Genomic DNA, 57671 nt, shown 5'->3' with positions numbered 1-57671 from the left:
TCTACGAGTATCTGCTGTCGACCAATACCGACTATCCGCTGCTGCGGCAGACGTTCGGCGGCACGCCGGTGCTCGACGCGTTGCGCCGGCTCGTGCTCGGGCTCTGCAAGGACCTCGAGGAAATCGCCTACGACATCACGCGCGGGCGGCCGTCGTACAGCGCGTACGACTACGCGGCGGACCTGCGCGCGGTGGAAAACGAGATCGCCCAGCTGCGCCACCTCAATGTGTCGGCCACGGCGATGACGGCACTGGTCGATACCTTCGACATGATTCGGGGCGCGGTCACGCTGATGGGGCAATTGCACGAGGCTTCGCGCACGCCGGTGGAGCCGGCTCAGGTGCTGCCCGGTTCGGACATGACACCGTTCCTGACGCGCCAGAAGTACGAACTGGGCGTGGTGCTCGACAGCCTGAACTGGCGCTCGCCGGCGTTCCGGTTCGCGGTGCGCATCACGCTGGCGGTGGGGACCGGGCTATTCCTGGGCGAGCACTTGCCGTACGCGTCGCACAGCTACTGGATCCTGCTGACCATCGTGGTGATCCTGAAGCCGAACTTCAGCATGACCAAGCAGCGCTACAACGATCGTCTGATCGGCACGCTGATCGGCTGCATCATCAGCGTCGGCATCCTGCACTGGATTCATGCGCCGCTAGTGCTGCTGGGTGTGCTCTATCTGGCGCTCGTGGCCAGCGCGGCGTTCTCCACGATCAAGTACCGCTACACCGCGATTGCCGCCTGTGTGCAGGTGCTGATCCAGATAAACCTGCTGATTCCGGGCAGCCAGACGGTGGTGGGCGAGCGGCTGGTCGATACCGTGATTGGCGGGATTATCGCGTCCGTGTTCAGCTTCGTGCTGCCGAGCTGGGAGTACCGCGCCATTCCGAAGCTGGTGGAAAACGTGCTGCAGGCCAACCGTCGCTATATTGCGGCTACGCGGGATCTGCTGCTGCGCAAGGCGCAGGACGACTTCGCATACCGCGTGCAGCGCAAGCAGTTCATGGATGCGCTGTCGGCGCTGATCTCGTCGTTCCAGCGCATGCTCGACGAGCCGCGCAGCCGGCAGCGCGCGGTGGATAACCTGAGCCGCTTCATCGTGCAGAACTACCTGGTGGCCGCGCATGTGGCCGCTGCGCGGATCCAGGTGCGGCAGCACTACGGCGAACTGGATGTGCCCGCAGCCGAGGCCTCGATCGAGCAGGCCACCGAGGCGGCCGTGCGGTCGTTGACGCTGGCCAGCGAGCGGCTGGCGGGCCAGGAACGGCATGGGGCGCGTGGCGCGGGATTCATCCGCACACCGACGGAGGCGGCGGTGGCCGGCGTGGGCATGGTCCATCAGAGTGCGCCGTCGTCGGCCACGGATACCACGGAGGACGATGCGAGCGAGCGCCGCGCGCGTATCGCGGACTCGGCGGACCGGCGCAAGGCCGAGGTGCTGGCGCAGGCCGCGGCGGCCGGCGAGATCGGTGCGGCCGAGCCGATTCAGCGATCGCAGGACCAGCGTGCCGAGTCCACCGCGAGTGCTTCCGGGCGTGCGGCCAATGCGGTGCTGGAGCGCCGCCTGCGTGCGCTGCGCGAGGACGCAGCGAAGATCGCGCTGCGTACCGGCGCGATCGGCCGGGCAATCCGGACGCCGTGGAAGGGCTGATCGAACGGAATCGCGACGGGCTTTCTCTCCTTTCCCGTGTTGCGGGAGAGGAGAGAAAGCCTGCGGCATTGACTCGGACCTACGCCTTCCCAGTCGCCCCGGCTTCCTCCACGTCGGGCAGCTTGAACACGCCACTGTTGAACGAGTAGCCGTAAACCTCGCCGTACCGGCCCCAGTCGATCGCGATCGTCAGCACACGCTGGGCCTCATCCGGCTTCAGGAATGCTTGCATCTCGCGCAGGACGGTTTCCTCGCCAACCTCGCCGTCCTCGCTCTCTTCCAGTTCGCGCCGGATGTGAGCGGCCAGCGCCACGTGGCTCAGCAACTGCTTGCCGAACACGACCTTGCGTTCGGAGGGCTCGGTCTCGTAGTAGCTGCGGCCGAGCGCCGTCGATGTGATATCGCCGCGCTCGATGGTCGCCAGCCCCAGCAACTGCATGGCCTCGCAGGCCGGCAGCAGTTCGTCGTCGGTCAGCCCGGCTTCGTCGGCCAGGTGCGGCAGGTCGGCGCGGCCGAAGAACGGCGATTCGTGCAGCAGGTCGAGAATGGCCTCCATCTGGCTGATGTCGGCTTCTGGCAGGCGGTAGCCGATCTGCTGCGCGGCAGCCATCGCAGGCACGCGCGGCCCCAGCGCGGCCGGCGAGGTCATCAGCGTGTAGACCTCATCGATCAGCGCGCGCACCTGGGCGCTGTCGCGATTGCGTGGGCGCGCGAAGGGCACCCGCACCTCGGCGCGCACGCGCCCCGGGTCGCTCGACAGGATCACGATCCGGTCGGCCATCATCACCGCTTCCTCAATGTTGTGCGAGACGATCAGGATGCTCTTGATGTTGGCGCGACCCGACTCCCACAGGTCGAGCATTTCATCGCGCAGCGTTTCGCCGGTCAGCACGTCGAGCGCCGAGAACGCCTCATCCATCAGCAGCAGGTCCGGCTGCGTCACCAGCGCTCGGGCTATGCCCACACGCTGCCGCATGCCGCCGGACAGTTCACGCGGCAACGCGCTGTTGAAGCCTGAGAGGCCGATCATGTCGATGGCCGCTTCGGCGCGCCGCGCGCGTTCCGCCTTCGGCACGCCCTGCGCTTCCAGCCCAAGTTCCACGTTCTGCTGCACCGTCAGCCACGGAAACAGCGCGAACGACTGGAACACCATGGCGATGCCTTCGGCCGTGCCGACCAGCTTCTGGCCACGGAATCGCACCTCGCCACGGTCCGCGCCGACCAGGCCGGCCATGATCCGCAGCAGCGTCGATTTGCCGGAGCCGGACTTGCCGAGCATGGCGACGATCTCGCCTTCACGCAGCGTGAGGTTGACGCCTTCGAGCACGGCGCGATCGGTGTGGTCGGCGGTGCGGAATACCTTGCCCACGCCATGCAGTTCGATGACGGATGGGGCCAGTCTGGATGGGTTGTCGTGCAGTGCCATCGTGCGAATGTCAGAGTCGGGTGCGCAACTGCGCGAGATCGTAGAGGCGGTTCCAGAGCAGCCGGTTGAAGCCGACCACAAACAGCGCCATCACGCCGATGCCGAGTGCGATGCGCGGGAAGTCGCCCCGCGCGGTCATTTCGGCGATGTAGCTGCCAAGGCCGGTGGCCACGAGCGTGCGATCGCCCCAGGTCACGTATTCCGAGACGATACTCGCATTCCAGGACCCGCCTGCGGCCGTGACCAGTCCGGTCAGCAGGCTCGGGAACACGGCGGGAATCAGGAAGCGGCGCCACATCAGCCAGCCCTTGAGCCCAAAGTTGCGCGCGGCCAGCCGCAGTTCGGTGGGAATGCCGGAAGCCCCGGCCACCACGTTGAACAGGATGTACCACTGGGTGCCGAAGATCATCAGCGGGCTGAGCCAGATCTCGGGATTGAGCCCGAACCTGACGATTGCCATCACGGCCAGCGGGAACATCAGGTTGGCCGGAAAGGCGGCCATGAACTGGGCGATCGGCTGGGCGATGCGCGCCACGGACGGGTTCAGGCCGATGCGGATGCCGATCGGCACCCAGATCAGCGCCGCCAGCGCGATCAGCACGATCACGCGCGTCATCGTCAGCACGCCAAGCCACAGCACGTGCGCGGCCTCGCCCCAGCCCACCTCGCTGTGCACGAAGTGCACCACGCGATAGAGCGCCGCCAGCGCGATGACGATGATCACCGTATCGCGCAGGCGCTCGAGCCAGGGGCTCCAGCGGGCTGGCGCGGCGGGCAGTACCACCATGTTGCGGTGGCGGGCGCTCCACGCCAGCGTGCGTCCGCCGAGGCTGGCGGTCCACTTGAGCAGTGCATGGACCCATGCGGAACGGCGCAGCAGGTCGAGCAGCCAGGACTGGGGCATGGTGTCCTGCGCCAGCGTTTCGAAGCGGAAGCGGTCGGCCCAGGCCACCAGCGGGCGGAACAGGAACTGGTCGTAGATCAGGATGCCGACCAGCATCGCCACGATGGCCCAGCCGATTGCCGGCAGGTTCTGCTGCTGGATCGCCAGCGCGATGTACGAGCCGATGCCGGGCAGGCGGATGTCGTGGCCGGATACCGAAATGGCTTCGGAAGCGACCACGAAAAACCAGCCGCCAGACATCGACATCATCATGTTCCACAGCAGGCCGGGCATGGCGTACGGCACTTCGAGCCGCCAGAAACGCTGCCAGGGCGAAAGCCGGAACATTGCCGCGGCTTCGATCAGATCGCCGGGGATGGTGCGGAACGACTGATACAGGCTGAAGGCCATGTTCCAGGCCTGCGACGTGAAGATCGCAAAGATCGCCGCGCATTCCACGCCGACCAGGCTGCCGGGGAACAGGGCGATGAAGCCGGTGACCGTGATCGACAGAAAACCGAGCACCGGGATCGACTGCAGGATGTCCAGCGCCGGCACCATCACTTTCTCGGCGGTGCGATTGCGCGACGCGATGGCCGCGAAGGCGAACGAGAACAGCAGCGACGCCGCCAGCGCCGCCAGCATTCGTATGCTGGTGCGCATCAGATAGTAGGGCAGGCTGGCGACGTCCAGCTGCACGGATAGCGCGTCGCCAGGCTGGTACGGCACGACCATCTGCTTGGCCGCAAAGGCCACGATGACGATGACCGCGAGGATGATCGGCAGCAGTGCGAAGTCGAACCGGTTTGGGGGCGCAGTCAGCAGAGGGCCGACGTAGCCGGGTGCGGGTTGGTTATCTTGCGTTGGTGGCATGGGCACGGCCCTTCGTTTCGGAACCGCCGTAGCCTCTCCATCGATCCCTCGCCCGCAAGCGGGGAGGGCGGCCAACACCGCGCAATTCCAACGCTGTCGGTTCGCGCCCCTTTCTCGCAGGCGGGAGAGGGGCTGGGGGAGAGGGCAAAGGCATCGTATGCTGATGACCTAACGCCCAAGCGGGCCAGGTAGTGTACCTAGAGACGCTATCAAAATGATTCTGGCGTTGTTGCGTGGCCTTGCCGTACTACTTGCACTGTCTGCGGCCACGCGTTTGGCCAGAGCTGTTTCGCTTCATTTTGATGGCGCCCCTCAGTATGGAAGCAAATCATGACAACCACGACGGAAACCTGGCAATTGTTCGCCCACGGCCGTGTGCAGGGTGTGGGCTATCGTGCCGCATGTGCGGACCGGGCGACATCGCTCGGTCTGGGTGGGTGGGTGCGCAACCGTGTCGACGGCAGGGTGGAGGTGCTGGCCAGCGGCCCGCGCGAGCGCCTGGAGGCGCTACGCGTGTGGATGGAGGCGGGGCCGCCCGCCGCGCAGGTGTCGAAGGTGGAAGTGGCTCAGGCGGCGCCGCAGCTGTTCGATCAATTCGACTGGCTGCCCACGGCCTGAGTGATCGCTTGAGCGGCGGCCTCCTGCTTGTCGGCCCGGTCGGCCCGGTCGGTCAGGTCGGTCAGGTCGCCTGCCAGTCGATACCGCCACGGCCGTGGCGTTCGAGCCAGTCGTTGGCCTGACGGAAATGGCCGCAGCCCAGGAAACCCCGGTGCGCTGACAGCGGTGACGGATGCGGCGCTTCCAGCACGCAATGCGTCTGGTCTTCGAGCAAGGCGCGCTTGGCCTGCGCGTGGCTGCCCCAGAGCAGGAACACCAGGTTCGGCCGCGATGCCGCCAGTGCGTGGATCACGCAGTCGGTCACAGCTTCCCAGCCGCGCTTCGCATGACTGGCGGCCTGTCCCTGCTCGACTGTCAGTACCGTATTCAGCAGCAGCACGCCCTGACGTGCCCAGCCTTCCAGATTGCCCGACGCACGCGTCGGCGCCACGCCGTATTCCGCGCCGATTTCCTTGAAAATGTTGCGCAGGCTCGGTGGCACCTTGACGCCCTCGGGCACGGAGAAGGCCAGCCCGTGTGCCTGCGGGATCTCCAGCCCATCCACGACGCCAGTGCCGTGGTACGGGTCCTGGCCAAGGATCACGACCTTGACCGCGTCCGGCGGCGTCAGGTGCAGGGCATGGAATACCGCGTGTGGAAACACCGGCTTGCCCGCCGCGCGTTCTTCGTCGACGAACGCGCACAGCGACGACCATTCGGCCTTGCCCACGCATGGCGCGAGCAAGGTTCGCCAGGCGGCGGGCAGGGCATCGGCCTGCTCCTGCAGGCTGACGGTCTGGGGTGTGGCGCTGGAAGTTTCCGGCGTGTCGGGCGCAAACAGGTCGGCTTGCATCAGGATGGGGTGGTGAGACGGTAGCCGCGCGCGGCCTTGCTGAGGTCCGAAGGGGTCAACGGGGCGATGTGGGCGAGGCGCAGGGCGAATGCGCGCAATGCGGCTTCGACATGGCGTTCGTCAGCCCCATCGCGCGGCAGCCATTCCAGTTCGAGTTCCTGGATGCGCTCGGTCCGCGACGTGCCGGGGGCGCTGATCGCACCGGTGTCGAGCGCGGCCTCGATGCGCTCGCCATCCTGTTCGACAATCCAGGTGCGGCGGGCGAAGTCGGTCCGGAATACCGGAGCGAGCCGGTCTGCCAGCGGCGTCAGCACGGCGCGGGCATCGTCGGGGAAGCACGACAAGTCGATGGCCTCGCCCGCGACTGGCGTTTCCCATTCGTGGCGGGCAGCCAGGCCGGCGGCGCTGTGGCCGGCGGTCTTCAGCGTTTGCAGCCACTGCTCGCCCTTCCTGCGCAGGCGCAGCGCCGCGCGGGCTTGCGCCAGATCCCGGGTGGGGGTGTCGAGGTAGACGTTCAGCAACGTCAACTCGCCACGTGGCTGCCCGTTGGCGTCGAGCCAGGCCGCCACCGCGGCAAGCGCGGCGTCGGGCACGGCCAGTTTCAGTTCGATCTCGATGCCCATGTGGGAATCACGAGAACAGGCGGGCCAGTTCCACGCCCGGCTCCGGCGCGCGCATGAACGCTTCGCCGACCAGGAAGGCATGGACGTCGGCGTCGCGCATCCGCTTGACGTCGTCGGGCCCGAGGATGCCCGATTCGGTTACCACGAGCCGGTCAGCCGGCATGCGCGGCAGCAGGTCCAGCGTGTTGTCCAGCGAGACCTCGAAGGTGCGCAGGTTGCGGTTGTTCACGCCCAGCAGCGGCGTCTTCAGTCGCAGCGCGCTATCGAGTTCCTCGCCGCCGTGGACTTCCACGAGCACATCCATGCCGAGTTCGTGCGCGCACGCTTCCAGCTCGGCCATCAGGCCGTGGTCGAGCGCGGAGACGATCAGCAGGATGCAGTCGGCGCCCCAGGTGCGGGCTTCGTAGACCTGGTACATATCGACCATGAAGTCCTTGCGCAGCGCCGGCAGCGGGCAGGCGCCACGCGCGCGCTTCAGGTACTCGGCATGACCCTGGAAGAAATTCACGTCGGTCAGCACGGACAGGCAGGCCGCGCCATGGGCGGCGTAGCTTTCGGCGATGGCCTCCGGCACGAAGTTTTCGCGCAGCACGCCCTTCGACGGCGAGGCCTTCTTGACCTCGGCGATCACGCCGGCGTTGCCGGCCGCGATCTTGTCGCGCAGTGCGCGCTCGAAGCCGCGCGGGGCCATGCCGGTTTCGTGGCGCAGGCTCTCGGCCTCGGCGCGCAGGCTCGGCAGGTCGCGCTTCTTGCGCGCGGCTGCCACCTCATCGGCCTTCACGGCCAGGATCTTTTCCAGGATGTCGGACTTGGCTGACATGGGGGCTCACTTGAATTGCTGGGTGGCGCGCACGAACTGGTCGAGCTTCTCGCGAGCGGCGCCACTGGCGATGGCTTCGCGCGCGCGGCGGATACCATCCTCGATCGAACTGGCCACATTGGCCGCGTAGAGCGCGGTGCCGGCGTTCAGCGACACGATTTCGCGCGGGGTGCCGGGCACATCGCCCAGCGCTTCCAGCAGCATTTCCTTCGACTCGACGGCGTCTGCCACCTTCAGCCCGCGGTTCGAGATCATCGACAGGCCGAAGTCTTCAGGATGGATCTCGTACTCGCGCACTTCGCCGTCCTTGAGTTCGCCCACCAGCGTTGCCGCGCCGAGCGATACCTCGTCCATGCCGTCCTTGCCATAGACCACGATCGCATGTTGCGCGCCCAGGCGCTGCATCACGCGCACCTGGATGCCGACCAGGTCCGGATGGAACACGCCCATCAGGATGTTCGGCGCATCGGCGGGATTGGTCAGGGGGCCGAGAATGTTGAAGATGGTGCGCACGCCCATTTCCTTGCGGATCGGCGCCACGTTCTTCATGGCCGGATGATGGGTCGGGGCGAACATGAAGCCGATGCCGGTCTGCTCGATGCACTGGCCTACCTGCTCCGGCGTCAGCATGATGTTCACGCCCAGCGCCTCGAGCACGTCGGCGCTGCCGGACTTCGACGACACGCCACGGTTGCCATGCTTGGCGATCTTCGCGCCAGCGGCAGCGGCGACGAACATCGACGCGGTGGAAATGTTGAACGTGTGCGAACCGTCGCCGCCGGTGCCGACGATATCCACGAAGTTCTCGCGGTCCTTGACGATCACGTGATTGGCGAACTCGCGCATCACCTGTGCCGCCGCCGAGATCTCGCCGATCGTCTCCTTCTTGACGCGCAGGCCGGTCAGGATGGCGGCGGCCATCACGGGGGACATCTGCCCCTGCATGATCTGCCGCATCAGGTGCAGCATTTCGTCGTGAAAGATCTCGCGGTGCTCGATGCAGCGCGTCAGTGCTTCCTGCGGCGTGATGGACATGGCGGATTCTTGGGCAGAGTGTGCGGCGAAAGCGGAAAAATCGGTGCGCCTCATCGTGGCGCCTTGATGAAGTTGGCCAGCAGCGCATGGCCGTGTTCGGACAGGATCGATTCCGGATGGAACTGCACACCCTCGACGGCCAGCGTCTTGTGGCGCACACCCATGATCTCGCCGTCCGGCGTCCAGGCGGTGACAGCCAGGCAATCGGGCAGCGTTTCGCGCTCGATGGCCAGCGAATGATAGCGCGTCACGTCGAAGTGTTTGGGCAGCCCGGCGAAGACGCCTTCCTGCGTGGTCTCGATCGTGCTGACCTTGCCGTGCATCACCTGCTTGGCGCGGATCACCTTGCCGCCGAACGCCTCGCCGATGGCCTGGTGGCCCAGGCACACGCCCAGCAGCGGAATCTTGCCCGCGAAGTGTTGCAGCACGGGCACCGAGATGCCGGCCTCGTGCGGGCTGCACGGTCCCGGCGACACGCAGATGTGGTCGGGCTTGAGCGCTTCGATTTCCTCGATCGTGATCTCGTCGTTGCGGAAGGTCCGCACGTCGGCACCTAGTTCGCCGAAATACTGCACCAGGTTGTAGGTGAACGAGTCGTAGTTGTCGATCATCAGCAGCATGTTCGTTTCTCCTGTTCCTGGGCTCAGAGGTCGGCGTCCAGACCGTCCTGGACCTGTTCGGCGGCGCGGATCACGGCGCGTGCCTTCGCTTCGGTTTCCCTCCATTCCGCTTCGGGGTCCGAATCCGCCACGATGCCGGCCGCGGCCTGCACGTAGAGATTGCCTTCCTTGATCACACCGGTGCGGATGGCAATGGCCAGATCCATCTCGCCACCGAACGACAGGTAGCCCACGGCGCCGCCGTAGATGCCGCGCTTGCGCGGTTCCAGTTCATCGATGATTTCCATCGCGCGCACCTTCGGCGCGCCGGACAGTGTGCCGGCCGGGAACGTGGCGCGCAGCACGTCGAGGTTGCTGATGCCGTCGCGCAGCGTGCCTTCCACGGAACTGACAATGTGCTGCACGTGCGAGTACTTCTCGATCACCATCTTGTCGGTGACCTTGACCGAACCCGTTTCCGCGATGCGGCCGATGTCGTTACGGGCCAGGTCGATCAGCATCACGTGCTCGGCGATCTCCTTCGGATCGTTGAGCAGTTCCGTGGCCAGTTGGGCATCGCGCTCGGGGGTGCTGCCGCGTGGGCGGGTGCCGGCCAGCGGGCGGATCGTGACGATGCGGGCATTCTGCGTGTCGCCGTTGGCCTGGGTGCCGCCGACCTTGCGGGTCTCCTGACGCACCAGGATTTCAGGCGAGGCGCCCACCACCTGGAAATCGCCGAAGTTGTAGAAGTACATGTACGGCGACGGATTCAGCGAGCGCAGCGCGCGGTAGAGCGACAGCGGCGAGTCCCGATACGGCTTCATCAGGCGCTGGCCCACCTGCACCTGCATCATGTCGCCGGCCATGATGTATTCCTTGGCCTTGTGCACGGCGGCCAGGTAGTCGGGCTTGGCGAATTCGCGATAGACCTCGGTCAGCACGGAGGGGCTCGTCACCGGCACATCCACGGGCTGGCGCAGCTTCATGCGCAGTTCGCGCAGGCGCTGGCGGGCGCGGGAATAGGCTTCCGGCGTGGTCGGGTCGGCGTAGACGATCAGGTAGAGCTTGCCGGACAGGTTGTCGATGACCGCCAGTTCCTCGCACAGCAGCAACTGGATATCGGGCAGGCCGAGGTCGTCCGGCATCTGGGTGTCGGCCAGCTTCTTTTCGATATAGCGGACCGCGTCGTAGCCGAAGTAGCCGGCCAGACCGCCGCAGAAGCGCGGCAATCCGGGGCGCAGCGCCACCTTGAAGCGGCTTTCGAACTCGGCGATGAAATCGAGCGGGTTGCCTTCGTGTGTCTCCACGACCTTGCCGTCGGTGACCACTTCGGCACGGTGCCCGTAGGCGCGCAGCAGTGTGCGGGCATGCAGGCCGATGAACGAGTAGCGGCCGAAACGCTCGCCCCCGACCACCGATTCCAGCAGGAACGTGTTCACGCCACGCGTTTGCGACTGGGCCAGCTTCAGGTACAGCGACAGCGGGGTTTCCAGGTCGGCCAGCGCCTCGGCGATGATGGGAATGCGGTTGTATCCCTGGTCGGCCAGCGATTTGAATTCCAGTTCGGTCATGTCGATCCTCTTCTTGCGGCGCCCGCCACGATGGTCGGGTTCAGGCGGCGCCGCGTGTGTCGTCGGCAGGGGGAGGGCTGGAGAAGTTGCGGCAACCCGCCCCGGGAGCGGACCGTGTAGCACACGCGTTTGACGCACGCGCGCACACGGCCGAAGGCGTGGCGTGCGGCGCGTTCATGAGCTAACCGTAGCACACAGGCATCTGGGCTACGGCGCTGGCGGAAGGATCTGCCGGAGACGTCGGTCGACAGTGAATCTGGACCGGGCCGGCGGAGCTTGGGGGGGTGACTGCGGCGGACTTAATAAGTCCCGATGTATCCCCGCAAGCCCGTCAGGAAACTCGCGAACGCACTTTACGCCTGTTCAAAGGCGCGCCAGCGACGCCAGGGCCAAGCCTGCCGATCACTGCCAAGAAAGTTGCGTTTGCGGTTGAGGAACATTGAATGGTGTTCAGCCGGGTTTAGCGGTGTGTTGCCCGATGTGCGGCAAGAAGCGCAGCCACGCGGGCAATGTCGGGGACTATACCATCGGCGTCGACGTCTTGTACAGGATTGCCATGGTTGTAGCCATATGGCATCAAGAGCACTCCCATGCCCGCCGCACGAGCCGCCCGCGCATCATTTTCGGAGTCGCCGATGGCCAGCACGGCCTCCGGATCGACCCGGAATGCCTCGGCCACCTTGAGCAGCGGATACGGATCGGGTTTGCGCAGGGCGAACGCGTCGCCGCCGTAGACCAGGTCGAAATACTGCGCCAGGCCGGTACGGGCCAGCAGCGGTTCGGTGAAGTTCCACGGCTTGTTGGTCACGCAGGCCATGCGCAGGCCCATCGCCTTGAGCGCCGCCAAGCCCTCGCGGACATTCGGGTAGACGTTCGAAAACTGGCCGTTGATCCGCACGTACTCGCGGTCGTACAGCGCGTAGGCATCAGCGAACAGCCCGTTGGCGTGCAGCGGCGAGAAACGCGCGTCCAGCACGCGGCGGATCAGGTTCTCCGACCCCTTGCCGACGAAGCTGACAATGTCCTCCTGGGACATCGGCTCGACCGGGCCCAGGTTGGGATGCTTGTGCGCCAGGGCCAGCAGCATCGCGTTGACGGCGGCGTGAAAATCGCCGGCGGTGTCGACCATGGTGCCATCGAGGTCGACGATCACCGCCCGGATGGCGTGCCAGTCCGTGCGGCGCAGTATTTCGAGACTCATGCGCGTGACTTCCCTGCCTGATTACTTGCCAACCGTGGCCAGCTCGGCGCGCAGCGCGCCGATGACGCCCTTGTAGCCACCGTCGGCATCCGGCTTGCCGAATACGGCGGAGCCCGCCACGAACGTGTCCGCGCCCGCCGCGGCGATCTCGGCGATGTTGTCTACCTTCACGCCACCGTCCACTTCCAGCAGGATCTGGCGGCCCGTGCGCGCGGTGTACGCGTCGATGCGCTGGCGCACGGCGCGCAGCTTGTTCAGCGTCTCGGGAATGAAAGACTGGCCGCCGAAGCCCGGGTTCACGGACATCAGCAGAATCACGTCCAGGCGGTCCATCACGTGGTCCAGGTAGTGCAGCGACGTGGCCGGGTTGAACACCAGGCCGGCCTGGCAGCCGTTGTCGCGGATCAGCGCGAGCGAGCGGTCGATATGGTCGCTGGCCTCGGGGTGGAACGTGATGATGTTGGCGCCGGCGCGGGCAAAGTCCGGGATGATGCGATCCACCGGACGTACCATCAGGTGCACGTCGATCGGGGCGGTGACGTGCGGGCGGATCGCCTCGCAGACCAGCGGCCCGACGGTCAGGTTGGGCACGTAGTGGTTGTCCATCACATCGAAATGGATCCAGTCCGCGCCGGCTTCGGTGACGCGGCGCACTTCCTCGCCCAGGCGGGCAAAGTCGGCGGACAGGATGGACGGGGCAATGCGGAAGGTGGGGCTGCTCATGATATTCGGGCGGGCTGAAGGCGGAATGGGCGGTATTTTACGCCGGTCGGGCCCCCGGAGTCGGGACGGACGCCTGGCCGGGCCGCTTGCCCCTGCCATGGCCTTGCCGCACAATGCGCAACACCCGGCCGCCGCGCGGCCTGCCGACCCTTCTTACCACGTCGATACATGAGCGAGTACGCATTTTCCGTGGCCGTGCGCACGCAGTACATGCCGGACCAATCGGACCCAGACCGTGGACGCTACGCGTTCGCCTACACCATCACGATCCACAACACCGGCGAAGTCGCCGCGCAGCTGATCTCGCGCCACTGGATCATCACTGACAGCGACAACTCGACGCAGGAAGTCTCTGGCCTGGGCGTGGTCGGCCATCAGCCACTGCTCAAGCCGGGCGAGCACTTCGAGTATTCGAGCTGGGCGACGATCTCCACCCCGGTGGGATCGATGAAGGGCGATTATTTCTGCGTGGCCGAGGACGGCCACCGTTTCGAGGTGCCGATTCCCGAATTCGCGCTGGTGCTGCCTCGAATGCTGCACTGAACCGCCGCGCGGCGGGAACTAGGCCTCGGGCGGCGTGTCTGCATCCGTCGAGGTCTGCTTGGCGCGGGACGGATGGTCCTCCGGCGCGCGCGTGGGGCGCGGATTCTTCTTGGCGGTGCTCATCGTCCAGACCACGATGAAGATCAGCAACAGCAGCGCCACGCCGGCTTCGGCGGCAAGTAGCAGGGTAGGGTGGTTTTCGAAGAACTGGCTCATCGCAAAGGGGTCAGTCGACGGATCGGGTTGAGATTGTAGGACATGCGCGGGGTTGTGGACTGTCTGACCGCCGGCCGTGTCCGCGAAGAATGGACAAGATGGCAAATCAGTATTCCCTGCGCGCGCCCCGCGCGTCGTCGAGCAACACTTCCTGGCGCGGCTGGCTTGCCCTGACGGGCGCTGCCGCGCTACTGGCCGGCTGCATGAGCGGTCCGCCCCCGCGTATCGAAGGTCCGGGCGGCGTCCCGGGCGGGAAGGCACCTGCGACCTCCTCCGCGGCAGGCCGGTTGCAACCGGCAAGCTGGACGGAAATCGGTGGCTGGAGTCAGGACGACGTGCGTGCCGCCTGGCCCGCGCTGCTGGCGAGCTGCCAGGCGCTGAAAAAGCGCGCCGACTGGAACCGCGTCTGCGCCGTTGGCCTGATGGTGGATGCCGGCGATCTCGTGGCGATGCGCACGTACTTCGAAACCAACTTCCTGCCATACCGCGTGGTCAACGTCGATGGGACGGACAACGGGTTGATTACCGGGTACTACGAGCCGATCCTGCACGGCTCCCGCACGCGTCAGGGTGCGTATCAGATCCCGCTTTATCGCCGGCCGCCGCAACTCGGCAAGGGCATGTTGCCGCCGCGCGCCGAGCTGTTGCAGAACCCCGCGATGCGTGGCAGCGAACTGGCCTGGGTGGATGATCCGGTCGAAGCCGCGTTCCTGCAGATCCAGGGCTCCGGCCGCATCCGCATGGCCGATGGCACGATGATGCGTGTCGGCTACGGCGGTACCAATGACCAGCCGTTCCGCTCTTTCGGCAAATGGCTGCTCGACCGTGGCGAGATCACGCCGGCGCAGGCCACGATGCAGGGCATCAAGGCATGGGCGCGCGCCAACCCGGGACGCGTGGACGAAATGCTCAACGTCAATCCGCGCTTTGTGTTCTTCCGCGAATTGCCGCCGACCAACGAAGGACCGGTGGGCGCGCTGGGCGTGCCGCTTACGGCGGAACGCTCGATAGCAGTTGATCCCGCAACCATCCCGCTTGGCGTGCCGGTTTTCCTGTCGACCACACGGCCACTTTCCTCCGAGCCGATTCAACGTCTGATGTTCGCGCAGGACACGGGCTCCGCCATCAAGGGTGGCGTGCGCGCGGACTTCTTCTGGGGCGCAGGCGACGCCGCCGGCGAGACCGCCGGCCGCATGAAGCAGGGCGGCAGGATGTGGGTCCTGATGCCGCGCAGCTGACGTCATGTTACCGGCGGGCTACATACAGCAATGCCCGCCGTTCGAGTTAGTTCCCTGACACGTAGCAGGGTTATTCTCCTGCCCCGTTCCCCGCGTTGACTCGTGTCAATCGCGATGCAGTTCTTCTTCCCCATGATTGGAACATCTGTCGCGCGCCGCGCTCCACGCACGGTGCCGCAGCACAGCATTCCCCACTCGCTAATGAAAAATCATGAAAGCGAAATCATGGATGTTCCCCGCACTGGCGGCCATGCCGCTCTTCTTCTGGAGTGCGCACGGTAGCGCCCAGACGGCGCCGACTCAGAATCCCGAGCCGAAGCTGACTGCGGAAGAATTCAACCACGCCAGGCAGATCTATTTCGAACGGTGCGCAGGCTGCCATGGCGTGCTGCGCAAGGGCGCTACGGGCAAACCGCTGACACCCGACATCACGCGTGCCCGTGGCACCGAATACCTGAAGACGTTCATCAAGTACGGCAGTCCGGCCGGTATGCCCAACTGGGGCACCTCGGGCGATCTCACCGATCCCGAGGTCGACCTGATGGCGCGCTACATCCAGCTCGATCCTCCGACACCGCCGGAATTCTCGCTGGCCGACATCGAAAAATCGCGCAAGGACATCGTGCCCGTGGCCAAGCGGCCAACGCGCAAGATGAACAACTACAACTTGCAGAATCTGTTCTCGGTCACGCTGCGCGATTCCGGTGAGGTCGCGCTGATCGACGGCGACAGCAAGCAGATCATCAATATCGTCAAGACCGGCTACGCGGTGCACATCTCGCGCATGTCGGCGTCCGGGCGCTATCTGTACGTGATCGGCCGCGATGCGCGTCTGAACCTGATTGACCTGTGGCTGCCAAAGCCCGACAACGTCGCGGAAGTAAAGATCGGCCTCGAAGCGCGTTCGGTGGAAACCTCGAAGTACAAGGGCTACGAAGACAAGTACGCCGTGGCCGGCTCGTACTGGCCGCCGCAGTACGTGATCATGGAAGGTGACACGCTCAAGCCGCTGAAGGTGGTGTCCACACGCGGCATGACCGTCGACAACGAGTACCACCCCGAGCCGCGTGTCGCATCGATCGTTGCCAGCCATTTCCGTCCCGAGTTCGTCATCAACGCGAAGGAAACCGGCAAGATCCTGATGGTGGATTATTCGGATCTGAAGAACCTGAAGACCACCACGATCGATTCCGCCAAGTTCCTTCACGACGGTGGTTTCGACTCCACGGGTCGCTACTTCCTGGTGGCCGCGAACGCATCGAACAAGATCGCTGTCGTGGATACCAAGGAAGACAAGCTGGCCGCGCTGGTCGATGTCGGCAAGACCCCGCACCCGGGACGTGGCGCCAACTTCGAGCATCCGAAGTTCGGTCCGGTCTGGGCCACGAGCCATCTCGGTGACGAGACCATCAGCCTGATCGGCACCGACCCCATCAACCATAAGGCGCAGGCTTGGAAGGTGGTGGAAACGCTCAAGGGTCAGGGCGGTGGCTCGCTGTTCATCAAGACCAATCCGAAGTCGCACAACCTGTGGGTGGATACGCCGCTCAATCCCGACGCGAAGCTGAACCAGAGCGTGGCGGTGTTCGATACGCAGAAGCTGGAAGACGGCTACAAGGTGCTGCCGATCGCCGAATGGGCGAACCTGAAGGGCGAAGGCGCGAAGCGTGTGGTGCAGGCCGAGTACAACCAGGCCGGTGATGAAGTCTGGTTCTCGGTCTGGGGTACCAAGGATGGCGAGTCCGCGCTGGTCGTGGTCGATGACAAGACCCGCAAGCTCAAGGCCGTGATCAAGGACCCGCGTCTGATTACCCCGACGGGCAAGTTCAACGCGCACAACACACAACACGACGTCTATTGATCAGCGGAAGGAGAATTCGCATGCATCCGTCTACAGTTATCGCCGCCGTGGCACTTGCTGCCGCGCTGCCGGTTACCGCGTTTGCCAGCCAGGAACTTGCCACAAGCAAGAACTGCATGGCTTGCCACAGCGTCGACAAGAAGCTGGTCGGCCCCGCCTACAAGGACATCGCCGCGAAGTACAAAGGTGACAAGGCGGCTGCTGCGCAGCTTTCTCAAAGCATCCTGAAGGGAAGTAGCGGAAAGTGGGGCCCGATCCCGATGCCGCCCAATCAGGTCAGCGAGGCGGAAGCCAACACGTTGGCCAAGTGGGTGCTAAGCCTCTGATCCATGTTCCGACTCTCCCGCTTCATGGAGGCGCTGCGCGACGGGGGGTCGGTCCCCCCGCCGCGCCGTGCCAGTGGTCCCGTGGTGATCTGGAATCTGGTGCGGCGCTGCAATCTCAACTGCAAGCACTGTTATTCCACATCTGCCGATACGGATTTCAAGGGCGAGCTGTCGACCGGCGAAGTCATGGCCGTGCTCGACCAGCTCAAGGCGGCGCGCGTGCCCGCGCTGATCCTGTCCGGTGGCGAACCGCTGTTGCGGCCGGACCTGTACGAGATCGCCGCGCGTGCGCGCGAACTTGGATTTCATCTCTCCCTGTCGTCGAATGGTACGTTGCTCGACGCGGCACACGCTGCGCGGCTCGCTGCGGCAGGGTTCGACTATGTCGGCGTGAGCCTGGATGGCATCGAAGCCACACACGATCGCTTCCGTCGCATGAATGGCGCCTTTACCCAGGCGATAGCCGGGCTGCGCATCGCGCGCGACGCCGGCCTGCGCGTGGGTGTGCGCATGACGCTGACCGAGGCCAACGCGGCCGAGCTGCCTTCCGTGGTGGCCCTGGCCGAAGCCGAAGGCATCGACAAGTTCTATCTGTCCCACTTCAACTACGCCGGGCGAGGCCGCAGCCATCGCGACGACGACGCGCGCCACGCGGGTACACGCGCGGCGGTCGAGTGGTTGTTCGAGCATGTCTGGGCACGCGCGCAGCAGGGTAGCGCCGGGGACTTCGTCACGGGCAACAACGATGCCGATGGCGTGTTCCTGTTGTACTGGATTGCGCGCCAATGGCCCGAGCGCGTTGCAGACATGCGCGAGCGACTGGTCAACTGGGGCGGCAATGCCACGGGTGTCGGCGTGGCCAATATCGACAACCTCGGCAATGTCCACCCGGACACGATGTGGTGGCAACTCTCCCTTGGCAACGTGCGCGAGCGCCCGTTCGGCGAGATCTGGGCCGACCGCAGCCATCCGCTGATGCGTGGCCTGGCCGCCAGGCCGAGACCGTTGCAGGGCCGATGCGCGACCTGCCTGCATCGTGACATCTGCAACGGCAACACGCGCGCACGGGCCTACGCGGTCAGCGGCAATCCGTGGGCGCAGGACCCAGGCTGCTATCTCTCAGACGCGGAGATCAGTGCGCAGCCCAATCTGGAGACAATGACATGAAGCACGCGATTCTCTGGACGTGCATGTTTGCTTCATTCGCCGCCAGCGCGGAGACGACTATCGATCCCGCCAGCATCTACAGCAGTCACTGTGCGGCGTGCCATGGCGCCGATCGTCTGGGCGGCATGGGCCCGGCGCTGTTGCCGGAAAGCCTGGAGCGGCTGCGGCCCGACGACTTGCTCGACGTGCTGCGCAACGGTCGTCCGGCCACGCAGATGCAAGGCTTCTCCAAAGAACTCGGAGATGCCACGATCAAGCAGATGGCAACCTGGCTGCGCTCCGCACCCGCGGCCACGCCGCGCTGGGAGCAGGCGGACATCGAGGCATCGCGCATCGTCTATCACGCACCCGGCACGCTGCCGGACCGGCCCGTTTTCAGTGCCGATCCTTCCAACCTGTTTCTGGTCGTCGAGGCCGGGACGCATCACGTCAGCGTGCTCGACGGCGACAAACTCGAACCGATTCACCGATTCACCACCCGGTTCGCGCTGCACGGCGGGCCGAAGTTCAGCAGCGACGGACGCTATGTGTACATGGCGAGCCGCGATGGCTGGGTCAGCAAGTACGACCTCTGGAACCTGAAGCTCGTGGCCGAGATCCGCGCCGGCATGAATACGCGCAATCTAGCGGTCAGTGAAGATGGCGAGTGGGTGATGGTCGGCAATACGTTGCCCCAGACGCTGGTGCTGCTGCGCGCGTCGGACCTGTCGCTGCAGCGCATCTATCCGGTTACGGGCGCGGGTGGCAAGTCCTCGCGCGTTTCAGCCGTTTACGACGCCGCGCCGCGAGGGTCGTTCATCGTCGCGCTGCGCGATATTCCCGAGGTCTGGGAGATCCCATACACCGGCAAGAAGACGTTCGAGCCACGCGTGATCGAACTCACGGACGTGCTCGACGACTTCTTCTTCGATCAGCCGTATCGCCACATTCTTGGCGCCTCGCGCACGGCCACGGGTCAGGTGATCGATCTCGACGCGGGCCGGAAGGTGGCAGACCTCGCGCTGACCGGCATGCCACATCTTGGTAGCGGTATTACGTGGAAGCGCAACGGCCGCGAAGTCATGGCATCCCCGAACCTGAAGCAGGGCGCGATCAGCGTGATCGACATGCAGTCCTGGAAGACCGTGGCGACGATCCCGACCAATGGGCCGGGCTTCTTCCTGCGTAGCCACGAAGCCACGCCATACGCATGGGCCGACGCGATGATGAGTCCGAAGCGCGACACATTGCAGGTGATCGACAAGCAGACACTCGCCATCGTTGGCAGTGTCACGCCGTCTCCGGGACGCACCGCGGCGCACGTGGAGTTCACCCGTGATGGTCGATATGCGCTGGTCAGCCTGATGGAAGCCGATGGGGCGATCGTCGTCTACGACGCCAGGACGCTGAAGGAAGTCAAGCGACTGCCGATGGACAAGCCGATCGGCAAGTACAACGTATTCAACAAGACTACGCGCTCGTCTGGCACGAGCCATTGAGGAGTACCAACATGCAAACGACCGGAAAGGTCTGGCTGGTTGGGGTGGGCCCGGGCGATCCGGAACTCGCCACCATGAAGGCAGTCAGGGCGCTGCGTGAAGCAGATGTCTGGCTAGTGGACGATCTCGTGCCAGAGGCCATGCTGTGCTATGCGAACCCCGGGACGCAAATTATCTCCGTCGGCAAGCGTGGCGGCCGCTGTTCGGTGAGTCAGTCCAGCATTCACGAGCAGGCGCTCGAGCACGCGCTGGCCGGCCGGTGTGTGGCGCGTGTCAAGGGCGGCGACCCATTGTTGTTCGGTCGCGGCGGCGAGGAAGCCGAGTTCCTGCGTGGGCACGGCATCGAAGTGGAAATCGTCAACGGCATCAGCAGCGGCATGGCGGCTGCGCAGGCGCTTGGCATTGCGCTGACCCATCGTCAGCATTGCCACGGTGTGACCTTCGTTACCGCGCATACGCGTGACGATGGCGATCCCGACTGGGCCGCATTGGTCGGCAGCCGGACGACGCTCGTCATCTACATGGGGATGAGCCGTCTTGCCGCCATTCGCGACGCCTTGCTGCAAGCGGGTATGCGGTCGGAAATGCCGGTTGCGGTGGTGATGCATGCTAGCCGTGGGGATGAGAAGCGTTGGGTTGGCAGCCTGGCTACATTGACCGAGGCTGCGGATGCCGGGCTTGCCAGCCCGGCGGTCATTCTGGTTGGGGAAGTCGTCGACATCCCCAACCCTGCTTCATTGACGGACCAGCACGCCTTCGGCGACCTTGCCGCTGGGCTGCCGTCCAAACAGCCCGAGCACGACCTGCAGCGAGAACGACAGCGCGCCCACCAGGAAGACCACATCACCGAAGGTACGCATCCAGCGTAGCGTTTGCAGGAGTGGCTGCTGCATGAAGGCCTCGCTCCGTGCATACCACAGGCCTTCACTTGCACTGGCGATGAACTGGATGATACCCACCGGCAACAGGCTGGTGGCGATCATCAGAACCAGACCACCATTCATTCCCCAGAACGCAATCGACATCAGGCGCGGGTTCAGCGTGTAGTTGGGCCTGACATAGCGCAGTACCAGCAGCGTGAAGCCAAGCGCCAGGAAGCCGTAGACCCCGAACAGTGCAGCGTGTGCGTGCACGGCGGTGGTATTGAGACCTTGCACGAAGTACAGCGTGATCGGCGGGTTGATCATGAAGCCGAACACACCGGCGCCCAGCATGTTCCAGAACGCCACAGCGGTGAAGAACATCAGCGGCCAGCGCAGATTGACCATCCAGGGCGCGCGTTCCTTCAGGCGCCAGTTTTCCCATGCCTCATGACCGAGCACGATCAGCGGCACGACTTCCAGCGCGCTGAAGCTCGCGCCGACGGCCATCACAGGCGTTGTGGTGCCAGCGAAGTAGAGATGGTGGAACGTACCAGGGATACCGCCGAGCATGAACAACGAGGCCGACGCGAGGCTGGCCGTCGTGGCCATCGGACGCGATACCAGGCCCAGCGTGGAGAAGATGAATGCCAGTGCGGTGGTGGCGAACACTTCAAAGAAGCCTTCCACCCACAGATGGACGACCCACCAGCGCCAGTATTCCATCACCGACAGGCTGGTGCGCTCGCCGTAGAACAGGCCGGCGCCGTAGAACAGGCCGATGGCCACCACCGACGACGTCAGCAGCGCCAGCAGGTTCTTGTCACCGCCGCGCGCGCGCAGGGCGGGGGCAATGCCTCGCATCATCAGCACGAGCCAGATCACGATGCCAGCGAACTTGCCGATCTGCCAGAGTCGACCCAGATCCACATACTCATAGCCTTGATGGCCGAGCCAGAAGTTCAGGTTGGGCGGCATTTTCTGCGCGATCGCCAGGTAGTTGCCGGCAAAGGAGCCGACCACCACGACCACGAGCGCCCAGAACAGGATGTCGACACCGAGCTTCTGATACTTCGGGTCCTTCCCGCCGTTGATCAGCGGAGCCAGGAACAGGCCGGCAGCCAGGAATCCGGTGGCGATCCAGAACAGCGCGCTCTGGATGTGCCAGGTGCGCGTCAGCGTGTACGGGAACCACTGCGAAACATCGATGCCGTAGAACTTCTGCCCTTCCACCGTGTAGTGCGCGGTGAAGCCGCCGATCAGCACCTGGAAGGCGAACAGCGCCACCACCAGGAACAGGTACTTGCCGAGCGCGCGTTGCGAAGGCGTCAGGGCGAAGGTGGTCAGCGGGTCGCGTGCCGGTGCGGCAGGCAGGGGTTCTTCCTTGCCACGCAGGAAGGCCCAGGCCCATACCAGCAGACCCACGCCGGCCAGCAGGATCACCACGCTCGCGATCGACCAGACGATGTTCTCCGCAGTGGGATGGTTGTCGATCAGCGGCTCGTGCGGCCAGTTGTTGGTGTAGGTGGCGGTGTGCCCTGGACGATCGGTGGAGGCTGCCCAGGCGGTCCAGAAGAAGAAGTTGGTCAGGCGAGCGCGTCGCTCCGCCGAAGGCAGCGGGTTTTCCTTCATCGCGAAGCTCTCCCGGCTCTTGTGCAGCTCGGGCGCATCGGAGAACAGGCGGCTGTAGTAATCGGCCGTCTTGGCAATCGCCTTCGCGCGGCGGTCGGACACGGTCAGCGCCTGGCTGGCCGGGTCGAACTGGTTGCTGCGGTACTCGGACTTGAGTTGCGCGCGCAGGGCGGCCTGCGCGGGCGCGTCCAGCGCGGCGTAATCCTTGCCGTACTGGTCACGCGCGGCCAGGTCGAGCCATGCGGTCAGTTCGCGGTGCAGCCAGTCGGCCGTCCAATCCGGCGCCTGGTAGGCACCGTGGCCCCAGATGGAGCCAAGCTGCATACCACCGACGGATTGCCATGCGGTTTGGCCGTCAAGGATTTCGTCACCGGTGAAAAGCGTGGCGCCGTCCGAGGTGACGACCTTGGCCGGAACGGGCGGCGCCTGCCGATAGACCTCGGCACCGTAGTAACCGAGTAAGGAAAAGGTGACCGCCAGCACGGCGATCAACAAGAACCATAGTTTCTTGTAGGGGCCCACGATGAATTGCTCCTTCTTGATGTCGCAATGAATACCGCTTCATCTATGCGATTCGCGTGCCTGATAAGAGTCCTAAAAGATTCAACGGGTTGGCGTTGGGCGCGGTAATATTCACCGTGGCCGTTTAGGGTGTTTTTGACTATCTAGGGTTGTTTTGACCATGATTAGCGATGTGCTTCTTGCGGATCTTTGCGCCGACTTTCCCCAGGCCGTGCGGCTGCAGCGCCTGGTAGGGTGCTTGCGTTCGCATTTCCACTGCGGAGCGGTGGCGATCCTGCGCCTGGAGGAGGACCACCTGCGTCCGATCGCGGTGGATGGCCTCGTGCGCGATGCACTGGGACGGCGGTTCTCCGTGGGCCTTCATCCCCGGCTTGCGGCGATCCTGGCGCGGCGTGGCGTCACATGCTTCCACCATGACAGTGCGTTGCCCGATCCATACGACGGGTTGATCGACGAGCACGTGGGCGAGCCGCTGCCCGTCCACGACTGCATGGGCATCAGCCTCCAGAGCGAAGGCAAGCCGTGGGGCGTGGTGACGCTGGATGCCCTGGAAGTCGGGACGTTTACCGCGTCGGCCCAGGCGGAACTGGGCCAGCTGACGGCGCTGATCGAGGCATCGATCCGCACCTCGAGGCTGGAGGGCGAGATCCGCGCGCTACGCATGGGCCGCGCGGTGGGCGCCGCCGGGGAGACGGTGCGCGACGACGGCGAGGTCATCGGCGAAATCATCGGAGAGAGCGAGGCAATCGCGCAGCTCATGCACGAGATCGGCGTGGTGGCGGATTCTGAACTGCCGGTGCTGCTGCTCGGTGAGACCGGCGTTGGCAAGGAGTTGTTCGCGCACCGGCTGCACCGGCTGTCACGCCGCCGGGACCGCCCGCTGATTCACGTGAACTGCGCCGCACTGCCTGAATCCCTGGCCGAAAGCGAACTGTTCGGCCATGTGCGCGGCGCCTTCACGGGTGCGACGGGCGAGCGCCCTGGGCGCTTCGAGGCCGCCGACGGTGGCACGCTGTTCCTTGACGAGGTGGGGGAGCTGCCGCTGGCCATCCAGGCCAAGCTGCTCCGCACGCTGCAGAACGGCGAGATCCAGCGCCTGGGATCCGATCGGCCGCGCCGCGTAGACGTGCGCGTGATCGCGGCGACCAACCGCAACCTGCGCGAGCATGTGCGCGACGGCTCGTTCCGCGCCGACCTGTATCACCGGCTCTCGGTCTATCCCATTCCGATTCCGCCGCTGCGCGAACGCGGCAATGACGTGCTGCTGCTGGCGGGACGATTCCTGGAACTCAACCGGGCGCGGCTGGGCCTGCGCAGCCTGCGCCTGTCCGTCGCGGCGCAGGATGCGCTACGCCGATACACGTGGCCGGGCAACGTGCGCGAGCTGGAGCATGTGATCAGCCGGGCCGCGCTGAAGCTGCTCAGCCGGGGCGCCAGCCGCAAGGACATCATTACGCTCGACACCGATTTGCTGGATCTGGATGGGGTTGTCGCGCCAGCCGATGCCGCCGCCGATGCGGCGCCGTTTATGTCGGCGCCGGCCACCAGCTTGCGCGAGGCGGTGGAGGCCTGCCAGAGCCGGTGCATCGAGCAGGCCCTGGAGGCCCAGTGCGGGAATTGGGCCCAGGCCGCGCGGCAGCTTGGCATGGATGCCAGCAATCTGCACAAGCTGGCCCGCCGGCTCGGCGTCAAGCGCGACGAGCCGGGCGGCAGCAAGAGTGCGGCAAGAACGCGCTAGGACGCTCAGGCGCGGCAGTACCTTAGCGCGGACGAAGGTCGACGATGCGCCGGGCCTTGCCGACGGAGCGCTCGACACCGCCTTCGGCAAGGATCTCGATGCCCGCCGTCACGCCGATATAGGACTTGATGTCGTGCGCGAGCTGCGATTCGGCCTGCCGCGCGGTGGCCGGGTCTGCCCCATGCGCACACTCCACGCGCACGATCAGCGTATCGAGCGGGCCATCCTTGTTCAGCACGCATTGGTAGTGAGGCGCGAGTTCCGCGTGCTTGAGGATCAGTTCCTCGATTTGCGACGGGAATACGTTCACGCCACGCACGATCATCATGTCGTCGGTGCGGCCGGTGATCTTCTCCATCCGACGGAATGCGGCACGCGCGCTGCCCGGCATCAGGCGCGTAAGGTCGCGGGTGCGATAGCGGATGACCGGCATCGCTTCCTTCGTCAGCGAGGTGAAGACTAGTTCGCCGAACTCGCCGTCCGGCAGGACTTCGCCCGTATCGGGGTCGATGATCTCGGGGTAGAAGTGATCTTCCCAGATCGTTGGGCCGTCCTTGGTCTCGGCACATTCATTGGCGACGCCCGGGCCCATCACTTCGGACAAGCCGTAGATATCGACCGCCGAGATGCCCATCCGCTTCTCGATCGCCAAGCGCATTTCGGGCGTCCACGGCTCCGCGCCGAAGATGCCGATCTTCAGCGATGTGGAGGCCGGGTCAACACCCTGGCGCTCGAGCTCGTCGGCGATCGCCAGCATGTAGCTCGGCGTCACCATGATGACCTCGGGCTTGAAGTCCTGGATCAGTTGCACCTGCCGCTCGGTCTGGCCACCGCCGAAGGGAATGGCAGTGAGGCCTGCCTTCTCCACGCCGTAATGCGCGCCGAGTCCACCGGTGAACAGGCCATAGCCGTAGCTGATGTGCACCTTGTCGCCGCGCCGGGCGCCCGAGGCGCGGATCGAACGTGCCATGACCGTGGCCCAGGTGTCGATGTCGCCAAGGGTGTAGCCCACCACCGTGGGTTTGCCGGTGGTGCCCGACGAGGCATGGATGCGCGCGATCTTGTCCTGCGGCACCGCGAACATGCCGAACGGGTAGTTATCGCGCAGGTCCTTCTTGGTCGTGAACGGAAAGCGGGCCAGATCGGCCAGCGATCGCACTTGGTCGGGATGCACGCCAGCCTCGTCGAACTTGCGCCGGTACACCGGCGAATGGTCATAGGCGTGGCGAAGGGACCATCTCAGACGATCGAGCTGCAGGGCCTGGAGCTCCTGTCGGCTGGCGGTCTCGATCGGCTCCAGGGGCAGATCGGTCAGGCGCGTAATCATGAATGTCTCCGTTTTCGGATCGGTGGCGCTACGTTGGCGCTGGCTTCTGCTTGTTTCCTGCGGTCTTGCTGCGTGGCTGTCTTTCCGCGCGTGTCAGGACTCCGCGGGTGGCACCACATGCCCCTTGATCTGGGCCGACTTGCCACGGAACATCGCCACGGGTTCGCCGGCGCGGTTGGTCACGCGGATGTCGTAGATGCCATGGCGGCCGGACAGGACCTGCTCGACTGCTTCGGCTGTCAGTACATCGCCGCCATGCACTGGGCGCAGGAATTCGATCGAGCAGCCCGACGCCACCGTATTGATGTTGTGGCTGTTGCAGGCGAATGCGAACGTCGAATCGGCCAGAGTGAACATCAGTCCACCATGGCAGATGCCATGGCCGTTCAGGAACTCGGGGCGGATCGGCATCGATATGCGGGCATAGCCGGGGCGGACCGCTTCCAGGACCATGCCGAGCCAGCGGCTGCAGGCATCGGACTCGTACATGGCGTGGGCGGCCGCTTCGGCAAGCGCTTGAGGATCTTGCGTCAAGCGGGTCTCCTTTGGCGTTGGCGGGAATGCTGTCAGGCGCCGGTGAATCGGGGCGCGCGTTTTTCGAGGAAGGCGTTCACGCCCTCGTTGTAGTCGTGCGATTGGCCAAGCTCGCGCTGCAGGTCGCGCTCCAGATCGAGTTGGGCGTCGTAGGTGTTGGTCGCGCTGGCGTGTATGGCTTGCTTGATCGCCGCCAAGGCGCGCGTGGGCTGCGCGGACAGATGCGTGGCCAGCGCCATGGCCTGCTCGGCCAGCAGTGGGTCGTCCATCACTTCCCAGACCAGACCCCATTTCTCGGCCTCTTCGGCGCTGAGCTTGTCGCCCGTCATGGCCAGGCCAAGCGCGCGGGCCATGCCTACCCGCTTGGGCAGCAGCCACGTGCCGCCCGAGTCGGGCAACAGTCCGATCTTCACGAAGGCTTGGATGAAGCTGGCCGACCGGGCCGCGAGCACGATGTCGCAGGCGAAGGCCAGGTTCGCCCCCGCGCCCGCTGCCGTGCCGTTTACGGCGGCGATGACCGGCAGGGGCAGTGCTTGCAGGCGTCGCACGAGCGGGTTGAACCACGCATTGATGAGTTCACCAAGGTCGGTGGCATGGCCGGGGGTGAAATCGAGGTCGGCCAGATCCTGCCCGGCGCAGAAGCCACGCCCCGAACCGGTCAGCAATAGCGCGCGGGCACCGCCTGTCTCGACATGGTCGAGCGCGGTGACCAGTGCCCGATGCATGTCGCGTGTGAAGCTGTTGAGCTTGTCGGGGCGGTTGAGCGTGACGACGGCCACATCACCCTGCCAGTGCAGCAGGATCGGGCCGGAATCGAGGCTTGCGCGCGCAGTTGCCTGCGCTTGGGATGGGGGCATGGTTGTCTCCTGCGCCATATTGTTCTCCTGGTTGGTAGTGGATCTGATGCCACGATGCGATGCACGGCCATTGTAGTGAGGACGCGATCGCTTTAAATTAACCGACCAGTCGGTCGGCAAATAGTAGACGGGATGGTGGCAGGGCGCAAGAGGCTGGTGTGCTTGACCAGCTGGGCGCAAGCACGCCAGTATCGTCCCCGCTGACACTCGACAAATAGAACCCAACCGCATTGCAAGGAGCAGACATGTCGTACGAGAACATCCTGGTGGAGACGCGAGGCCGCGTTGGTCTGGTGACGCTGAACCGGCCCAAGGCGCTCAATGCGCTCAATGACGCGCTGATGGACGAACTGGGCGCGGCGCTGACGGCATTCGACCAGGACGAGGCAATCGGCTGCATCGTCATCACGGGGAGCGAGCGCGCCTTCGCCGCAGGGGCGGATATCAGCATGATGGCGAAGTACTCCTATATGGATGTCTACAAGGGCGACTACATCACCCGTAACTGGGAGACGATCCGGCGCATCCGCAAACCGGTGATCGCCGCCGTGGCCGGCTATGCGCTGGGCGGTGGTTGCGAACTGGCGATGATGTGCGACATCGTGATTGCCGCCGACAGCGCGAAGTTCGGCCAGCCGGAGGTGAAGCTCGGCACGATGCCCGGCGCCGGTGGCACGCAACGACTGCCGCGTGCCGTCTCCAAGGCCAAGGCGATGGACATGTGCCTGACCGCACGCATGATGGATGTAACCGAGGCCGAGCGCGCCGGGCTGGTTTCCCGGATCGTCCCGGCGGACAAGCTGGTGGACGAAGCCGTGGCCGCGGCCGAGACCATCGCCGGTTACTCGCTGCCGGTTGTCATGATGATCAAGGAGTCGGTGAACGCTGCCTATGAGACGACTCTGAATGAAGGGGTCCACTTCGAGCGCCGCCTGTTCCACTCGACCTTCGCCACCGAGGACCAGAAGGAGGGTATGGCAGCGTTTGTGGAGAAACGTACACCCAATTTCCAGAATCGGTGACCTTGGACTAGGGAATACCCGAGGATAATCAAGGGTTATTAAATGGGCCGGAAAGTTATTTCCGGCCCATTTTTTCTTTACGATCAATGACTTGCCGAGTGCAGGCCGAATTCTTGATCACGGTAACGTGACATTGGTGTTGCAAAGCCCGGTGAACCGGCCTAATATTCGCCCCCTCGCAACACGAAACGCACTGCAAACGCAGCAGCGACAAGGGTTGCGGGGCGGCAGTGGGTTGGGGTTGCGAAGGAATGCAGCGCTGACCGGCAGAAAAAAGTTCTGCAAAAACTGTTGACGAAACGCTGAATGCTCTGCATAATCTCGTTTCTCCGCTGCAACGAAATGACGGCAACGTCAGCGAGGCAGCGACAGCGAACCGGCAAAGCCGGGCGCTGAGGTTCTTTAACAATCAAACAACCGATAAGTGTGGGCGCTTGATGGCGAACGCCACGGTGACTTCGGTCGCTGTGATGCTTCAAAAGTTATCAGTGCTCGCACAGTAAAACATGTTGGTTGGGTTCTTCGGAGCCTGGCCAGTCAGTTTTCTGAGAGTGAGCGACCGCTCGAAAGAGCGAGGTGCTTCGGCACCACACAGAGATTGAACTGAAGAGTTTGATCCTGGCTCAGATTGAACGCTGGCGGCATGCCTTACACATGCAAGTCGAACGGCAGCGCGGACTTCGGTCTGGCGGCGAGTGGCGAACGGGTGAGTAATACATCGGAACGTACCCTGTTGTGGGGGATAACTAGTCGAAAGATTAGCTAATACCGCATACGACCTGAGGGTGAAAGTGGGGGACCGCAAGGCCTCACGCAGCAGGAGCGGCCGATGTCTGATTAGCTAGTTGGTGGGGTAAAGGCCCACCAAGGCGACGATCAGTAGCTGGTCTGAGAGGACGATCAGCCACACTGGGACTGAGACACGGCCCAGACTCCTACGGGAGGCAGCAGTGGGGAATTTTGGACAATGGGGGCAACCCTGATCCAGCAATGCCGCGTGTGTGAAGAAGGCCTTCGGGTTGTAAAGCACTTTTGTCCGGAAAGAAATCGCGCTGGTTAATACCTGGCGTGGATGACGGTACCGGAAGAATAAGCACCGGCTAACTACGTGCCAGCAGCCGCGGTAATACGTAGGGTGCGAGCGTTAATCGGAATTACTGGGCGTAAAGCGTGCGCAGGCGGTTTTGTAAGACAGGCGTGAAATCCCCGGGCTTAACCTGGGAATTGCGCTTGTGACTGCAAGGCTAGAGTGCGTCAGAGGGGGGTAGAATTCCACGTGTAGCAGTGAAATGCGTAGAGATGTGGAGGAATACCGATGGCGAAGGCAGCCCCCTGGGACGTGACTGACGCTCATGCACGAAAGCGTGGGGAGCAAACAGGATTAGATACCCTGGTAGTCCACGCCCTAAACGATGTCAACTAGTTGTTGGGGATTCATTTTCTCAGTAACGTAGCTAACGCGTGAAGTTGACCGCCTGGGGAGTACGGTCGCAAGATTAAAACTCAAAGGAATTGACGGGGACCCGCACAAGCGGTGGATGATGTGGATTAATTCGATGCAACGCGAAAAACCTTACCTACCCTTGACATGCCACTAACGAAGCAGAGATGCATTAGGTGCCCGAAAGGGAAAGTGGACACAGGTGCTGCATGGCTGTCGTCAGCTCGTGTCGTGAGATGTTGGGTTAAGTCCCGCAACGAGCGCAACCCTTGTCTCTAGTTGCTACGCAAGAGCACTCTAGAGAGACTGCCGGTGACAAACCGGAGGAAGGTGGGGATGACGTCAAGTCCTCATGGCCCTTATGGGTAGGGCTTCACACGTCATACAATGGTGCGTACAGAGGGTTGCCAACCCGCGAGGGGGAGCTAATCCCAGAAAACGCATCGTAGTCCGGATCGTAGTCTGCAACTCGACTACGTGAAGCTGGAATCGCTAGTAATCGCGGATCAGCATGCCGCGGTGAATACGTTCCCGGGTCTTGTACACACCGCCCGTCACACCATGGGAGTGGGTTTTGCCAGAAGTAGTTAGCCTAACCGCAAGGAGGGCGATTACCACGGCAGGGTTCATGACTGGGGTGAAGTCGTAACAAGGTAGCCGTATCGGAAGGTGCGGCTGGATCACCTCCTTTCTAGAGGCTTGTGTTCACAAGTCAAGCGTTCACACTTATCGGTTTGTTTGCTGTTACAGCCAAGGGTCTGTAGCTCAGGTGGTTAGAGCACCGTCTTGATAAGGCGGGGGTCGTAGGTTCAAGTCCTACCAGACCCACCAAGTTATCGCGCGGGGGATTAGCTCAGCTGGGAGAGCACCTGCTTTGCAAGCAGGGGGTCGTCGGTTCGATCCCGTCATCCTCCACCAGTACCTTGGGGTTGTAGTCAAAGACAAGAATTCAGGCGGGTGCCTGAGTGTTTGTCTTTGGCTGTTGCCAACAGGCGTCAAGCCTGGCTGTTCTTTAACAATATGGGATGTAGTAAAGGTGTCGCGAGCGTTGATGAGACGCTGTAGTACAAACGCGATACCGGGTTGTGATTGTATCAACCAAAATGTATTTAAAGTGATCGAAAGATGACTTGGAATACGGCACAAACGCGAGAACTCAGACCTATGACGGTCGTGTCCTAGAGACACACTCGTTATAGGGTCAAGCGAACAAGTGCATGTGGTGGATGCCTTGGCGATTACAGGCGATGAAGGACGCGGTAGCCTGCGAAAAGCTTCGGGGAGCTGGCAAACGAGCTTTGATCCGGAGATGTCCGAATGGGGAAACCCGGCCCGAATGGGTCATCCCTGACTGAATACATAGGTCAGGGAAGCGAACGCGGCGAACTGAAACATCTAAGTAGCTGCAGGAACAGAAATCAACCGAGATTCCCAAAGTAGTGGCGAACGAAATGGGAAGAGCCTTGTACTCTTTAGCAGCATTGTTAGCAGAACGGGATGGAAAGCCCGGCCATAGCAGGTGATAGCCCTGTATGCGAAAACAGCGTTGTGGAACTAGGTGTACGACAAGTAGGGCGGGACACGTGAAATCCTGTCTGAAGATGGGGGGACCATCCTCCAAGGCTAAATACTCGTAATCGACCGATAGTGAACCAGTACCGTGAGGGAAAGGCGAAAAGAACCCCGGGAGGGGAGTGAAATAGATCCTGAAACCGCATGCATACAAACAGTCGGAGCCTGGAAACGGGTGACGGCGTACCTTTTGTATAATGGGTCAGCGACTTACATTCAGTGGCAAGCTTAACCGATTAGGGAAGGCGTAGCGAAAGCGAGTCCGAATAGGGCGTTGAGTCGCTGGGTGTAGACCCGAAACCAGATGATCTATCCATGGCCAGGTTGAAGGTGCGGTAACACGTACTGGAGGACCGAACCCACTAACGTTGAAAAGTTAGGGGATGAGCTGTGGATAGGGGTGAAAGGCTAAACAAATCTGGAAATAGCTGGTTCTCTCCGAAAACTATTTAGGTAGTGCCTCGTGTCTCACCTTCGGGGGTAGAGCACTGTCATGGTTGGGGGGTCTATTGCTGATTACCCCGCCATAGCAAACTCCGAATACCGAAGAGTGCAATCACGGGAGACAGACATCGGGTGCTAACGTCCGGTGTCAAGAGGGAAACAACCCAGACCGCCAGCTAAGGTCCCAAAGATTGGCTAAGTGGGAAACGAAGTGGGAAGGCTAAAACAGTCAGGAGGTTGGCTTAGAAGCAGCCACCCTTTAAAGAAAGCGTAATAGCTCACTGATCGAGTCGTCCTGCGCGGAAGATGTAACGGGGCTAAGCCAGTCACCGAAGCTGCGGACGCACGCAAGTGCGTGGTAGGAGAGCGTTCTGTAAGCCTGTGAAGGTGTCTTGTAAAGGATGCTGGAGGTATCAGAAGTGCGAATGCTGACATGAGTAGCGATAAAGGGGGTGAAAGGCCCCCTCGCCGTAAGCCCAAGGTTTCCTACGCAACGTTCATCGGCGTAGGGTGAGTCGGCCCCTAAGGCGAGGCAGAGATGCGTAGCTGATGGGAAGCAGGTTAATATTCCTGCACCGTCGTATGATGCGATGGGGGGACGGATCGCGGAAGGTTGTCCGGGTGTTGGAAGTCCCGGTCCCTGCATTGGAGAAGGCGCTTAGGCAAATCCGGGCGCGGAATTCAAGGATGTGGGGCGAGCGGCCTAGTGCTGCGAAGCAATTGGAAGTGGTTCCAAGAAAAGCCTCTAAGCTTCAGTCATACGAGACCGTACCGCAAACCGACACAGGTGGGCGAGATGAGTATTCTAAGGCGCTTGAGAGAACTCGGGAGAAGGAACTCGGCAAATTGGTACCGTAACTTCGGGATAAGGTACGCCCTTGTAGCTTGACTGGCCTGCGCCAGGAGGGTGAAGGGGTTGCAATAAAATGGTGGCTGCGACTGTTTAATAAAAACACAGCACTCTGCAAACACGAAAGTGGACGTATAGGGTGTGACGCCTGCCCGGTGCCGGAAGATTAAATGATGGGGTGCAAGCTCTTGATTGAAGTCCCGGTAAACGGCGGCCGTAACTATAACGGTCCTAAGGTAGCGAAATTCCTTGTCGGGTAAGTTCCGACCTGCACGAATGGCGTAACGATGGCCACACTGTCTCCTCCCGAGACTCAGCGAAGTTGAAGTGTTTGTGATGATGCAATCTCCCCGCGGCTAGACGGAAAGACCCCATGAACCTTTACTGTAGCTTTGCATTGGACTTTGAACCGATCTGTGTAGGATAGGTGGGAGGCTTTGAAGCGTGGACGCTAGTTCACGTGGAGCCGTCCTTGAAATACCACCCTGGTTTGTTTGAGGTTCTAACCTTGGCCCGTGAATCCGGGTCGGGGACAGTGCATGGTAGGCAGTTTGACTGGGGCGGTCTCCTCCCAAAGTGTAACGGAGGAGTTCGAAGGTACGCTTGGTACGGTCGGACATCGTACCTAAAGTGCAATGGCAAAAGCGTGCTTAACTGCGAGACTGACAAGTCGAGCAGGTGCGAAAGCAGGACATAGTGATCCGGTGGTTCTGAATGGAAGGGCCATCGCTCAACGGATAAAAGGTACTCTGGGGATAACAGGCTGATACCGCCCAAGAGTTCATATCGACGGCGGTGTTTGGCACCTCGATGTCGGCTCATCTCATCCTGGGGCTGTAGCCGGTCCCAAGGGTATGGCTGTTCGCCATTTAAAGAGGTACGTGAGCTGGGTTTAAAACGTCGTGAGACAGTTTGGTCCCTATCTGCCGTGGGCGTTGGAATCTTGACGGGGGCTGCTCCTAGTACGAGAGGACCGGAGTGGACGTACCGCTGGTGTACCTGTTGTCTCGCCAGAGGCATCGCAGGGTAGCTATGTACGGAAGAGATAACCGCTGAAAGCATCTAAGCGGGAAACTCGCCTGAAGATGAGGATTCCCTGGAGGCTTGACCTCCTTGAAGGGTCGTTCGAGACCAGGACGTTGATAGGCTGGGTGTGGAAGCGCAGTAATGCGTTAAGCTAACCAGTACTAATTGCCCGTAAGGCTTGATCCTATAACCAGTGTGTTTTACCTGGTGAGTGCGCCTTGTGCCCAGGTGTGCAACACAACCCAATCTTTACTACACCCAGATTCGCCGCGCTGACCTCGGGTCAGCCCGGCAACCCCTCATGCCTGGTGACCATAGCAAGTTGGAACCACTCCTTCCCATCCCGAACAGGACCGTGAAACGACTTCGCGCCGATGATAGTGCGGACTACCCGTGTGAAAGTAGGTCATCGCCAGGCTCTTATACCCAAAACCCCCAGCCCTATAAGCTGGGGGTTTTGCTTTGGCGGCGCGGTTTTGTTGCGTGCATGTCTTTACCCGTTGTATTCAGGGTACCGGAGGATTCCTCCGGCAAAACGCATCTGATATGTTTCTCCCCATGCGTTGGCAATCTGCTGACGCAAGGTAGTCCGCAACAGTAAAGCCGCGATCGACAGTGCCCATGCTTCACAAATTGGGCTCTTGAGGCGCAGGCAAGCAATACGGGTACAGGGGGTTACATGGCCAAGAAGTTTGGGCCAGCGCTCACGATGATCGTGGGTGCATTGATGCTGACAGGCTGCGCATCAACATCAAGACAGACAGTCGATCCATCAAAACTGGCTGCTGTCTCTGACGGCGATTGCAAGGCGTTCGCCGCAAAAAGCCGCCCGATGGATGCAAAATCAGGCGTAGTTCCGGATTCGCTCGAACTGGCCAATCTTGCCGGCGAGAGCGCTGCAGATGCCGAAGGCGGGGCCGACGGCGATTCCGAGCCTACGACGCCGCCGGCGCTCTCCCAACTTCCACCGTTCTCGGCCTCAAATGTGGCCAGCCCGATGCCCGTCGGGTGGCGTCCCTGGAAGATCAATCGCAACAAGACACCAACACGCTATGCGCTGACGGAAGTCGATCACCGTCTCGTGCTTCATGCGGAGGCTGACAGTTCCGCATCGGGGCTCTACGTGCCACTGGTCGAGCGAGAGGCCGGCGCCTTGCGCTGGATGTGGAAGACGCGCGATGTCATCCGCACTGCCGACAATGGCGTCAGCCATCGAGAGGATTCGCCGCTGCGAATCTTCGTCGCCTTCGATGGCGATCGCTCCACGCTGCCGCTACGTGATCAGTTGATGTACGAAATGGCGCGCATCACCACAGGTCGGGAAATGCCGTACGCCACGCTGATGTATATCTGGGGCGGGCGGCTGCCGCCAGGTGCCGTCGTGAATAACCCCCACACCGATCGCGTACGCATGATCATCGTCGACTCAGGTACGCGCCATACCGGCGAGTGGCGCTGCCATGAACGGGATCTGCGCGCGGACTACCGCAAGGCATTCGGCACCGATCCGGGGAAGGTGATTGCCGTCGGTCTTATGACCGACACCGACAATACCAAGACCCGCGCGGAGTCTTGGTACGGCGATATCAGCATCGAATAACCAAAGTCAGCCGACAGCCGAATCGGTAAGGGCCAGCAGGGCGAACGTAGCCAGCCAATGTGTGGCTACGTAATGCCCTTCGACGGCCTGGGGCAGCGATGCCTCGAGATGATCCGACCATGCGCGAATCGCAAGGGGCTGGAGCACCGGCGGCAGGCCGGGGCCCAGCACCCGCCAGCACCAGGCACGGGACAGATTCAGGCCATCGAGGTGGGACATCTTCGGATCAGTCCGATCTGCGACGGTCACCGGCGTGAGCCACATCGCCAGTTCTGCATCTCCAGGCGAGAACATCTCCCACCAGTCTCCGAACGAGCAGTCGTCCAGGACGTGGCGCATCAGCACGGCTTCGACCAACCCGCCCGATAGAAACTCGTCGCCACCGGGTTCATAGCGTGCCGGATAACGCTGGTCATGCCCAAACCAGCGATGCGCCTGTCGCACGATCGCCTTGCGTAATGCAAGATGTTGATCGGACTTGGCATAGAACAGCGCCATGATGAGTGCAAATGCGCTATTGAGATGCGTGCCGGTACGAACGGGAAAGTCGGCGATGTCGATGTAGTCGATGAGCCGCTGCGCGAGATGATCGGCCAGTGGCGCGCAGGCGGTGGCCCAACTCGCTGCCTGGGCATCGTGCGCACCAAGCGCGCGCAGTTCGGCCTGTAGTCTCAGGAACCATCCCCAACCGTACGGCCGTTCAAACGTTCGCGACGCCGGCCGCTCGAAGTACGCCAGCTCAGCCGCAATTGCCTCGGGGCGCAATTGCCTGTCCAGGGCAGCACGAATCCGATCGGCGACTGGCAGCGCAGGCCGCAGCGACAGGACGCGTACGAGCAGCCAGTGCATGTGCACCGATGAGTGCCAGTCGTAGCTCCCGTAAAACACTGGGTGCATCACGGCTGGGGCCGACAGATCGTCGGCGCCCACCATCAGATGGTCGACCTTATAGGGATATTGACGCGCGATGTTTTCAAGCGCCACGTGGGCAAACCGCTCCGCCGTGGCGTCATCCAGGTGCGTGTGCGTCATCGTGCGTCCGTTGTCTCAGTACGGAAGGAAACGCCAGGAATCAGGCCGGCGCCAGCCACTTCTCCACCAGCTTCACGAAGAACGACGAGCCGATTGGCAGCAGTTCATCGTTGAAGTCATAGCTCGGGTTGTGCAACATGCACGGGCCCATGCCGTGGCCAGCTTCGCGGTGCGACCCTTCGCCATTGCCGATAAACAGGTAGCAGCCTGGCTTTGCCTGCAGCATGAACGAGAAATCCTCGGCACCCATGGTTGGCTCGACGTTGCCATCGACATTCGATGCGCCCACCAGCTCGGTGGCCACCCCCACGGCGAACTCGGCTTCGGCCGCACTGTTGATGGTCGGGGGATAGTTGCGGCTGAATTCGAACTCGATCGTGCAATCGAACGCCTGTGCCACGGCCCGCGCGACTTCTTCCATGCGGCGCTCGATCAGGTCAAGCACCGGGATCGTGAACGTTCTCACGGTGCCGCCGATCCATGCCGAGTCCGGCACGATATTGGTGGCGTCGCCCGCGTGGAACTGCGTGACGGAGATCACCGCAGCGTCGATCGGGCGCTTGTTGCGCGTGATGATGCCCTGAAGCGCGGACACGATCTGCGCACCCGTGAACACCGGGTCGCAGCCGTTGTTCGGCATGGCCGCGTGCGCGCCCTTACCACGCACCGTGATCTTGAATTCGTTGCTCGATGCCATCAGCGGGCCCGCTGTGGTGCCGAACGTGCCCACTGGCATGCCGGGCCAGTTGTGCATGCCGAATACCGCATCACATGGGAAACGGTCGAACAGCCCGTCCTTGATCATCTCGCGCGCGCCGCCGCCGCCTTCCTCGGCGGGCTGGAAAATCACGTGAACCGTGCCGTCGAAGTTGCGATGTTCAGCCAGGTGGCGGGCCGCGCCCAGCAGCATCGCGGTATGGCCGTCGTGGCCGCACGCGTGCATCTTGCCTTCGTGTTGGGAGCGATGGCCGAACGTGTTGGCCTCCTGCAGCGGCAGCGCATCCATGTCCGCGCGCAGGCCGATGGTGCGGCCGCTATTGCCGTTGCGAATCACGCCGACCAGGCCCGTCGTGCCCAGTCCGCGATGGACTTCGATCCCCCAGGACTCGAGGCTCTTTGCCACCAGATCGGACGTGCGCTGCTCCTGGAAGCAGAGTTCGGGATGGGCGTGGATGTCGCGTCGGAGGGTTCGGATTTCGGCTTGCGCCTGCAGAATTTCGGGGATGAGCTTCATGATGCCAGTCCAGGCGGATGGGGCGATTGGATATCCCCGATCATACGATGCCTGTACACAAAGCGCCAAAACGCGGCGGCGCTGCGGCTTGTCGTGGGTCGCCTGATTCCCGCTTGATCCCTGTCTGATCTCACATGGTGCCGGCCACAAGCCATTGCCGATGCAACAGTTACGGTCCGATTGTGGCGCGGCGCAGCATTGCGACAGCGCGTCCAACCGGGTGGGTTTCCCCGCATGGCGTACCCATTGCAGTGCTGGAACAGTTCATGCTTGAAGTGCCTGGCCGGCCGCGTGGCATCTTGCCTTGCAGAATCGTCGCACCAAAATGCGGCCTTTCGCACGGGCAATCGACGTGGCTGATCCTAACCGTCATTTCAAGACTTCCCCCTGGGAGAATCGCGCGATGTCCCTTCGTCACATCAGGAAGGCCATCGGCAAGACGATCAACACCGTCCTGCTGACCAGCGCCCTCGGCCTCGGTTTGGCCGCGCCAGTTCACGCCGTGGATCTGAAGATCGCCATGAGTTCGCCACCGACCTCGATGGATCCGCATTTCTACAACCTGTTCTCGAACATCAACGTGTCCGAGCACGTGTTCGAGACCCTGATCAAGCTTGATCCGGACAGCCGCGTTATTCCCGGACTTGCCGAGTCGTGGAAGCTCGTCAACAACCTGACCTGGGAATTCAAGATCCGCAAGGGCGTCAAGTGGCATGACGGCACGGAACTGACCACCGAGGACATCGCCTGGTCACTGGACCGGCCTGCCACGATCCTCAACAGCCCGGGCAAGTTCGATGTGTACACCAAGGCGATCATCAACAAGAAGATCATCGACAAGTACACGATCCAGCTGACCACCAACCAGCCGTACCCGTTGATGCTCAACGACCTGACGGCGGTGTTCATGGTGCAGAAGAAGGCCACGCAGGGCCTGTCTTCCGACGACTTTGCGCAGGGCAAGGGCATGATCGGCACCGGGCCGTTCAAGTTCGTCAGCTACGCGCGCGACGATCGCGTCGAGCTGGTCAAGAACCCCGACTACTGGGGGCCAAAGCCGGCCTGGGACAAGGTGACGCTGCGCTTCATCCCGAACCCGGCCACGCGTCTGGCGGCGCTGCTGTCGGGCGATGTGCAGGCGATCGAGAACGTGCCGACGCCGGACCTGCCCAAAGTCCGCAACGATCCCAAGCTTTCGTTCTTCTCTAAGATCTCGCATCGGGTGATCTATCTGTACTTCGACGCCAAACGGGACAAGTCACCGTTCGTGACTACGAAGGACGGCCAGGCGATGGACAAGAATCCGCTCAAGGACCCGCGCGTGCGTCTTGCCATCAGCACGGCCATCAATCGCCAGGGCATCAAGGATCGTCTGATGGAAGGGCTGTCGGAGCCGACCAACAACCTCGTGCCGCCGACGATGTTCGGCTACAACCCGGCGCTGAAGACGGTCAAGTACGATCCCGAGGCGGCGAAGAAGATGCTGGCCGAGGCGGGCTACCCCAATGGCTTCGGGTTGACGTTACATACGCCGAACAACCGGTACGTCAACGACGAGAAGATCGCGCAGACCATCGCGCAGAACCTGACGCGCATTGGCATCAACACCAAGGTGGAAGGGATGCCGATGGCCACCTACTCGGCGAAGGGGATCAAGCACGAATGGTCGTTCGGCCTGCTGGGCTGGGGTGCCCAGACCGGTGAGGTCAGCTCGCCGCTGCGCGCACTGCTAGCCTGCGAGGACTCCAAGAAGGGCTTCGGTACCACCAACTGGGGCGAGTACTGCAATCCGAAGATGGATGTGGTGCTGGAGAAGGCGCTGGCCACCGTGGATGACAATGAGCGCTCGAAGCTGCTGCAGGAAGCCACTGCCATCGCCATCCTCGATGATGGCATCATTCCGATCCATCATCAGGTGACCACGTGGGCCACGCAGAAGGGCATCGTGTACATCCCCCGTACCGACGAACGGACATACGCGCATAACTTCAAGCCGGCCGGCGCGCAATGATTCTGCCCGCACGCGGGCCTTTGATGGCTCCGGTATGATCGCGGCCCCGACTGCGCCCATGCAGCCGGGGCAATCCGCCCACGCCTGCCCCCGTGGGCCGCGAACACGCTGACGGGCCGCATGCGGCCGCCAGCGAAAGGATAGTGGTAAGAACATGCTGGTCTTCATCATCCGGCGGCTGATGCAGAGCGTGGTTGTGCTCCTCGTCATGTCGCTGCTCGTGTTTCTTGGCGTCTTCGCGATCGGGAATCCGGTCGATATCCTGATCAGTCCGCAGGCGGACCAGGAAGACATCAAACGTACGATCGCCGCGCTCGGTCTCGACAAGCCGCTTTGGGAGCAATACTGGATCTTCCTGCAGAACGCGCTGCACGGTAACCTCGGCACCTCGTTCGCGCACGGCACGCCCGCGCTCAAGCTGATCTTCGAGCGGATGCCCGCCACGCTGGAGCTGGCCGTGTGCGCGATCCTGCTGGCGATCGTGCTCGGCATTCCGCTGGGCTTGTGGGCCGGGCTCCGGCCGAACGGCATCGCCGGCAAGTCGATCATGACCGTGTCGATCCTCGGCTTTTCCCTGCCCACGTTCTGGGTGGGCCTGATGCTGATCATGGTCTTCGCGGTACAGCTTGGATGGCTGCCATCCAACGGCCGGGGAGAAACGGTGCGCGTGCTGGGTGTGCCGCTGAGCTTTCTGACCGTGGACGGTATCCGCCACCTGATCCTGCCGGCCGTCACGCTGTCGCTGCTGAATATCGCGATGGTGATCCGTCTGACACGCGCCGGCACGCAGGAGGCGATGCTGCAGGACTACGTGAAGTTCGCGCGCGCCAAGGGCCTGTCGAACACCCGCATCGTCGGGGTGCACGTGCTGAAGAACATCATGATTCCGATCGTCACCGTGATCGCGCTGCAGTTCGGGTCGATCATCGCCTTTGCGATCGTCACGGAGTCCATCTTTGCCTGGCCCGGCATGGGCAAGCTCATCATCGACTCGATTCAGTTGCTGGACCGCCCGGTGATCGTTGCCTACCTGATGGTGATCGTGACGTTGTTCATCCTGATCAACCTGCTGGTCGACATCCTCTACAGCATGCTCGATCCGCGCGTGCGGATTGCCGACAACAAGGGCTGAGCCATGAGTACTTCGACCGTACCGCAAAACGCGGCCAAGGCGGCCGGTACCGCCAAAGAGCAGACGCCGTTCCGCCGCTTCGCCAGGCAGTTCATGGAAAGCAAGCTCGCGATGATTGGGCTGGTCATCCTTGGGCTGATCATCCTGATCGCGATATTCGCGCCATGGCTCGCGCCACAGAATCCCTACGACCTCGCGACCCTGGACGTGCTCGACGCCCGCCTGGCTCCCGGCGAGCAGGCGGGCAGCGGCATGACGTTCCTGCTGGGCTCCGACGAACAGGGCCGCGACATGCTCTCCGCGGTGATGTACGGCCTGCGCATCAGCGTGGGCGTCGGGGTGGTCAGCACCGTGATTGCGCTGCTGCTGGGTGCCACGCTCGGCTTGCTTGCGGGCTTCATCGGCGGCCGCACCGAGGCCTTCATCATGCGCGTGGCCGACCTGCAGCTTTCGTTTCCGCCGATCCTGCTGGCGCTGATCCTGCTGGCGTTCCTGCGTCCCGGCATCGGCAACATCGTCATCGCGCTGGTGGCCGTGCAGTGGGCCTACTACGCGCGCACCACGCGTAGCGCAGCGCTGGTCGAGCGGCGCAAGGAATATATCGAGGCGGCCACCTGCCTGGGCCTGCCGCCGGGGCGCATCATGTTCCGCCATCTGCTGCCGAACTGCCTGCCGCCGCTGATCGTTATCGCCGCGCTGCAAGTAGCGTCGGCCATCACGCTGGAGGCCACGCTGTCGTTCCTGGGGCTTGGTGTGCCGGTTACCGAGCCGTCGCTTGGGATGCTGATCGCCAATGGCCAGCAGTACATGCTGTCCGGCAAGTACTGGATCAGCTTCTTCCCGGGCATCGCCCTCGTGATCACAATCGTGGCGATGAACCTCGTGGCCGACCAGTTGCGCGATGTGCTCAATCCGCGCCTGCAAACGCAATAACGGACCAGGAGCCGACATGACGCAACCGACCCTGGTCGTCGAACACCTGAAAACGCAGTTCTTTACCCGAGCCGGCGTAGCGCGCGCCGTGGACGACGTGTCGTTCACGGTTGGCCGTGGCGAGATCATGGGCCTGGTCGGTGAATCGGGCTCGGGCAAGTCGATGACCGGCTATTCGATCATGGGGCTGATCGATCCGCCGGGCAAAGTGGTCGAAGGCCGCATTGCGCTGACCAGCCGGGACGGCGTGACTCGCGACCTGCGCGCGCTGACGCCCGCGCAGCAACGCGACGTGCGCGGCAACCGGATCGCGATGATCTTTCAGGACCCGATGATGACGCTGAACCCGGTCCTGCGCATCGACACCCAGATGATCGAAGCCGTGCGCGCGCACGACGATGTCAGCAAGGCCGCCGCGCGTGAGCGCGCGCGCAATGCGCTGGCACGCGTCGGCATCCCTTCGCCGGACGAGCGGCTGCAGGCCTATCCGCATCAGTTTTCCGGCGGCATGCGCCAGCGCGTGGCGATTGCGATTGCCCTGCTCAACAAGCCCGACCTGATCATCGCCGATGAGCCGACGACCGCGCTCGACGTCACGATCCAGGGGCAGATCCTGTATGAAATGCAGACGCTGTGCCGCGAATCCGGCACCGCGCTGATCTGGATCACTCATGACCTTTCCGTTGTGGCGGGGCTGGCCGACAAGGTCTGCGTGATGTACGCGGGCAAGATCGTCGAATCGGGCGACGTGCGGCAGGTGCTCGAAGCTCCCCGGCACCCTTATACCCACGGGCTGATCGACTCGGCGCCGTCGCGCAATCCGCGTGGTGCGCCGCTGCGACAGATTCCGGGCATGACGCCATCGCTGCTGAATCTGCCGAGCGGATGCGCGTTTCGCGAGCGCTGCCCCTATGCCACGGAGATCTGCGCCACCGAGCCGCCGCTTGAACTGTCGCCAGATGGGAGGCAGTTGCGCTGCTTCCATCCGGTACACGCCCAGCAGGAGGCCGCATGAGCTCGAACGTGATGGATACCCCGGGCGCCCTGGCCTCCGGCGTGGCTGCGGAAACGGCCATGCCGCCGGCGCCGCTGCTGGAACTGCGAGGCGTCTCCAAGCGCTTCGTCAAGTCGCTCGACATCGCGGCGAAAGTCGCCAATGTCTTCGGCGCGAAGCAGCGCGTGGAGATCGTTCATGCGGTGGATCGTGTCGATCTCTCGATCCGCACTGGCGAGGTTGTTGGTCTCGTGGGGGAATCGGGCTGCGGCAAGTCCACGCTGGGCCGCATGGCCGTGGGCCTGCACACGCTGACCGAAGGGGAGCGATTCTGGCGCGGGACGGATCTTGACCGGCTGCCGCCAGACCGGAAGCGCGAGAAGCAGCTTGCGATCCAGATGATTTTCCAGGACCCGTACGCGTCGCTGAATCCACGGATGCGCGTGCTCGACATCGTCGGCGAGGCGCCTGTCGTCCACGGCATGGTGGAGAAGGGCGCGCAGAAGGCGTATGTGGAAGACATGCTCGTGCGCGTGGGGATGGATCCGACCGTGCTGCGCCGCTTCCCGCACCAATTCTCGGGCGGTCAGCGCGCGCGGATCGGCATTGCGCGCGCGTTGGCGGTCAAGCCGGAGTTCCTGGTTTGCGATGAATCGGTGGCGGCGCTAGATGTATCGATCCAGGCCCAGGTCCTGAACCTGTTCATGCGCCTGCGCGAAGAACTGAACCTTACGTACCTGTTCATTAGCCATGATCTGGGCGTGGTCAAGCACATCAGCGACCGCGTGGTGATCATGTATCTGGGACGTGTGGTGGAGTCCGCGCCGACCGAGGAAGTGTTCGCCGCGCCGAATCATCCCTATACGCAGGCGTTGCTGGCCGAGGCGCCGAAGCTTGAGGTTGGCAAGAAGACTTACGTGGCGATCCGGGGCGAGATTCCGTCGCCGCTGAATCCGCCCACCGGCTGCCACTTTCATCCGCGCTGCCCGCACGCGATGCCACGTTGCAAGACCGAGCAGCCAGCACTGAAGGAGATCGCGCCGTTGAGGTTCTCAGCGTGTCATCTGAACGATCAGACCTGACGGGGTGAGTGTTTTCTCCCCCTCTCACGCAGTGCGGGAGAGGGGAGAAAAGGGAGCAAAAAAGGCCGTCAGCGAATCACCACGCCCCGCGAGTTGATGATCGTCATCTCGACGAACTTCGAGCCCACATGGCTCTCGGGCGAGAACTGGACGATATAGCCGCCGAGGTCGACGTTGCGCATGGTTTCCAGCGCCGTCACCAAGCGATCGCGCGTCAGGTCCTTGCCCGCGCGCCGCAGGCCCTCGACGAACGACTTGGCGGCGATAAAGCCCTCGATGCTGGCGTAGTCAAAGTCGTTCTGCTTGCCAGCCGCCTGCAGCAGCCGCAGGTACTCGCGCACCACCGGCAGCGTGGCGTTGCCGGGGTGTGGCATCACCTGCGAGATGATCACGCCGCTGCCCTGCGGCCCCACTTCCTTGGCCAGCGCCTGGGTGCCAACGAACGACACGTTGTAGAACTGCCCGCTGTAACCGCGTCGCAGCGCTTCCTTCACGAAGGCGCCGACCGTGCGGTAGGCGCTGATCAGCACGACCGCGTCCGGCTTGGCCTTCATCGCCGTCTGCATGGCATCGCCGATTTCCACAGTGTTCCGGATTACGCTTTCCTGGGCCACCAGTTGCACGCCGCTGTCGGCCGGCAGGGCCTTGATGGCGTGCTCGACGCCGGAGAGGCCGGCACGGCCGTAAGCGTCGTCATTGAAGACCACGACGATGCGCTTGAGGCCGGTGGTACGGATCTGGCGCACGATCGCGGCGGTTTCTTCCTCATAGCCGGCGCGCACATGGAATACGTAGCGGCTCTGCGGGTCGCGCAGCGACTGTGCCCCCGTGAACGGCGCGAAGAACGGGATGCGTGCCTGGTTGACCAGCGGCATCACGGCCTGGCTGGTCGGTGTGCCCACGTAGCCGAACAGGGCGAAGACCCGGTCTTCCTCGATCAGCTTCTTCGTATTCCTGACGGCCTCTTCCGGCTCGTACATGTCGTCGAGCGCCTTGAGCTCGATCTTGCGGCCGAACACGCCGCCCTGCTTGTTGATGTAGTCGAAGTAGAGGCGGGCGCCGGCGTTCATCTGCTTGCCGAGCACGGCCGTGGGGCCGGACAGCGCGGCCGACTGGCCCAGCAGGATGGTGTCGGTGGTGACGCCCGTTTCGCCAGCCGTGGTGTTGGCGGCAAAGGCGGCGCCAGTCACGCCGCAGCTACCGATGGCGCACGCCATCAGCAGGCCGGCAAATGTCCGGCGATTGACCCTAGATTGCAAAACCATGTAAATCCCCGTCAAAAAATCCGTCAACCATTCTTGTTACTGCTGTGTTGCTTCTCGGATCCGCGTCCCCTCGCGATCTGACGTCGCTGCGGGTTCTTTCCGACCCAGGGGGCGGAACGCGCCGGCACATCATAATCGAATACAATCGGAGCCAAACAATTTCTCCCGGTTGGGAATGTTCTGGCGAGGCCGTTGCGCCACAGTCACATGGCGGAACATGGAAGAGGCGAAGTTCGATTCGCCCTGACGCTGGCCCGTTCGCCGTACTTCATTGCCCACACCGGGCGCCCCACTGAAGTTATCTGCCTGCCGATACCGCCATGGCCACCCGCATCGTCCGCGCCGCCTGCCCCCACGATTGCCCCGATACCTGTGCACTGCTCGTCACCGTCGAGGACGGCAGGGCGATCAAGGTCGCCGGAGACCCCGAGCATCCGGGCACCCAGGGGGTGCTCTGCACCAAGGTTTCGCGCTATACCGAACGCACCTATCACCCGGACCGGCTGTTGACCCCGCTGCGGCGCGTCGGCAAGAAGGGCGAGGGCCGGTTCGAGCCAATTTCGTGGGACGAGGCGCTCGACGAAATTGCGGGGCGGCTGTCATCGATCGCCGCCCGGAATCCCGAGGCGATCGTTCCCTACAGCTACGCTGGCACGATGGGCCTGGTACAGGGCGAGAGCATGGCCGCGCGCTTCTTCCACAAGCTCGGCGCCTCGCTGCTCGATCGCACGATCTGCGCCAGTGCGGGCGCCACGGCCCTGCGCCATACCTACGGCGCGAGCGTCGGCATGGATATGGAGCAGGTGGTCGACGCGAAGCTGGTCATTATCTGGGGCAGCAATCCGATTACGTCGAACCTGCATTTCTGGACGCGCGCCCAGGAAGCCAAGCGCCGTGGCGCGACGCTGGTGGCGATCGACCCGTACCGCTCGCTGACGGCGGAGAAATGCCATCGTCATATCGCGCCGATGCCGGGCACCGACGCCGCGCTGGCGCTGGCGATGATGCATGTGCTGATTCGCGACGACCTGATCGACCACGACTACGTCGCCCGCCATACCGTTGGCTTCGACGCGCTGCGCGAACGGGCGATGCAGTTTTCGCCGGAAACGGCGGCGCGGATCTGCGGGATTCCGGTCGATGACATCGAGTGGCTCGCCGGGCTGTACGGCAAACTCGCCGTGCGCGAGCGCCAGCCGGTGGCGATCCGCCTGAATTACGGGATGCAGCGCGTGCACGGTGGCGGCCAGGCGGTGCGTGCCGTGGCGTGCCTGCCTTCGCTGGTCGGTGCATGGCGCGAGGCCGCAGGCGGCCTGCTGTTGTCGACGTCGGGCTTCTTCCCGGTCGACAACGCGGCGCTGCAACGGCCCGACCTGCTGCCTGGCTGGCCGAACCTGCCGCGCACGATCAACATGAGCACGATCGGCGACGCGCTGCTGGACGACGGCACCACCGGCAACGGCCCGAAGATCGAAGCCGTGGTGGTCTACAACAGCAACCCCGTGGCAGTGGCGCCGGAATCGGGGAAGGTGGCAGCCGGGTTTGGACGCGACGACCTGTTCACGGTAGTACTGGAGCACTTCCGGACCGATACGGCCGATTACGCCGATATCGTGCTGCCTGCCACGACGCAGCTCGAGCACGTTGATGTGCACAAGGCCTACGGCCACACTTACTTCCTGGCGAACAACCAGGCGGTGGAGCCGCTCGGGCAGGCGCTGCCGAACACCGAGATCTTCCGCCGGCTGGCCGCGCGCATGGGATTCACGGAGTCCTGCTTTGCCGACAGCGACGAGGCGATCGCATCGCAGGCCGTCCTGCGTGACGACAAGCGCGCGGCGGGTATTAGCTGGGATTCCCTCAAGGCCCGGGGCTGGCAGAAACTGAATATCGCCAAGGCGCCGTTCGCCGAGGGCGGCTTCCCGTCGGCATCGGGCAAGTGCGAGTTCTATTCGGAGACGATGGCGCGCGAGGGGCTTGATCCCGTCCCCGCCTACGTGCCGCCTTACGAAGCGCCTTCGTCGGCCCCCGAACTGTTCGCGCGTTACCCGCTGGCGATGATCTCGCCGCCGGCACGCAACTTCCTCAACAGCACGTTCGTCAATGTCGACAGCCTGCGCGCCACCGAAGGCGAGCCGCATCTCGACATCCATCCGCTCGACGCCGCGGCGCGTGGCATTGCCAATGGCGCGCTGGTCCGTGCCTTCAACGATCGCGGCAGCATGCAAGCGCGTGCCCGAGTGACCGACCGAGCCCGACAAGGGCTGGTCGTCGGCTTGTCGATCTGGTGGAAGAAGCTCGCGCCGGATGGCAAGAACGCCAACGAACTGACCAGCCAGCGATTGACGGACCTGGGGCGCGCGCCGGTGTTCTACGATTGCCTGGTCGAAGTGGAGCCGGTGCCGGTGCCCGCCGAGGCGCTGGCATCATGATCCGCTGGCCGGCCCGCCGGCGCCTGGCGAGTGCCCTGGCGGTGCTCGGCGCGGCGTTGCTGGTGGCCGGTTGCGACACACTCGGCTACTACTATCAGTCGATCGGCGGCCATCTCGGCGTGATGGCGCAGGCACAACCGATCGACGATGCCATTGCCACGGCCAATGACGCCCACGATGCGCGCCTGGCTCAGCGTCTGACGCTGGCCCGCGAGATCCGCGACTACGCCTCGCGCGAGTTGAAGCTGCCTGACAACGGCAGCTATCGCCGCTACGCCAACCTGCATCGTCCCTATGTGGTGTGGAGCGTGTTCGCCACGCCCGAGCTGTCGATGGATCTGCGCAAGTGGTGCTTTCCAATCGTCGGTTGCATCACCTATCGGGGCTATTACGACCAGAAAGCTGCCGACCACTACGCACTGGGGCTGCGCCGTGACGGGCTGGAGGCCTATGTGGCCGGCATCCCCGCGTATTCCACGCTTGGCTACTTCGACGACCCGCTGCTCAACACCTTCGTCTACCTGCCCGAAGGCGAACTGGCGCGGCTGATCTTCCACGAGTTGGCGCATCAGGTGGTCTACGTGCGCAACGACACGGCGTTCAACGAATCGTTTGCCACGGCGGTGGAGACGGCCGGCGTCGAACGCTGGCTCGCGCAGGAAGGATCGCCCGAGGTGCGCGCCAGCTATCAGATCTACGACAAGCGGCGGCGCCAGTTCCGCACCATGCTGCTGGGCGCGCGCGAACAACTGGTCGAGCTTTACCATTCGCCGCTCGACGATGGCGCCAAGCGGCAAGGCAAGGCGCGCATCTTCGACGAACTGCGCCAGACGTACGCGAACCTCAAGAAGGACGAGTGGGGCGGCTACAGTGGCTATGACCGATGGTTCGAGCAGCCACTGACCAACGCCCATCTCGCCGCTGTCGCCACGTATCAGCAATGGGTGCCGGCTTTTGCCGCGTTACTGGCGCAATGTGATGGTGACTGGGAGCGCTTCTACGCAGCCGCGCGCAAGATCGGCGATCTCCCACCGGCAGAGCGCGACGCGGCTTTGCGCAAGCTGGCGCCGCCCGCCACCGAGGTGAAGCCGCTGACCGCCTTGCGTGCGACGGACGCCGGCAGTCAGACATCCGCTACCAGCCAGGGGCAGTAGCCGCAGAGGTCAATCGCGGGAGTTTCCCAATGGTGGTGCGCACGGGCCGTGCGAGAATGGCCGACATGCCTCGCGCCCTCAAAAGAACCGGCCATACGCCTCGTGCCACCGAAGCCACCACGCTGGCAGAAGGCGGCCCTGCGCGCGCGCACGTCGCCGAACGTCAGGAAGCGCGTCGCCGCCAGATTCTCGACGCGGCGGGCCAGCTCTTCTACACGAAGGGCTACCCAGGCATGACGATGAACGATCTGTGCCGGGCGCTCGGCGTGACCAAGCCCGCCGTCTATTACTACTTCGCTGACAAATACGAGATCTTCGACATCCTGTGTCGCGAGTCGGCACAGACCTGTCTGACGGTGATCCGCGAGACCGCTGACCCGGCGCTGCCGGTTCGCGAGCGGCTGAGCGCCTGCCTGCTGGAAATGGCGCGACGCTGCGTCCGCTGCCATGTGGCCGCCGCCCTGAGCTTCCGCGACAACCAGTACCTGAGGCCGGACACGGTGGACTGGCTCAACACCATGGCGCGCGATTTCTATCGCGACCTGTACGCGCTTCTGGAAGAAGGACGTGAGGCGGGCGTGTTCGAGTTTGGCGATGCGCGCGTGACCGCGCATTCCATGGGCGGCGTGATTGGATTCATGTACACCTGGCACGAGCCGGGACGCATGGACCCAGAGACGCTGGCGCAGGAGTTGGCCAGGAACATGATGAAACTGGTCCTGCCGAATTGACCGCAGTCAAAGCCGGTTGAGGCCGTCAGGGTATTCCCTTGGTCATCTTATTGGGTGACGCATAATCCATGATTTCACGGTCGTATTCGTGGAGGACTTCGTCTAACGTGTTGTCTCGATAGCATCGCGCGTTTAGCATTGCGAAAAAATCGAACGACCATTCAGAAATTCAGGAGACGGTATGGAAAAGCTGTGGCTGAAAAACTATCCGGCAGGCGTGCCAGCAGAGATCGACGCCAGCCAGTTCCGTTCACTGGCCCAGTTGCTCGAGGAATCGTTCCGTACCTATGCCGATCGCCGGGCATTCATCTGCATGGACCATGCGATGACCTACGGCGAACTCGATCAGCTTTCTCACGCCTTCGCCGCGTGGCTGCAGTCGCGGGGCCTGCGCCCCGGCGCGCGCGTTGCGATCATGATGCCGAACGTGCTGCAGTATCCGGTGGTGCTGGCGGCCGTGCTGCGGGCCGGCTACGTGGTGGTCAACGTCAATCCGCTCTACACGCCGCGTGAACTCGAGCACCAGCTCAAGGACAGCGGCGCAGAGGCGATCGTCATCCTCGAGAACTTCGCATCGACGCTGCAGGCCGTGCTGTCGGCCACGCCGGTCAAACACGTCGTGGTGGCCAGCATGGGCGACCTGCTCGGTACGGTGAAGGGCGCGATCGTCAATTTCGTGGTCCGTAACGTCAAGAAGATGGTGCCGGCCTGGGAACTGCCCCACTGCGTGCGCTTCAAGGACGTACTGGCCGAAGGCCGCAAGATGACGCTGAAGCCGGTCAATACCGGTCCCGATGACGTGGCGTTCCTGCAGTACACGGGCGGGACCACCGGCGTGTCGAAGGGGGCCACGTTGCTGCATCGGAACATCGTGGCCAACGTGCTGCAGTCCGAAGCGTGGATGCAGCCGGCGCTGGCCAAGGGCGCGCCTATCGACCAGGTGGTCACCATCACCGCGCTGCCGCTGTACCACATCTTCGCGCTGACCGTCTGCTGCCTGCTGGGGATGCGCAGCGGTGGCCTGAGCATCCTGATCCCGAATCCGCGCGATATCCCGGGCTTCATCAAGGAACTGCAGAAGTACAAGTTCCACATGTTCCCGGCCGTGAACACGCTCTACAACGCGCTGCTGAATCATCCGGACTTCGCCAAGATCGATTTCTCGGGCCTGCGCGTGGCCAATGGCGGCGGCATGGCCGTGCAGGAAGCCGTGGCCAAGAACTGGCTGGCGAAGACGGGCTGCCCGATCATCGAAGGCTACGGCCTGTCCGAAACCTCGCCGTCGGCCACCTGCAATCCGACCGATACCGATGCGTTCTCCGGCACGATTGGTCTGCCGCTGCCGTCGACCGACGTGTCGATCCGCGACGACGACGGCAACGAACTGCCGCTCGGCCAGCCGGGCGAAATCTGCCTGCGCGGGCCGCAGGTGATGGCCGGCTACTGGAATCGCCCCGACGAGACCGCCAAGGTCATGACCGCCGACGGCTTCTTCAAGACGGGCGACATTGGCGTGATGGACGAGCGCGGCTATACCAAGATCGTCGATCGCAAGAAGGACATGATTCTGGTGTCGGGCTTCAATGTGTATCCGAACGAAGTGGAAGGCGTGGTAGCGGAATGCCCGGGCGTGCTGGAAGTCGCCGCCGTGGGCGTGCCGGACCAGCACTCGGGCGAGGTGGTGAAGCTGTTCGTGGTCAAGAAGGACCCGGCGTTGTCCGAGGCCGACGTGATTGCGTTCTGCAAGGAACGCCTGACCGGCTACAAGCGCCCCAAGTACGTCGAGTTCCGTACCGAACTGCCGAAGACCAACGTCGGCAAGATCCTGCGCCGCGAACTGCGCGATAGCCGCAAGGCAGCCTGACGCAGGATCTGGCGCCTCAACACTCGTTTGACGGCGCCATCTGCGGTTGTGTCGATCCGTCCGGATAGATCAGCCGCACACACGCGCCGGGCTCCAGTCCCGGCGCCGCCGGCGCATTCACCTGCGCCACGGTGCCATCGGCAGTCCGTACCTTGTACTGGTAGAGATCCATCTGCTGAGGCGGCTGCCGGTTGAACAGGCGTGTCAGATCCATCGAGAATCCCACGCCAACGCCGCCACCGCCACCACCGCCGCCAACACCGGCGGCTCCCACACCGACGCCGTAGCCGCTGTCGGTCGGATTCGCGACGTCGATCCGCGTCAGGAACGTCTTTTCGGTGACGCGTCCGAGCTTGACCGTCGCGTTCACCGGGGTGATCTGCGGGCCCGAAGGCGTCGAGGAGGCACATGCCGCCACGACGCACGCGGTGGACAAGATCCCGATGAGTTGCAGCGGACGAGACAGTAACTGGGTCATGACGTGGGCAGGCTGGTCTTGAGGCGGCCGAGCAGCCGGAACAGCGCGCGGCGATCGGTTTCGGCCAGGCCGGAGAACAATTGCTCGATCCATCCCTCGTGCGCGCGCGCCATGCTGGAGAACGCTGCCCGGCCGGCAGGCGTCAGGCGGATCAGATAGGCGCGGCGATCGGTGGGCAGCGCCTCGCGCGTGACCAGGCCTTCCTGCTGCAACTGGTCGGTGATGCCTGTGACATTGCCACCGGTCACCATCATGCGGCGAGACAACTCGCCCATCTTGAGGCCCTCAGGATGCCGATCGAGCTGCGACATCAGATCGAAGCGGGGCAAGGTGACCGCGAAATCCTGACGTAGCCGCGAACGGATGTCGCCCTCGATCAGGTTCGTGCAGGTCAGCAGGCGCAGCCAGAGGCGCAGCGCCTCATGCTCCGAGTCGCCAGCGCTGGTCTCCAGATCGACCGGCGCCGGCTCGTCGGTATTGCTGGCGGAGGAAGGATTGGGCATCGTGGTTAGGGCAGGCGAAAACTTGATATTTCAAGTATATGCCTTGCCCGGCCACGATCGGTTGTCGTCAGTCGACCTTTGCGCCGGAATCCTTGACCACCTTGGCCCATTTGATGTGCTCGGCGCGGATGAGAGCGGCGAACTGGTCGGGTGTGTTGCCGACCGGATCGGCGCCCTGGGCCATCATTCGGTCGCGCACGGCAGGGGTGCTCAGGCTCTTGGCGACTTCCTGCTGGATGCGATGGATGATCTCCGGCGACGTGCCAGCCGGTGCCAGCAGCCCGAACCACGAACTGGCCTCATAGTTCGGCAGGTTCGCCGCGGCCGCCACGGTGGGCACGCCGGGCAGCGCCGGCGACGGCTTGGCGCTGGTCACGGCCAGCGCCTTGAGCTTGCCGGCCTTGATCAGCGCCATGGAGGAAGGCAGGTTGTCGAACATCACCTGCATCGTGCCGCCCGTCATGTCGGTCAGCGCGGGGCCGCTGCCGCGGTACGGGAAGTGGACCATGTAGGTCTTGGTCTGGGTCTTGAACAGCTCGCCGGCCAGGTGGATCGACGTGCCGTTGCCGCTCGATGCCATGTTCAGCTTGCCAGGATTAGCCCGTGCGTAGGCAATGAGATCGTTGACGGTATTGATCTTGTTCTGTTGCGCGAAGGCGGGGTTCACCTCCAGCACATTGGGTACCGACGCCACCTCGGTGATCGGCGCGAAGTCCTTGATCGGGTCGTACGGCAGCTTGCCGTACAGCGACTGGTTGATGCCGTGCGTCCCTACGGTGCCCATCAGCAGCGTGTAGCCGTCCGGCGCCGACTTAGCGACGATGTCCGAGCCGATATTGCCGCCGGCGCCGGGTTTGTTGTCGACCACCACGTTCCAGCCGGGCAGCTTCGACAATTCGGCAGAGACTGCGCGCGCCAGGATGTCAGTGGTGCCGCCGGCCGGGAATGGCACGACCAGACGGATCGGCTTGGTGGGATAGGCGTCGGCTGCATGGGCCGAAGCGGCCGCCAGCGGGCTCAGGGCAATCGAAAGCAGCAGCGCGACAGTGCGCCGGCGTGGGTGTGACATGGCGAGGTCTCCGTATAAGGGCCGGCTAATGGCCGGTTGTCCCGGTCTCGGAGCCATTCTAGTCTGGTGTCCGCCACCTGGCGGATGGGGTGAAGCCCTTATGCGTGTCTCGCATCTGGCAAGAAAAAAGGCGCCCGTGGGCGCCTTGAAAGGAACGATGAATCGGTTCGATCAGAACTTGTGGCGAATACCCAGGGCCACGCCGACCTGGCTGTTGGCGCCTTGCTGCAGGTAGTAGCCGTTGGCGAAGCTGACCGCCGACGTGTCGAAGTTCAGGCCCGAGTTCTTCGCGTAGGCCATCGTCAGGTAGACGTCGGTGCGCTTCGAGAAGTTGTAGTCGGCCACGAAGCTGATCTGCCACGGGTTGGCGGGATTGTTCGACGGCAGGGCGGCCTGGCCAACCCCGGCAGGGGCGCGCAGCTGCGTGACGTCGTCGTAGAAGTAGGCCAGCGTCAGACCCAGCGGAGCGCTGACCTGATAGTTCAAGCCGATCCAGTAGTAGTTGTCGCGGATCAGTTCGTTGCCGCTGCTGTCCGTGGTACGGCCATAGCGGTAACCAGCCATCAGCTTGGCCGGGCCATACGTGTAGCTACCGGCTGCGCCGATCTTGCGCGACCGGCCAGGCGAGCCAATGTTGACCGCCGGACGCCATTCGTCATAGGCAACCGTCAGGCCAAGGGGGCCGCTCATGTACAGCACGCCAGCGCCACCGCCTGCGTTGTTGTTGAAGTTGCCCGGCACTTCGCCAGCACCGCCGCCGGCCAGCGGGGTCGTGCCGATCGCGCCGACGCCCGTGCCGAAGCTCCAGTGCGCCTCGGCGGTGACTGGGCCGATCACGGCGGTGTACTTGGCCGTGTTGTCCGAGCGGAAGTTCGTACCCAGTTGGGCCACCACCGGTTCATACAGCGTCGCGTAGCCGGTCGGCGAGAAGTTCGCGAACATGTCGAACATCGTGGTGTACTGGCGACCGAAGGTCACGCGACCCAGCGTATCGCTTTGCAGACCCACGAATGCCTGACGACCGAAGAGGCGGCCGCCTTGCTGCGACTTGCCATCGTCAAGGCCAAAGCCGCTTTCCAGCACGAACAGTGCCTTCAGGCCGCCGCCCAGATCTTCGGTGCCACGCAGGCCCCAACGCGAGCCGGACAGGCCGCCGCCGCCAGACAGACCAACACGGCTGCCGCCGCCCGGCGCCGCTTGAGGAACGCCGCTGGCGTTAGGGGCGCCCAGGCCCGGTGCCAGGTGGTTCGTGTATTCGATCGGCAAGTCCACGACACCATAAAGGGTCACGCTCGATTGCGCATTTGCCGCAGTGGCAAACGCGCTCATCGCGGCAAGCGCGAGAAGCGACTTTTTCATGCTGGGTGATCTCCACTTAAGAATTATTAGATAAAGCCCGGAAGGGACCTCCATAAGTCAGCCCTCTACACCCTTCCGCACTTGACTTCCTTGGAAGCTGCCGACCACTCTAACAAAAGAGCACTTCTTTTGACCCTGTGGTAAACGTCTTGTCTGGTTTTCACAACTCAGGGTTTTTAAGTACCTGTAAGCGACAGATGCCAGCACAGACGCGGCGTTGCGGGCGATGTTGCGGGCCTCGCGCGGGTCGCGCGGGTACAATGGGGGAATTCCCGAAGGCGCGTTTGGTGCGACCTACCTCTTCAGTGGGGCGAAGGTTCGATATGCGCGCAGACCATCCCTAGACAGACATGGATACGTTGATCCGAGAATTCGATGTCGCGTTGCGCGCGATTGCCGGTGCGACCCGCGCGGAGCGCGCCAACCCTGCAGACAGGCTGGCTCCGGAAACGGAGCAGATGAACCCCGAGGAGCGTCGCCACGTATCCGGCCTCATGCGCATCAATCATGTTGGAGAGGTTTGCGCCCAGGCCCTCTACCAGGCGCAGAAGCTGACCGCGCGAACGCCGGCCGTGCGCGCGCAGATGGATGCTGCCGCCAAAGAGGAAGAGGATCATCTGGCCTGGTGCGCGGACCGCCTGCGTGAACTGGGCTCGCGTCCGAGCCTGCTGAATCCCGTCTGGTATGCCGGCGCGTTCGCGATCGGCGTTCTGGCGGGACGCGCCGGCGACAAGGTCAGCCTTGGCTTCGTGGCCGAGACTGAGCGTCAGGTCGAGCATCATCTGACCAGCCACCTCGACCGCCTGCCCACCACGGACAGCCGCTCGCGCGCAATCCTCGAACAAATGCGCGACGACGAGGTCCGCCACGGCGATGCCGCGAGGAACGCAGGGGGTATCCCACTGCCGGGACCAGTTCGCGCATTGATGCAAGTCGCATCGCGCGTCATGACCACCACCGCCTACCGCATCTGATCGATAAGGATCGGCGCGTCTCGAAGCGCTTCGTCGCGATCCAATTCGCGATGGGTCGCGGACCTGCCTGTGGTGGTTGTGGAAAAGTCCCCTGAGCCCTTGCCTGACAGGGGCTGACAGCAAAACGTTGTATCCTTCCCGACGGCGTGAAACCGATGGCGTTTCACGCTGTCGGCAGTATTCCCTCCGGTAGTTCTCAGGTGGTTTCTCTGCTTTCCTCCCCAAGTTCTTCATTTCATTAAGGAATCACCTTTGCGGTGCGTGAGGTTGACGCGCTAAGTCTTTGTTCTGATTAAAAAAAGCTTGTTTCTTGCCCCATAGCGAGCCTTGACCCGCCAAAACGCTTCCTCTAAAGTGGGAAATAGTGTGAGGAAGTGTATTTTTGTGTGAAAAACCGGGCTGGCTCTGCGATGATTTATCTCAGACCGAACTGGTAGCGGAAGGGATGAATCGACCTGCCGGACGGCTCTGAGGCCGACGGCTACCAGGGGGGCGAGCTTGTTTCAGGGAGCATCGGCGCTTTCGCTTGATGCCAAGGGTCGGATGTCCATTCCGGCCAGGCACCGCGAAGCGCTGCAAACACAGGCCGAGGGCCGGGTTACGCTGACCAAGCACCCGGATGGATGCCTGTTGCTCTTTCCCCGCCCTGAGTGGGAGGTTTTCCGAGGCCGTATAGCGGCGCTGCCGATGGATGCCCATTGGTGGAAGCGGATTTTCCTCGGTAACGCCGCCGACGTGGATATGGACGGCGCAGGCCGCGTGCTGATAGCACCGGAATTGCGCAGTGCCGCCATGCTCGACAAGGAAGTGATGCTGCTCGGCATGGGCAGCCACTTCGAAGTTTGGGATGCCGCGACCTACGCCGCCAAGGAACAGGCAGCGATGGCGCAAGGCATGCCGGAAGCATTGAAGAATTTCTCCTTCTGAAGAGGTCATGAGCCCTACCGAATCGCCGGGGACCACCACCCTGCGCCATCGCACCGTGTTGCTGGACGAGGCCGTCGATGCGCTCGTCTGGCGGCCCGACGGCGCCTATGTGGACGGCACCTTCGGCAGAGGGGGGCACAGCCGGGCAGTACTGGCCCGGCTGGGGCCGGCCGGCACCCTGGTCGCCTTCGACAAGGATCCGGCAGCAATCGCAGAAGCGGGCACCATCAAGGATGCCCGCTTCTCCATTGAGCACGCGAGCTTTGCGGAAATGGGCGATCGGCTGGCCGGCCGTGGCCCGGTAGCTGGCGTGCTGCTCGACCTGGGAATCAGCTCGCCCCAGATCGACGAGGCAGCGAGGGGGTTTTCCTTTCGTTTCGAGGGCCCGCTGGACATGCGCATGGACACCACGCGCGGCATTACCGCCGCCGAGTGGCTTGCACAAGCGGACGAGCATGACATTGCCAGGGTGATACGAGACTATGGGGAAGAACGGTTTGCTCTACAGATTGCAAAGGCGATTGTTGCTCGCCGGCGCGAATCCGGCGATGGCGGAGCACTCGCCACTACTTCAGACCTTGCCGCGCTCGTGGCGAAAGCCGTCAAAACACGCGAGAAGGGCCAGGACCCTGCGACCCGCACCTTTCAAGCTTTACGGATTTACATCAATCAAGAGCTTGAGGACCTCGAAAGAGGCCTGAAGGCGGCGTACGAACTGCTTCAGGTCGGGGGCCGCCTCGTGGTGATCAGCTTTCACTCGCTCGAGGACCGTATCGTCAAACGGTTCATGCAGGCGCACGCCCGTCCCGAGCGGGATGCCGATCCGGCCCTGCGCCGCGCACCGTTGCGCGCGGCCGACCTGCCGCAGCCGACGATGAAACTGCTGGGCCGATTCAAGCCGGGCGCCGAAGAGGTGGCCGGCAACCCGCGCGCCCGTTCCGCGGTGATGCGCGTGGCCGAAAAACTCGGAGAGCAGTCGGCATGAACCGCCTGACCTTCTTCCTCCTTGCCGCCCTGTTGTTCTGCGCGCTGTCGCTGGTCAGCGCGCAGCATCAGGCACGCACGCTGTTCGTGGCACTCGAACGCGCGCAGTCGGAGGAGAAGCAGCTCGATATCGACTGGTCGCGCCTGCAGTACCAGCAAAGCTCGCTCAGCAAGAGCGCGCGCATTGCCGAGGCCGCGCGCACGCAGCTCAAGATGTCGCCGGCGGTGGCCGGTCGTACCCAGTATCTGCAGGGCGTGGTGCTGCCATCGACGCCGCCGGATGCCGAACAACCCGCAGAGGGGGCAGCCAAATGAGCATGGCCCGGCCAACCATGAACCGCGCCCGCGCCGGCAACAAGTCGCGCGGCGAGGCAGCCCGTCCGCGCACCGGCCAGTTCTCCGCCAG

Annotated in this window: 47 protein-coding genes, 2 tRNA genes, 3 rRNA genes and 1 pseudogene (2 of these 53 only partly in view); 31 read left to right on the top strand and 22 right to left on the bottom strand. The window is 63.4% G+C overall.

The features are described from left to right. A protein-coding gene (locus tag K6G35_RS14360) for an FUSC family protein (protein WP_186426432.1) crosses the window boundary here: on the top strand, window positions 1-1649 show its 3' portion. It extends 724 nt beyond the left edge of the window; the window shows 1649 of its 2373 coding nt (coding positions 725-2373); its start codon lies off the left edge, out of view; the stop codon is at window positions 1647-1649. Between the two features lie 79 nt (window positions 1650-1728). On the opposite strand, the gene K6G35_RS14355 is transcribed toward K6G35_RS14360, so the two are convergent. Further along, window positions 1729-3075 (bottom strand): ABC transporter ATP-binding protein, encoded by a 1347-nt coding sequence (locus K6G35_RS14355; protein ID WP_495675873.1) that lies wholly within the window; start codon window positions 3073-3075, stop codon window positions 1729-1731. A gap of 10 nt (window positions 3076-3085) precedes the next feature. Then, window positions 3086-4831, bottom strand: coding sequence for an ABC transporter permease (locus tag K6G35_RS14350; protein WP_008647147.1), 1746 nt, complete (start codon window positions 4829-4831; stop codon window positions 3086-3088). A 330-nt stretch (window positions 4832-5161) separates the two neighbouring features. Between K6G35_RS14350 and K6G35_RS14345 the strand changes: the two genes are divergently transcribed. Then, window positions 5162-5449, top strand: coding sequence for an acylphosphatase (locus K6G35_RS14345; RefSeq protein ID WP_008647148.1), 288 nt, complete (start codon window positions 5162-5164; stop codon window positions 5447-5449). A gap of 61 nt (window positions 5450-5510) precedes the next feature. Here the strand turns inward: K6G35_RS14345 and K6G35_RS14340 are convergent, their stop codons facing one another. The 8 genes from K6G35_RS14340 to rpe all read right to left on the bottom strand — a co-directional run bounded on the left by K6G35_RS14340 (window position 5511) and on the right by rpe (window position 12853). After that, entirely contained in the window at window positions 5511-6281 is a 771-nt protein-coding gene (locus K6G35_RS14340; protein ID WP_035881132.1) for a uracil-DNA glycosylase, read from the bottom strand. Continuing rightward, a complete protein-coding gene (locus K6G35_RS14335) occupies window positions 6281-6904 on the bottom strand; it encodes a CYTH domain-containing protein (protein WP_011517663.1) in 624 nt (207 codons plus the stop codon). Before K6G35_RS14335 ends, K6G35_RS14340 begins: the two co-directional genes overlap by 1 nt. 7 nt (window positions 6905-6911) lie before the next feature. Beyond that, window positions 6912-7724 carry an indole-3-glycerol phosphate synthase TrpC gene (trpC, locus tag K6G35_RS14330; protein ID WP_011517662.1) on the bottom strand — a complete coding sequence of 271 codons (813 nt, stop codon included), beginning with the start codon at window positions 7722-7724 and terminating at the stop codon, window positions 6912-6914. Between the two features lie 6 nt (window positions 7725-7730). Then, window positions 7731-8759: an anthranilate phosphoribosyltransferase gene (trpD, locus tag K6G35_RS14325; protein ID WP_008647589.1), complete on the bottom strand. Its 1029-nt coding sequence runs from the start codon at window positions 8757-8759 to the stop codon at window positions 7731-7733. Window positions 8760-8809: 50 nt separating this feature from the next. Then, on the bottom strand, window positions 8810-9379 hold the full coding sequence (locus K6G35_RS14320; RefSeq protein ID WP_008647587.1) for an aminodeoxychorismate/anthranilate synthase component II: 570 nt from the start codon (window positions 9377-9379) through the stop codon (window positions 8810-8812). 23 nt (window positions 9380-9402) lie between these two features. Next, window positions 9403-10929, bottom strand: coding sequence for an anthranilate synthase component I (trpE, locus tag K6G35_RS14315; protein ID WP_186426430.1), 1527 nt, complete (start codon window positions 10927-10929; stop codon window positions 9403-9405). Between the two features lie 460 nt (window positions 10930-11389). Beyond that, complete coding sequence (gph, locus tag K6G35_RS14310) at window positions 11390-12130, bottom strand: phosphoglycolate phosphatase (protein ID WP_495675872.1); 741 nt, start codon at window positions 12128-12130, stop codon at window positions 11390-11392. Window positions 12131-12151: 21 nt separating this feature from the next. Continuing rightward, complete coding sequence (gene rpe, locus K6G35_RS14305; RefSeq protein ID WP_008647584.1) at window positions 12152-12853, bottom strand: ribulose-phosphate 3-epimerase; 702 nt, start codon at window positions 12851-12853, stop codon at window positions 12152-12154. Window positions 12854-13021: 168 nt separating this feature from the next. Here rpe and apaG point away from each other — a divergent pair, with 168 nt between their 5' ends. Continuing rightward, window positions 13022-13396 carry a Co2+/Mg2+ efflux facilitator ApaG/CorD gene (gene apaG / locus K6G35_RS14300; protein WP_008647582.1) on the top strand — a complete coding sequence of 125 codons (375 nt, stop codon included), beginning with the start codon at window positions 13022-13024 and terminating at the stop codon, window positions 13394-13396. An 18-nt stretch (window positions 13397-13414) separates the two neighbouring features. On the opposite strand, the gene K6G35_RS14295 is transcribed toward apaG, so the two are convergent. Then, window positions 13415-13612 (bottom strand): hypothetical protein, encoded by a 198-nt coding sequence (locus K6G35_RS14295; RefSeq protein WP_008647581.1) that lies wholly within the window; start codon window positions 13610-13612, stop codon window positions 13415-13417. Between the two features lie 98 nt (window positions 13613-13710). On the opposite strand from K6G35_RS14295, the gene mltA reads away from it, so the two are divergent. From mltA to cobA, 6 genes and pseudogenes are all read left to right on the top strand, one after another. Next, window positions 13711-14850 (top strand): murein transglycosylase A, encoded by a 1140-nt coding sequence (gene mltA, locus K6G35_RS14290; protein WP_200876266.1) that lies wholly within the window; start codon window positions 13711-13713, stop codon window positions 14848-14850. 211 nt (window positions 14851-15061) lie between these two features. Next, window positions 15062-16711 (top strand): nitrite reductase, encoded by a 1650-nt coding sequence (locus tag K6G35_RS14285; RefSeq protein ID WP_035881135.1) that lies wholly within the window; start codon window positions 15062-15064, stop codon window positions 16709-16711. Between the two features lie 20 nt (window positions 16712-16731). After that, window positions 16732-17037 (top strand): c-type cytochrome, encoded by a 306-nt coding sequence (locus K6G35_RS14280; protein WP_011517655.1) that lies wholly within the window; start codon window positions 16732-16734, stop codon window positions 17035-17037. A gap of 3 nt (window positions 17038-17040) precedes the next feature. Beyond that, a complete protein-coding gene (gene nirJ / locus K6G35_RS14275) occupies window positions 17041-18204 on the top strand; it encodes a heme d1 biosynthesis radical SAM protein NirJ (RefSeq protein WP_035881137.1) in 1164 nt (387 codons plus the stop codon). Then, window positions 18201-19682, top strand: coding sequence for a nitrite reductase (locus K6G35_RS14270; protein ID WP_008647574.1), 1482 nt, complete (start codon window positions 18201-18203; stop codon window positions 19680-19682). The genes nirJ and K6G35_RS14270 overlap by 4 nt, the downstream gene beginning before the upstream one ends. A gap of 11 nt (window positions 19683-19693) precedes the next feature. Further along, window positions 19694-20398, top strand: a pseudogene (gene cobA / locus K6G35_RS14265) (uroporphyrinogen-III C-methyltransferase); the annotation flags it as partial. Window positions 20399-20416: 18 nt separating this feature from the next. Here the strand turns inward: cobA and K6G35_RS14260 are convergent. Continuing rightward, window positions 20417-22696, bottom strand: a complete 2280-nt coding sequence (locus tag K6G35_RS14260) for a nitric-oxide reductase large subunit (protein ID WP_495675871.1) — start codon at window positions 22694-22696, stop codon at window positions 20417-20419. A 160-nt stretch (window positions 22697-22856) separates the two neighbouring features. Here K6G35_RS14260 and norR point away from each other — a divergent pair, with 160 nt between their 5' ends. Beyond that, on the top strand, window positions 22857-24434 hold the full coding sequence (gene norR / locus K6G35_RS14255) for a nitric oxide reductase transcriptional regulator NorR (RefSeq protein WP_008647564.1): 1578 nt from the start codon (window positions 22857-22859) through the stop codon (window positions 24432-24434). Window positions 24435-24456: 22 nt separating this feature from the next. Here norR and paaK read toward each other — a convergent pair whose 3' ends face one another. The 3 genes from paaK to paaG form a co-directional block, all read right to left on the bottom strand. Beyond that, entirely contained in the window at window positions 24457-25761 is a 1305-nt protein-coding gene (gene paaK, locus K6G35_RS14250; RefSeq protein ID WP_008647562.1) for a phenylacetate--CoA ligase PaaK, read from the bottom strand. Between the two features lie 93 nt (window positions 25762-25854). Then, a complete protein-coding gene (gene paaI / locus K6G35_RS14245; RefSeq protein ID WP_008647561.1) occupies window positions 25855-26295 on the bottom strand; it encodes a hydroxyphenylacetyl-CoA thioesterase PaaI in 441 nt (146 codons plus the stop codon). 32 nt (window positions 26296-26327) lie between these two features. Continuing rightward, complete coding sequence (paaG, locus tag K6G35_RS14240) at window positions 26328-27170, bottom strand: 2-(1,2-epoxy-1,2-dihydrophenyl)acetyl-CoA isomerase PaaG (RefSeq protein WP_008647559.1); 843 nt, start codon at window positions 27168-27170, stop codon at window positions 26328-26330. Between the two features lie 227 nt (window positions 27171-27397). Here paaG and K6G35_RS14235 point away from each other — a divergent pair, with 227 nt between their 5' ends. The 7 genes from K6G35_RS14235 to K6G35_RS14205 all read left to right on the top strand — a co-directional run bounded on the left by K6G35_RS14235 (window position 27398) and on the right by K6G35_RS14205 (window position 35107). Then, window positions 27398-28174: an enoyl-CoA hydratase gene (locus tag K6G35_RS14235; protein WP_008647558.1), complete on the top strand. Its 777-nt coding sequence runs from the start codon at window positions 27398-27400 to the stop codon at window positions 28172-28174. Between the two features lie 600 nt (window positions 28175-28774). Beyond that, window positions 28775-30306: ribosomal RNA gene (locus K6G35_RS14230) — 16S ribosomal RNA — on the top strand. 63 nt (window positions 30307-30369) lie between these two features. Further along, window positions 30370-30446, top strand: a tRNA-Ile gene (locus K6G35_RS14225). An 11-nt stretch (window positions 30447-30457) separates the two neighbouring features. After that, a tRNA-Ala gene (locus tag K6G35_RS14220) sits at window positions 30458-30533 on the top strand. 281 nt (window positions 30534-30814) lie between these two features. Then, window positions 30815-33693: ribosomal RNA gene (locus K6G35_RS14215) — 23S ribosomal RNA — on the top strand. 118 nt (window positions 33694-33811) lie between these two features. After that, window positions 33812-33925: ribosomal RNA gene (gene rrf / locus K6G35_RS14210) — 5S ribosomal RNA — on the top strand. Together the 16S, 23S and 5S rRNA genes with 2 tRNA genes alongside form the textbook arrangement of a ribosomal RNA operon. Before the next feature lie 261 nt (window positions 33926-34186). Further along, window positions 34187-35107, top strand: coding sequence for a DUF3047 domain-containing protein (locus tag K6G35_RS14205; RefSeq protein WP_495675870.1), 921 nt, complete (start codon window positions 34187-34189; stop codon window positions 35105-35107). Between the two features lie 6 nt (window positions 35108-35113). Here K6G35_RS14205 and K6G35_RS14200 read toward each other — a convergent pair whose 3' ends face one another. Both K6G35_RS14200 and K6G35_RS14195 read right to left on the bottom strand, forming a co-directional pair. Beyond that, entirely contained in the window at window positions 35114-36139 is a 1026-nt protein-coding gene (locus K6G35_RS14200; protein WP_495675869.1) for a DUF2891 domain-containing protein, read from the bottom strand. A 40-nt stretch (window positions 36140-36179) separates the two neighbouring features. Next, entirely contained in the window at window positions 36180-37373 is a 1194-nt protein-coding gene (locus K6G35_RS14195; protein ID WP_008651136.1) for a M20 aminoacylase family protein, read from the bottom strand. 403 nt (window positions 37374-37776) lie between these two features. Between K6G35_RS14195 and K6G35_RS14190 the strand changes: the two genes are divergently transcribed. The 5 genes from K6G35_RS14190 (at window position 37777) to K6G35_RS14170 (ending at window position 43525) form a co-directional block, all read left to right on the top strand. After that, on the top strand, window positions 37777-39384 hold the full coding sequence (locus K6G35_RS14190) for an ABC transporter substrate-binding protein (protein ID WP_008651132.1): 1608 nt from the start codon (window positions 37777-37779) through the stop codon (window positions 39382-39384). Between the two features lie 154 nt (window positions 39385-39538). Beyond that, entirely contained in the window at window positions 39539-40516 is a 978-nt protein-coding gene (locus K6G35_RS14185) for an ABC transporter permease (protein WP_008651130.1), read from the top strand. Window positions 40517-40519: 3 nt separating this feature from the next. Next, entirely contained in the window at window positions 40520-41449 is a 930-nt protein-coding gene (locus tag K6G35_RS14180; RefSeq protein ID WP_186424712.1) for an ABC transporter permease, read from the top strand. Between the two features lie 16 nt (window positions 41450-41465). Further along, window positions 41466-42464 (top strand): ABC transporter ATP-binding protein, encoded by a 999-nt coding sequence (locus tag K6G35_RS14175; protein ID WP_008651127.1) that lies wholly within the window; start codon window positions 41466-41468, stop codon window positions 42462-42464. Between the two features lie 11 nt (window positions 42465-42475). Then, window positions 42476-43525, top strand: coding sequence for an ABC transporter ATP-binding protein (locus tag K6G35_RS14170; protein WP_495676355.1), 1050 nt, complete (start codon window positions 42476-42478; stop codon window positions 43523-43525). Between the two features lie 68 nt (window positions 43526-43593). Here K6G35_RS14170 and K6G35_RS14165 read toward each other — a convergent pair whose 3' ends face one another. Continuing rightward, window positions 43594-44790: an ABC transporter substrate-binding protein gene (locus tag K6G35_RS14165; protein ID WP_495675868.1), complete on the bottom strand. Its 1197-nt coding sequence runs from the start codon at window positions 44788-44790 to the stop codon at window positions 43594-43596. Between the two features lie 320 nt (window positions 44791-45110). Between K6G35_RS14165 and K6G35_RS14160 the strand changes: the two genes are divergently transcribed. The 4 genes from K6G35_RS14160 to K6G35_RS14145 all read left to right on the top strand — a co-directional run bounded on the left by K6G35_RS14160 (window position 45111) and on the right by K6G35_RS14145 (window position 50971). Then, the gene (locus tag K6G35_RS14160; RefSeq protein ID WP_495675867.1) at window positions 45111-47222 is read left to right on the top strand and encodes a molybdopterin-containing oxidoreductase family protein; all 2112 of its coding nucleotides are present in this window, start codon (window positions 45111-45113) and stop codon (window positions 47220-47222) included. Beyond that, entirely contained in the window at window positions 47219-48376 is a 1158-nt protein-coding gene (locus K6G35_RS14155) for an aminopeptidase (protein WP_035884322.1), read from the top strand. The genes K6G35_RS14160 and K6G35_RS14155 overlap by 4 nt, the downstream gene beginning before the upstream one ends. A 65-nt stretch (window positions 48377-48441) precedes the next feature. Beyond that, window positions 48442-49107 carry a TetR/AcrR family transcriptional regulator gene (locus K6G35_RS14150; protein ID WP_495675866.1) on the top strand — a complete coding sequence of 222 codons (666 nt, stop codon included), beginning with the start codon at window positions 48442-48444 and terminating at the stop codon, window positions 49105-49107. Between the two features lie 181 nt (window positions 49108-49288). Beyond that, window positions 49289-50971, top strand: a complete 1683-nt coding sequence (locus K6G35_RS14145; protein ID WP_008651112.1) for a long-chain fatty acid--CoA ligase — start codon at window positions 49289-49291, stop codon at window positions 50969-50971. Between the two features lie 16 nt (window positions 50972-50987). On the opposite strand, the gene K6G35_RS14140 is transcribed toward K6G35_RS14145, so the two are convergent. The 4 genes from K6G35_RS14140 to K6G35_RS14125 form a co-directional block, all read right to left on the bottom strand. Next, window positions 50988-51449 carry a hypothetical protein gene (locus tag K6G35_RS14140; protein ID WP_008651110.1) on the bottom strand — a complete coding sequence of 154 codons (462 nt, stop codon included), beginning with the start codon at window positions 51447-51449 and terminating at the stop codon, window positions 50988-50990. Beyond that, a complete protein-coding gene (locus K6G35_RS14135; RefSeq protein ID WP_011517628.1) occupies window positions 51446-51952 on the bottom strand; it encodes a MarR family winged helix-turn-helix transcriptional regulator in 507 nt (168 codons plus the stop codon). The genes K6G35_RS14140 and K6G35_RS14135 overlap by 4 nt, the downstream gene beginning before the upstream one ends. 67 nt (window positions 51953-52019) lie before the next feature. Further along, window positions 52020-53021, bottom strand: a complete 1002-nt coding sequence (locus tag K6G35_RS14130) for a tripartite tricarboxylate transporter substrate binding protein (protein ID WP_186424717.1) — start codon at window positions 53019-53021, stop codon at window positions 52020-52022. Window positions 53022-53192: 171 nt separating this feature from the next. Further along, the gene (locus K6G35_RS14125; RefSeq protein ID WP_008650276.1) at window positions 53193-54380 is read right to left on the bottom strand and encodes a porin; all 1188 of its coding nucleotides are present in this window, start codon (window positions 54378-54380) and stop codon (window positions 53193-53195) included. 350 nt (window positions 54381-54730) lie between these two features. Between K6G35_RS14125 and coq7 the strand changes: the two genes are divergently transcribed. The 5 genes from coq7 to K6G35_RS14100 all read left to right on the top strand — a co-directional run. Continuing rightward, window positions 54731-55354, top strand: a complete 624-nt coding sequence (gene coq7, locus K6G35_RS14120; protein ID WP_008650278.1) for a 2-polyprenyl-3-methyl-6-methoxy-1,4-benzoquinone monooxygenase — start codon at window positions 54731-54733, stop codon at window positions 55352-55354. Window positions 55355-55852: 498 nt separating this feature from the next. Then, window positions 55853-56281 (top strand): division/cell wall cluster transcriptional repressor MraZ, encoded by a 429-nt coding sequence (gene mraZ / locus K6G35_RS14115; protein WP_008650293.1) that lies wholly within the window; start codon window positions 55853-55855, stop codon window positions 56279-56281. A gap of 7 nt (window positions 56282-56288) precedes the next feature. After that, complete coding sequence (rsmH, locus tag K6G35_RS14110; RefSeq protein WP_008650294.1) at window positions 56289-57266, top strand: 16S rRNA (cytosine(1402)-N(4))-methyltransferase RsmH; 978 nt, start codon at window positions 56289-56291, stop codon at window positions 57264-57266. Further along, window positions 57263-57580 carry a cell division protein FtsL gene (gene ftsL, locus K6G35_RS14105; RefSeq protein WP_008650296.1) on the top strand — a complete coding sequence of 106 codons (318 nt, stop codon included), beginning with the start codon at window positions 57263-57265 and terminating at the stop codon, window positions 57578-57580. The genes rsmH and ftsL overlap by 4 nt, the downstream gene beginning before the upstream one ends. Next, a protein-coding gene (locus tag K6G35_RS14100; protein ID WP_008650298.1) for a peptidoglycan D,D-transpeptidase FtsI family protein crosses the window boundary here: on the top strand, window positions 57577-57671 show its 5' end (the start). Its footprint extends 1723 nt past the window's final position; the window shows 95 of its 1818 coding nt (coding positions 1-95); its start codon is at window positions 57577-57579; its stop codon lies off the right edge, out of view. Before ftsL ends, K6G35_RS14100 begins: the two co-directional genes overlap by 4 nt.

The organism is Cupriavidus sp. HY129, from assembly GCF_059492215.1.
The sequence above is the reverse complement of the archived record's forward strand: the minus strand, read 5'-3'. Positions and strand labels throughout refer to the sequence as shown.

Coding starts and splice junctions, on each gene's coding strand:
- K6G35_RS14355 (WP_495675873.1), bottom strand. CDS start 3,075: ATGGCACTGCACGACAACCCATCCAGACTGGCCCCATCCGTCATCGAA.
- K6G35_RS14350 (WP_008647147.1), bottom strand. CDS start 4,831: ATGCCACCAACGCAAGATAACCAACCCGCACCCGGCTACGTCGGCCCT.
- K6G35_RS14345 (WP_008647148.1), top strand. CDS start 5,162: ATGACAACCACGACGGAAACCTGGCAATTGTTCGCCCACGGCCGTGTG.
- K6G35_RS14340 (WP_035881132.1), bottom strand. CDS start 6,281: ATGCAAGCCGACCTGTTTGCGCCCGACACGCCGGAAACTTCCAGCGCC.
- K6G35_RS14335 (WP_011517663.1), bottom strand. CDS start 6,904: ATGGGCATCGAGATCGAACTGAAACTGGCCGTGCCCGACGCCGCGCTT.
- trpC (WP_011517662.1), bottom strand. CDS start 7,724: ATGTCAGCCAAGTCCGACATCCTGGAAAAGATCCTGGCCGTGAAGGCC.
- trpD (WP_008647589.1), bottom strand. CDS start 8,759: ATGTCCATCACGCCGCAGGAAGCACTGACGCGCTGCATCGAGCACCGC.
- K6G35_RS14320 (WP_008647587.1), bottom strand. CDS start 9,379: ATGCTGCTGATGATCGACAACTACGACTCGTTCACCTACAACCTGGTG.
- trpE (WP_186426430.1), bottom strand. CDS start 10,929: ATGACCGAACTGGAATTCAAATCGCTGGCCGACCAGGGATACAACCGC.
- gph (WP_495675872.1), bottom strand. CDS start 12,130: ATGAGTCTCGAAATACTGCGCCGCACGGACTGGCACGCCATCCGGGCG.
- rpe (WP_008647584.1), bottom strand. CDS start 12,853: ATGAGCAGCCCCACCTTCCGCATTGCCCCGTCCATCCTGTCCGCCGAC.
- apaG (WP_008647582.1), top strand. CDS start 13,022: ATGAGCGAGTACGCATTTTCCGTGGCCGTGCGCACGCAGTACATGCCG.
- K6G35_RS14295 (WP_008647581.1), bottom strand. CDS start 13,612: ATGAGCCAGTTCTTCGAAAACCACCCTACCCTGCTACTTGCCGCCGAA.
- mltA (WP_200876266.1), top strand. CDS start 13,711: ATGGCAAATCAGTATTCCCTGCGCGCGCCCCGCGCGTCGTCGAGCAAC.
- K6G35_RS14285 (WP_035881135.1), top strand. CDS start 15,062: ATGAAAGCGAAATCATGGATGTTCCCCGCACTGGCGGCCATGCCGCTC.
- K6G35_RS14280 (WP_011517655.1), top strand. CDS start 16,732: ATGCATCCGTCTACAGTTATCGCCGCCGTGGCACTTGCTGCCGCGCTG.
- nirJ (WP_035881137.1), top strand. CDS start 17,041: ATGTTCCGACTCTCCCGCTTCATGGAGGCGCTGCGCGACGGGGGGTCG.
- K6G35_RS14270 (WP_008647574.1), top strand. CDS start 18,201: ATGAAGCACGCGATTCTCTGGACGTGCATGTTTGCTTCATTCGCCGCC.
- norR (WP_008647564.1), top strand. CDS start 22,857: ATGATTAGCGATGTGCTTCTTGCGGATCTTTGCGCCGACTTTCCCCAG.
- paaK (WP_008647562.1), bottom strand. CDS start 25,761: ATGATTACGCGCCTGACCGATCTGCCCCTGGAGCCGATCGAGACCGCC.
- paaG (WP_008647559.1), bottom strand. CDS start 27,170: ATGGCGCAGGAGACAACCATGCCCCCATCCCAAGCGCAGGCAACTGCG.
- K6G35_RS14235 (WP_008647558.1), top strand. CDS start 27,398: ATGTCGTACGAGAACATCCTGGTGGAGACGCGAGGCCGCGTTGGTCTG.
- K6G35_RS14205 (WP_495675870.1), top strand. CDS start 34,187: ATGGCCAAGAAGTTTGGGCCAGCGCTCACGATGATCGTGGGTGCATTG.
- K6G35_RS14200 (WP_495675869.1), bottom strand. CDS start 36,139: ATGACGCACACGCACCTGGATGACGCCACGGCGGAGCGGTTTGCCCAC.
- K6G35_RS14195 (WP_008651136.1), bottom strand. CDS start 37,373: ATGAAGCTCATCCCCGAAATTCTGCAGGCGCAAGCCGAAATCCGAACC.
- K6G35_RS14190 (WP_008651132.1), top strand. CDS start 37,777: ATGTCCCTTCGTCACATCAGGAAGGCCATCGGCAAGACGATCAACACC.
- K6G35_RS14185 (WP_008651130.1), top strand. CDS start 39,539: ATGCTGGTCTTCATCATCCGGCGGCTGATGCAGAGCGTGGTTGTGCTC.
- K6G35_RS14180 (WP_186424712.1), top strand. CDS start 40,520: ATGAGTACTTCGACCGTACCGCAAAACGCGGCCAAGGCGGCCGGTACC.
- K6G35_RS14175 (WP_008651127.1), top strand. CDS start 41,466: ATGACGCAACCGACCCTGGTCGTCGAACACCTGAAAACGCAGTTCTTT.
- K6G35_RS14170 (WP_495676355.1), top strand. CDS start 42,476: ATGGATACCCCGGGCGCCCTGGCCTCCGGCGTGGCTGCGGAAACGGCC.
- K6G35_RS14165 (WP_495675868.1), bottom strand. CDS start 44,790: ATGGTTTTGCAATCTAGGGTCAATCGCCGGACATTTGCCGGCCTGCTG.
- K6G35_RS14160 (WP_495675867.1), top strand. CDS start 45,111: ATGGCCACCCGCATCGTCCGCGCCGCCTGCCCCCACGATTGCCCCGAT.
- K6G35_RS14155 (WP_035884322.1), top strand. CDS start 47,219: ATGATCCGCTGGCCGGCCCGCCGGCGCCTGGCGAGTGCCCTGGCGGTG.
- K6G35_RS14150 (WP_495675866.1), top strand. CDS start 48,442: ATGCCTCGCGCCCTCAAAAGAACCGGCCATACGCCTCGTGCCACCGAA.
- K6G35_RS14145 (WP_008651112.1), top strand. CDS start 49,289: ATGGAAAAGCTGTGGCTGAAAAACTATCCGGCAGGCGTGCCAGCAGAG.
- K6G35_RS14140 (WP_008651110.1), bottom strand. CDS start 51,449: ATGACCCAGTTACTGTCTCGTCCGCTGCAACTCATCGGGATCTTGTCC.
- K6G35_RS14135 (WP_011517628.1), bottom strand. CDS start 51,952: ATGCCCAATCCTTCCTCCGCCAGCAATACCGACGAGCCGGCGCCGGTC.
- K6G35_RS14130 (WP_186424717.1), bottom strand. CDS start 53,021: ATGTCACACCCACGCCGGCGCACTGTCGCGCTGCTGCTTTCGATTGCC.
- K6G35_RS14125 (WP_008650276.1), bottom strand. CDS start 54,380: ATGAAAAAGTCGCTTCTCGCGCTTGCCGCGATGAGCGCGTTTGCCACT.
- coq7 (WP_008650278.1), top strand. CDS start 54,731: ATGGATACGTTGATCCGAGAATTCGATGTCGCGTTGCGCGCGATTGCC.
- rsmH (WP_008650294.1), top strand. CDS start 56,289: ATGAGCCCTACCGAATCGCCGGGGACCACCACCCTGCGCCATCGCACC.
- ftsL (WP_008650296.1), top strand. CDS start 57,263: ATGAACCGCCTGACCTTCTTCCTCCTTGCCGCCCTGTTGTTCTGCGCG.